Origin of the sequence: Kordiimonas sp., assembly GCF_048264555.1 — a bacterium.
Taxonomy (GTDB): Bacteria; Pseudomonadota; Alphaproteobacteria; order Sphingomonadales; family Kordiimonadaceae; genus Kordiimonas.
Genome location: NZ_JBLXCX010000003.1, coordinates 284,636 through 342,306, shown reverse-complemented (window position 1 = coordinate 342,306; position 57,671 = coordinate 284,636). Strand labels below are relative to the sequence as shown.

47 protein-coding genes (2 of these 47 running past the window's edge) are annotated in these 57,671 nt (G+C 55.8%); 28 read left to right on the top strand and 19 right to left on the bottom strand.

All coding sequences use genetic code 11. The annotated features are described in order from the left end of the window. From ACN0XZ_RS11340 to ACN0XZ_RS11325, 4 genes are all read right to left on the bottom strand, one after another. A protein-coding gene (locus ACN0XZ_RS11340) for a class I SAM-dependent methyltransferase (RefSeq protein WP_417457876.1) crosses the window boundary here: on the bottom strand, nucleotides 1-906 show its 5' portion. It extends 258 nt beyond the left edge of the window; the window shows 906 of its 1,164 coding nt (coding positions 1-906); the start codon lies at nucleotides 904-906; its stop codon lies off the left edge, out of view. A gap of 83 nt (nucleotides 907-989) precedes the next feature. Then, nucleotides 990-1,745: a TSUP family transporter gene (locus ACN0XZ_RS11335; RefSeq protein ID WP_417457875.1), complete on the bottom strand. Its 756-nt coding sequence runs from the start codon at nucleotides 1,743-1,745 to the stop codon at nucleotides 990-992. A gap of 6 nt (nucleotides 1,746-1,751) precedes the next feature. Further along, entirely contained in the window at nucleotides 1,752-3,521 is a 1,770-nt protein-coding gene (locus tag ACN0XZ_RS11330; protein ID WP_417457874.1) for an N-acyl-D-amino-acid deacylase family protein, read from the bottom strand. Beyond that, entirely contained in the window at nucleotides 3,511-4,425 is a 915-nt protein-coding gene (locus ACN0XZ_RS11325) for a bile acid:sodium symporter family protein (protein ID WP_417457873.1), read from the bottom strand. The genes ACN0XZ_RS11330 and ACN0XZ_RS11325 overlap by 11 nt, the downstream gene beginning before the upstream one ends. 150 nt (nucleotides 4,426-4,575) lie before the next feature. Between ACN0XZ_RS11325 and ACN0XZ_RS11320 the strand changes: the two genes are divergently transcribed. From ACN0XZ_RS11320 to fdhD, 6 genes are all read left to right on the top strand, one after another. After that, complete coding sequence (locus ACN0XZ_RS11320) at nucleotides 4,576-5,577, top strand: AraC family transcriptional regulator ligand-binding domain-containing protein (protein WP_417457872.1); 1,002 nt, start codon at nucleotides 4,576-4,578, stop codon at nucleotides 5,575-5,577. Nucleotides 5,578-5,661: 84 nt separating this feature from the next. Continuing rightward, nucleotides 5,662-7,086: an amidohydrolase family protein gene (locus tag ACN0XZ_RS11315; RefSeq protein ID WP_417457871.1), complete on the top strand. Its 1,425-nt coding sequence runs from the start codon at nucleotides 5,662-5,664 to the stop codon at nucleotides 7,084-7,086. Nucleotides 7,087-7,135: 49 nt separating this feature from the next. Further along, nucleotides 7,136-7,645: an NAD(P)H-dependent oxidoreductase subunit E gene (locus ACN0XZ_RS11310; protein WP_417457870.1), complete on the top strand. Its 510-nt coding sequence runs from the start codon at nucleotides 7,136-7,138 to the stop codon at nucleotides 7,643-7,645. Then, nucleotides 7,642-9,177, top strand: a complete 1,536-nt coding sequence (locus ACN0XZ_RS11305; RefSeq protein ID WP_417457869.1) for a formate dehydrogenase beta subunit — start codon at nucleotides 7,642-7,644, stop codon at nucleotides 9,175-9,177. The genes ACN0XZ_RS11310 and ACN0XZ_RS11305 overlap by 4 nt, the downstream gene beginning before the upstream one ends. 1 nt (nucleotide 9,178) lies before the next feature. After that, nucleotides 9,179-12,019: a formate dehydrogenase subunit alpha gene (gene fdhF / locus ACN0XZ_RS11300; RefSeq protein ID WP_417457868.1), complete on the top strand. Its 2,841-nt coding sequence runs from the start codon at nucleotides 9,179-9,181 to the stop codon at nucleotides 12,017-12,019. Nucleotides 12,020-12,121: 102 nt separating this feature from the next. Beyond that, nucleotides 12,122-12,934, top strand: coding sequence for a formate dehydrogenase accessory sulfurtransferase FdhD (fdhD, locus tag ACN0XZ_RS11295; RefSeq protein WP_417457867.1), 813 nt, complete (start codon nucleotides 12,122-12,124; stop codon nucleotides 12,932-12,934). Between the two features lie 26 nt (nucleotides 12,935-12,960). Here the strand turns inward: fdhD and ACN0XZ_RS11290 are convergent, their stop codons facing one another. From ACN0XZ_RS11290 to ACN0XZ_RS11280, 3 genes are all read right to left on the bottom strand, one after another. After that, nucleotides 12,961-13,674 carry a substrate-binding periplasmic protein gene (locus ACN0XZ_RS11290; RefSeq protein WP_417457866.1) on the bottom strand — a complete coding sequence of 238 codons (714 nt, stop codon included), beginning with the start codon at nucleotides 13,672-13,674 and terminating at the stop codon, nucleotides 12,961-12,963. A gap of 137 nt (nucleotides 13,675-13,811) precedes the next feature. Then, entirely contained in the window at nucleotides 13,812-14,567 is a 756-nt protein-coding gene (locus tag ACN0XZ_RS11285; protein WP_417457865.1) for a nitroreductase, read from the bottom strand. A 107-nt stretch (nucleotides 14,568-14,674) separates the two neighbouring features. Beyond that, nucleotides 14,675-17,395, bottom strand: coding sequence for a S8 family serine peptidase (locus ACN0XZ_RS11280; RefSeq protein WP_417457864.1), 2,721 nt, complete (start codon nucleotides 17,393-17,395; stop codon nucleotides 14,675-14,677). A 200-nt stretch (nucleotides 17,396-17,595) separates the two neighbouring features. Here ACN0XZ_RS11280 and ACN0XZ_RS11275 point away from each other — a divergent pair, with 200 nt between their 5' ends. From ACN0XZ_RS11275 to ACN0XZ_RS11265, 3 genes are all read left to right on the top strand, one after another. Continuing rightward, a complete protein-coding gene (locus ACN0XZ_RS11275; RefSeq protein ID WP_417457863.1) occupies nucleotides 17,596-18,882 on the top strand; it encodes a SulP family inorganic anion transporter in 1,287 nt (428 codons plus the stop codon). 130 nt (nucleotides 18,883-19,012) lie between these two features. After that, a complete protein-coding gene (locus tag ACN0XZ_RS11270; RefSeq protein ID WP_417457862.1) occupies nucleotides 19,013-19,432 on the top strand; it encodes a nuclear transport factor 2 family protein in 420 nt (139 codons plus the stop codon). Next, complete coding sequence (locus ACN0XZ_RS11265) at nucleotides 19,386-19,856, top strand: MerR family transcriptional regulator (protein WP_417457861.1); 471 nt, start codon at nucleotides 19,386-19,388, stop codon at nucleotides 19,854-19,856. Before ACN0XZ_RS11270 ends, ACN0XZ_RS11265 begins: the two co-directional genes overlap by 47 nt. A 15-nt stretch (nucleotides 19,857-19,871) precedes the next feature. Here the strand turns inward: ACN0XZ_RS11265 and ACN0XZ_RS11260 are convergent, their stop codons facing one another. Further along, complete coding sequence (locus ACN0XZ_RS11260; protein ID WP_417457860.1) at nucleotides 19,872-20,843, bottom strand: LysR family transcriptional regulator; 972 nt, start codon at nucleotides 20,841-20,843, stop codon at nucleotides 19,872-19,874. Nucleotides 20,844-21,040: 197 nt separating this feature from the next. Between ACN0XZ_RS11260 and ACN0XZ_RS11255 the strand changes: the two genes are divergently transcribed. The 7 genes from ACN0XZ_RS11255 (at nucleotide 21,041) to ACN0XZ_RS11225 (ending at nucleotide 30,903) form a co-directional block, all read left to right on the top strand. Further along, on the top strand, nucleotides 21,041-23,422 hold the full coding sequence (locus ACN0XZ_RS11255) for an efflux RND transporter permease subunit (protein ID WP_417457859.1): 2,382 nt from the start codon (nucleotides 21,041-21,043) through the stop codon (nucleotides 23,420-23,422). Beyond that, on the top strand, nucleotides 23,397-24,209 hold the full coding sequence (locus ACN0XZ_RS11250; RefSeq protein ID WP_417457858.1) for an outer membrane lipoprotein-sorting protein: 813 nt from the start codon (nucleotides 23,397-23,399) through the stop codon (nucleotides 24,207-24,209). Before ACN0XZ_RS11255 ends, ACN0XZ_RS11250 begins: the two co-directional genes overlap by 26 nt. Before the next feature lie 30 nt (nucleotides 24,210-24,239). Further along, nucleotides 24,240-25,466 carry a hypothetical protein gene (locus ACN0XZ_RS11245; RefSeq protein WP_417457857.1) on the top strand — a complete coding sequence of 409 codons (1,227 nt, stop codon included), beginning with the start codon at nucleotides 24,240-24,242 and terminating at the stop codon, nucleotides 25,464-25,466. 172 nt (nucleotides 25,467-25,638) lie between these two features. Next, nucleotides 25,639-26,292, top strand: coding sequence for an RNA polymerase sigma factor (locus ACN0XZ_RS11240; protein WP_417457856.1), 654 nt, complete (start codon nucleotides 25,639-25,641; stop codon nucleotides 26,290-26,292). A 12-nt stretch (nucleotides 26,293-26,304) separates the two neighbouring features. Beyond that, on the top strand, nucleotides 26,305-27,420 hold the full coding sequence (locus tag ACN0XZ_RS11235) for a FecR family protein (protein ID WP_417457855.1): 1,116 nt from the start codon (nucleotides 26,305-26,307) through the stop codon (nucleotides 27,418-27,420). Nucleotides 27,421-27,504: 84 nt separating this feature from the next. Next, the gene (locus tag ACN0XZ_RS11230; RefSeq protein WP_417457854.1) at nucleotides 27,505-30,375 is read left to right on the top strand and encodes a TonB-dependent receptor domain-containing protein; all 2,871 of its coding nucleotides are present in this window, start codon (nucleotides 27,505-27,507) and stop codon (nucleotides 30,373-30,375) included. Between the two features lie 132 nt (nucleotides 30,376-30,507). Next, entirely contained in the window at nucleotides 30,508-30,903 is a 396-nt protein-coding gene (locus tag ACN0XZ_RS11225) for a hypothetical protein (protein WP_417457853.1), read from the top strand. 485 nt (nucleotides 30,904-31,388) lie between these two features. Here the strand turns inward: ACN0XZ_RS11225 and ACN0XZ_RS11220 are convergent, their stop codons facing one another. Continuing rightward, nucleotides 31,389-31,808: a nuclear transport factor 2 family protein gene (locus ACN0XZ_RS11220; protein WP_417457852.1), complete on the bottom strand. Its 420-nt coding sequence runs from the start codon at nucleotides 31,806-31,808 to the stop codon at nucleotides 31,389-31,391. A 57-nt stretch (nucleotides 31,809-31,865) separates the two neighbouring features. Further along, nucleotides 31,866-32,321 carry a YiiD C-terminal domain-containing protein gene (locus ACN0XZ_RS11215; RefSeq protein ID WP_417457851.1) on the bottom strand — a complete coding sequence of 152 codons (456 nt, stop codon included), beginning with the start codon at nucleotides 32,319-32,321 and terminating at the stop codon, nucleotides 31,866-31,868. A gap of 85 nt (nucleotides 32,322-32,406) precedes the next feature. Between ACN0XZ_RS11215 and ACN0XZ_RS11210 the strand changes: the two genes are divergently transcribed. Both ACN0XZ_RS11210 and ACN0XZ_RS11205 read left to right on the top strand, forming a co-directional pair. Continuing rightward, entirely contained in the window at nucleotides 32,407-32,715 is a 309-nt protein-coding gene (locus ACN0XZ_RS11210) for a DUF4212 domain-containing protein (protein WP_417457850.1), read from the top strand. An 11-nt stretch (nucleotides 32,716-32,726) separates the two neighbouring features. Continuing rightward, the gene (locus tag ACN0XZ_RS11205; protein WP_417457849.1) at nucleotides 32,727-34,502 is read left to right on the top strand and encodes a sodium:solute symporter family protein; all 1,776 of its coding nucleotides are present in this window, start codon (nucleotides 32,727-32,729) and stop codon (nucleotides 34,500-34,502) included. Nucleotides 34,503-34,572: 70 nt separating this feature from the next. On the opposite strand, the gene ACN0XZ_RS11200 is transcribed toward ACN0XZ_RS11205, so the two are convergent. The 4 genes from ACN0XZ_RS11200 to ACN0XZ_RS11185 are packed head-to-tail and all read right to left on the bottom strand — an operon-like array spanning nucleotide 34,573 to nucleotide 38,717. After that, nucleotides 34,573-35,763 carry an ABC transporter permease gene (locus tag ACN0XZ_RS11200; RefSeq protein WP_417457848.1) on the bottom strand — a complete coding sequence of 397 codons (1,191 nt, stop codon included), beginning with the start codon at nucleotides 35,761-35,763 and terminating at the stop codon, nucleotides 34,573-34,575. A gap of 12 nt (nucleotides 35,764-35,775) precedes the next feature. Continuing rightward, nucleotides 35,776-36,936 (bottom strand): ABC transporter permease, encoded by a 1,161-nt coding sequence (locus ACN0XZ_RS11195; RefSeq protein ID WP_417457847.1) that lies wholly within the window; start codon nucleotides 36,934-36,936, stop codon nucleotides 35,776-35,778. Then, on the bottom strand, nucleotides 36,933-37,628 hold the full coding sequence (locus ACN0XZ_RS11190; RefSeq protein WP_417457846.1) for an ABC transporter ATP-binding protein: 696 nt from the start codon (nucleotides 37,626-37,628) through the stop codon (nucleotides 36,933-36,935). The genes ACN0XZ_RS11195 and ACN0XZ_RS11190 overlap by 4 nt, the downstream gene beginning before the upstream one ends. Before the next feature lie 36 nt (nucleotides 37,629-37,664). Next, nucleotides 37,665-38,717, bottom strand: coding sequence for an efflux RND transporter periplasmic adaptor subunit (locus ACN0XZ_RS11185; RefSeq protein WP_417457845.1), 1,053 nt, complete (start codon nucleotides 38,715-38,717; stop codon nucleotides 37,665-37,667). Nucleotides 38,718-39,052: 335 nt separating this feature from the next. On the opposite strand from ACN0XZ_RS11185, the gene ACN0XZ_RS11180 reads away from it, so the two are divergent. From ACN0XZ_RS11180 to ACN0XZ_RS11170, 3 genes are all read left to right on the top strand, one after another. Further along, complete coding sequence (locus ACN0XZ_RS11180) at nucleotides 39,053-39,478, top strand: GFA family protein (RefSeq protein ID WP_417457844.1); 426 nt, start codon at nucleotides 39,053-39,055, stop codon at nucleotides 39,476-39,478. A 23-nt stretch (nucleotides 39,479-39,501) separates the two neighbouring features. Further along, complete coding sequence (locus ACN0XZ_RS11175; protein WP_417457843.1) at nucleotides 39,502-39,951, top strand: VOC family protein; 450 nt, start codon at nucleotides 39,502-39,504, stop codon at nucleotides 39,949-39,951. 93 nt (nucleotides 39,952-40,044) lie between these two features. Then, nucleotides 40,045-40,641 carry a glutathione S-transferase family protein gene (locus tag ACN0XZ_RS11170; RefSeq protein ID WP_417457842.1) on the top strand — a complete coding sequence of 199 codons (597 nt, stop codon included), beginning with the start codon at nucleotides 40,045-40,047 and terminating at the stop codon, nucleotides 40,639-40,641. 93 nt (nucleotides 40,642-40,734) lie between these two features. Here the strand turns inward: ACN0XZ_RS11170 and ACN0XZ_RS11165 are convergent, their stop codons facing one another. After that, nucleotides 40,735-42,585 carry an alkaline phosphatase D family protein gene (locus ACN0XZ_RS11165; protein WP_417457841.1) on the bottom strand — a complete coding sequence of 617 codons (1,851 nt, stop codon included), beginning with the start codon at nucleotides 42,583-42,585 and terminating at the stop codon, nucleotides 40,735-40,737. A gap of 431 nt (nucleotides 42,586-43,016) precedes the next feature. Between ACN0XZ_RS11165 and ACN0XZ_RS11160 the strand changes: the two genes are divergently transcribed. Continuing rightward, the gene (locus ACN0XZ_RS11160) at nucleotides 43,017-44,594 is read left to right on the top strand and encodes an EAL domain-containing protein (protein WP_417457840.1); all 1,578 of its coding nucleotides are present in this window, start codon (nucleotides 43,017-43,019) and stop codon (nucleotides 44,592-44,594) included. Nucleotides 44,595-44,603: 9 nt separating this feature from the next. Here ACN0XZ_RS11160 and ACN0XZ_RS11155 read toward each other — a convergent pair whose 3' ends face one another. Together ACN0XZ_RS11155 and ACN0XZ_RS11150 are read right to left on the bottom strand one after the other, a co-directional pair. Next, the gene (locus ACN0XZ_RS11155; RefSeq protein ID WP_417457839.1) at nucleotides 44,604-45,269 is read right to left on the bottom strand and encodes a TetR/AcrR family transcriptional regulator; all 666 of its coding nucleotides are present in this window, start codon (nucleotides 45,267-45,269) and stop codon (nucleotides 44,604-44,606) included. A gap of 112 nt (nucleotides 45,270-45,381) precedes the next feature. Beyond that, nucleotides 45,382-47,160 (bottom strand): alkyl sulfatase dimerization domain-containing protein, encoded by a 1,779-nt coding sequence (locus ACN0XZ_RS11150; RefSeq protein ID WP_417457838.1) that lies wholly within the window; start codon nucleotides 47,158-47,160, stop codon nucleotides 45,382-45,384. Nucleotides 47,161-47,302: 142 nt separating this feature from the next. Here ACN0XZ_RS11150 and ACN0XZ_RS11145 point away from each other — a divergent pair, with 142 nt between their 5' ends. The 3 genes from ACN0XZ_RS11145 (at nucleotide 47,303) to ACN0XZ_RS11135 (ending at nucleotide 50,567) form a co-directional block, all read left to right on the top strand. Continuing rightward, nucleotides 47,303-48,220, top strand: coding sequence for an alpha/beta hydrolase (locus ACN0XZ_RS11145; protein WP_417457837.1), 918 nt, complete (start codon nucleotides 47,303-47,305; stop codon nucleotides 48,218-48,220). A gap of 12 nt (nucleotides 48,221-48,232) precedes the next feature. After that, nucleotides 48,233-49,063, top strand: a complete 831-nt coding sequence (locus ACN0XZ_RS11140) for an SDR family NAD(P)-dependent oxidoreductase (RefSeq protein ID WP_417457836.1) — start codon at nucleotides 48,233-48,235, stop codon at nucleotides 49,061-49,063. A 73-nt stretch (nucleotides 49,064-49,136) separates the two neighbouring features. Next, nucleotides 49,137-50,567, top strand: coding sequence for an aldehyde dehydrogenase family protein (locus ACN0XZ_RS11135; protein ID WP_417457835.1), 1,431 nt, complete (start codon nucleotides 49,137-49,139; stop codon nucleotides 50,565-50,567). Nucleotides 50,568-50,644: 77 nt separating this feature from the next. Here ACN0XZ_RS11135 and ACN0XZ_RS11130 read toward each other — a convergent pair whose 3' ends face one another. After that, nucleotides 50,645-53,527, bottom strand: coding sequence for a TonB-dependent receptor domain-containing protein (locus ACN0XZ_RS11130; RefSeq protein WP_417457834.1), 2,883 nt, complete (start codon nucleotides 53,525-53,527; stop codon nucleotides 50,645-50,647). 383 nt (nucleotides 53,528-53,910) lie between these two features. Between ACN0XZ_RS11130 and ACN0XZ_RS11125 the strand changes: the two genes are divergently transcribed. Continuing rightward, nucleotides 53,911-54,627 (top strand): PepSY domain-containing protein, encoded by a 717-nt coding sequence (locus ACN0XZ_RS11125; RefSeq protein WP_417457833.1) that lies wholly within the window; start codon nucleotides 53,911-53,913, stop codon nucleotides 54,625-54,627. A gap of 5 nt (nucleotides 54,628-54,632) precedes the next feature. Here ACN0XZ_RS11125 and ACN0XZ_RS11120 read toward each other — a convergent pair whose 3' ends face one another. Continuing rightward, nucleotides 54,633-55,259: a thymidine kinase gene (locus ACN0XZ_RS11120; protein ID WP_417457832.1), complete on the bottom strand. Its 627-nt coding sequence runs from the start codon at nucleotides 55,257-55,259 to the stop codon at nucleotides 54,633-54,635. 99 nt (nucleotides 55,260-55,358) lie between these two features. Here ACN0XZ_RS11120 and ACN0XZ_RS11115 point away from each other — a divergent pair, with 99 nt between their 5' ends. Next, nucleotides 55,359-56,909 carry an adenosine deaminase gene (locus ACN0XZ_RS11115; protein ID WP_417457831.1) on the top strand — a complete coding sequence of 517 codons (1,551 nt, stop codon included), beginning with the start codon at nucleotides 55,359-55,361 and terminating at the stop codon, nucleotides 56,907-56,909. A gap of 63 nt (nucleotides 56,910-56,972) precedes the next feature. Continuing rightward, nucleotides 56,973-57,671, top strand: partial view of a hypothetical protein gene (locus tag ACN0XZ_RS11110; protein WP_417457830.1) — the beginning only. It continues 921 nt past the right edge of the window; the window shows 699 of its 1,620 coding nt (coding positions 1-699); it begins with the start codon at nucleotides 56,973-56,975; the stop codon falls past the right edge of the window.

The window sequence follows — 57,671 nt, the reverse complement described above, 5'->3', positions numbered from 1 at the left end:
GGCCCATATGTAGGCTTCCTTCACGTGGGCAAATCGCTCGTTCACCTGGGTCCAATGCTGGCTATCGATCTGGATATGTTTTGCCAGCATGTCACGGTTCACAGGGAAGGCGTTAAAGTAAGGTGTGTTTCCTTCACCGGCGCGTTGAGAGGGGCGAGCGGCCACTGTGATGGTCGGGTATTTAGGGTTGAGGTCGTCGATAACGATCTGCAGCACCTCAAACCCGGTTTCTTCCAGTAGCCGCGTGAGCACAGCCTCCGAGAAATAGGAAAGATGTTCTAGCGCGAGCCATCCTATGCACAACCGAGAGGGTTGCCGGGCGCATGGCACCTCGAGAATGAATACGCCGCCATCCGCCACCTGATCGCGTGCCAACTCAAGCAGCGCACGGGGTTCTGGCACATGTTCAAGCACATGGCTAAGGGTAACCACGTCATATCTGACGGACCCGTTCAGGCACTCATGTGCGAAGCCGATATCGATTTTGCTTTTGAGAAGGTTCTGCGCCTGCGTGCCTGCATCGTGCGAAGGTTCGCACCCCTGCACAGTCCAGCCGTCTTTCTGGAAATAATAAAGATGCATGCCGGAGCCGCAGCCGATCTCATACACGGTGCCTTTTTCAGGCCTGAAATGATTGGCGAGATCGATAAGGCGCTGAGAAGTTGGTGTTTCCGGCGTTTCGGGCGGTACCCAGTTTGGATCAGGCTTCAGATAGTTGGAGAACTCCGTATAAAAAGCCTCAATCGTCTCAAGCGCCGGCAATGGGTTCTGGCATATGTGACCACAATCCCGGCAGGCCCCGAATTGTACCGGCACATCACCAATGCCGGTGATCACCCAGTTGGAGGACTTCATGGCCTCAAAATCTGTACTGCCACATATCATGCAGGTATCAAATTCTGCCATCTGTCGTCCCTTTCCCCACTGTTGCCTGCCTGAGAGCAAACAGCATTTCACCCCGGCATACAAGGTTGAACTTGGTAGGCGGGCTACTTGTAAATGGATGCGGCGGCGACGCTAAGGCCGATTGCAAACAATGCCAGTATGGCAATTTTCCGGTGTGTGGCAGTGCCGTGTTTCTCAAAGAGCGTTGCGCCCACTTTGTCGCCTATCAGCATGGCGGGGTAAGCGACCAGCGCGAGGGATAGTTCCCTGACCCCCATAATGCCTTCAAACGAATAGGTGCAGGTGGCAAGCGCGGCCGACAGCAGGAAAAAGCCCATCAGAAACGCGCGGCTTGTGCGCGCTTCACTATAAACCGCCATGGCATAGATGATGACGGGCGGACCGGGGATGGCAAGGGCGCCGTTCATAAGCCCGGACGATAGCCCTGCGGTGAGGCCATATATGCCTCCTTCCCGGTGTGGTGCGGGTTTGAAACGCATCAGGAGGATGCAGGCCAGCATAACCGTAAGCCCGATCAGCAGGCGGAAAACATCAGCACTGAAAAGCAGCAACAGGTAGGTGCCGCCAAGCGTGCCAATGGCAGAGAGAACAAGCATGCCGCCCATGGTGCGAAGCGGCACATCCGACCAGTAGGACGGCAACGTCTGGAGTGAGATGGCAAGCGTGAGCAGCACAATCACACTCGCGGCTGTCGTTGGGCTTAAAAACAGGCTGAGCACAGGCAAGGCCGCGAGCGCGAACCCAAAGCCGGTGAAAGCCCGCAGAATGGCGGCGAGCATAATGGCCCCAGCCATGCCAGCAAGTGCCCAGGTGCTGATATCAGCGAAGATGTCGGTCATATGTCCTTACGCAGCTTTTTGACCAAGACGAACGAGCCTGCCGGGGCGCGCGGCGGTAAGCTTGTCATTCTCAACAACCACTTCACCGCCCACAATGGTGGCGATATAGCCCGTGGCTTCCTGCAGCAGTCGTTGCCCGCCCGCAGGCAGGTCTTGTACCATATGCGGTGCATGCAGGCGCAAGCTCTTATGGTCTATCACATTGATGTTGGCCTTGAGCCCAACTTGCAGACGGCCACGGTCTTTAAAGCCGATATAGTCGGCAAGGTCTGCGGTCAGCATTTGAATGGCGCGTTTGAGCTCTATTTTTGCACCCTTCGCCCGGTCTCGTGTCCAGTGCGCGATCAGGTAGGTTGGGAAACTGGCGTCACATACCGTGCCCACGTGCGCCCCGCCATCTGAAAGCCCCATGATCGCCTGCGGGTGGCTCATCATGGTGTGCACGGCCTCATAATTGAGGTCCGTATAATTATAGATCGGGAAATAGAGGAACTCGCGCCCGTCTTTCTCCAAGAGGATATCATAGATCTTCTCAAGAGGCGGTACGCCTGCAGCCTCTGCCATCTTGTAAACCGAATGTTCGACACCCTGTTCATAATCAGGATTTTCGCCCAGCTTGAACATCTTGCAGGAGATGAAAACAATCTGCTGCAACAGAACGTCAGCGAGGGGCGGGATCGCCGTGCCGTCGCCTGCGACCTTCTCGGACGTTTCAGATAACAACTGCGCTTTGAACGCAGGGTCCCGCATGATGGTCACGCGCTCGTCAAGCGGCAGATGGCTGATCTTCTTGTAGCTCGGGAAGCCGATAAATGGATGGAAGGTGCATTGAAGGCCAAGCACCACACCGATGCCGCGCGGCGCTACTTGCAGCCGCATGGGGATGCCTTTGGCTTCGGCGGCCTCGGCGCGAGCCATGATGTCCTTCCACTGTTTTGGCGCAAAATCCCGCTGCATGAGGGAGAGGGAAAATGGCCGCCCGCCTGCAGCCCCCGCGAATGCTTCCAGAAGGCCAAACTCCCGGTCGAAGGCAGTTGGGTCGCCACGCTCAAGGTCAAAGTCATTCACGGCCTGCAAAACACCGTGCTCAAGGCCCTTAAAGGCTTCCGCGATGCCAACCAGTTCTTCTTTGGTTGCCTCCGACGCGGGTGTCCATTCCCCGTCTGCGGTGCGGTGAACGTCTGAGCGGCCCGTTGAAAAACCAACGGCGCCGGCCTCAAGGGCTGCACGGGTCAGCTCACGCATTTTAGCGATGTCATCTGCCGTTGCAGGCTCGCCTGAGACAGCACGCTCCCCCATCACGTAAACGCGCAAGGGGTCGTGCACTACTTGCGCTGCAAAGTCGATCGCATGCGGGAAGTCAATGGCGTCCATATAGTCGCTGAAACTTTCCCAGTTCCAGGTCAGGCCTTCGGCTAGGGCCGTGCCGGGGATGTCCTCAACGCCTTCCATCAGCCGCACAAGGCGGGTGTGATCTTTCTCATGCACCGGTGCAAAACCAACGCCGCAGCTACCCATCACCGCCGTGGTCACGCCGTGGTTGACACTTGGGCGCAGTTCCGCGTCCCACGAGACCTGCCCGTCATAGTGGGTATGAAGGTCAATAAAACCGGGTGTGACGATAGCGCCCGCTGCATCAATCGTGCGTTTGGCTTCGCCATCAATGGCGCCGATGGCTGCTATGATGCCGTCCTTGATGGCAACATCGGCGCTGAAGCCGTCGGTGCCGGTGCCGTCATATACGGTGCCACCTTTGATGATCAGGTCATAAGCCATGAGTAGTCTCCTGAGTAACGGGGGATGAAATGCGGCGTGCGAGCCGGTAAAATGCAAGCACGGTAAAGCCACCAATAAAGTGCCATATGCCCCATGTGGCGAGGATAAGCGCGCCGGAACCGAGGCCGCCAAACTGGCTCAACATAATGAGGAGCCCGAGGCCTGAGTTCTGGATGCCGATCTCGAAAACAAGGGCGCGGCGGGTTTTTGTACCAAGCTTGGCGGTAAAGCCCACGGCTGCGCCAAGCGCAAAAGCAAGCGCGTTGTGCGCCACCACATAGGGCATAATCACAGTGCCAAAATCGCGCAGCAGGGACATATTGCTCGCGAGGCCTACCACCACAATCACCGCAATGATCAACACAGCAATGGGCAGGAAAATGCGTTGCAGTTTTGCGGCCCATATGGGGCGTGCGTGCGCGAGATAGATGCCGAGCGCAAGCGGGATAAGAAGCGTGATGCTGGTGTTGATAATAAAGGCGGCGCGGTCCAGCTCAATGGTGTTTACCAGCTCCCGCGTGGGCGCATAAAGCCCGGTCCAGAACAGCACGGCAAACGGTAGAAACGCCGCTGAGAAGATGCTTGAGCATGTGGTGAGGGTAACCGAATAGGCTGTGTCGCCGCCGCTCAACCGTGTGAAGAGGTTCGATACATTGCCACCGGGGCAGCACGCCACAATCAGCATGCCAAGGGCGATACCTGCGATGGGTTTGAAAATCACCAACACGAGAAGGGTGACAAGGGGAAGCCCTAAGACTTGGGTTAGAAACCCAACAGCAACCCGGCGCGGGTGGTTGCGCAGGAAAGAGAAGTCATCTGCTTTCAGGCCCAGCGCTACCGAAAACATCGTAAACGCAAGCGCGATTGCAAGCCCAAGCTGCGTGCCCGGCTCCAGCGTGATCACCGCGTCGTTGATCTGGTTGAGAGTGCTAATCTCAAACTCCTTCCCGTCTCACCTCTCCCCTGAGGTTAGATAAATCTACTTGACGATGAGCGTGTTTGAAATGACAGTCGGCGTCTAAAAATTGATATTTTACGCCAAATGTGGACGTCGATGCCCGAAACCGTGCTTCTTCGATATGTTTCCATCCTCGCTCAAACCCTTGAGCGGGAATATGGCATCGTGGCGGAGAAATTATATCAAACTGCCGGGATTTCCCTGAACGAGGGGCCAGATCGCATCCCTGAAAAAGAGGCGGAGGCCTTGTGGGTGGCGGCTGACCGGTTCGCCACTGACGGGCTCATCGGGCTCCATGTGGGCAAAAGCGTTCGCTACGGTACCTACGCCAGCCTCGGGCATCTGTTGGTGACAAGTGACACGGTGGGGGACGCCTTAAGGGCCGCTTGCGATTATGCACTTTATGTGGGGGCGGCGGGCCGGTTTGAGCTTATTGAGGCTGGGAATGAAGCCAGGCTGGTTTATTCCCCGATCCGACCAAACTGGCGGGCGGGTGAGGTGCGGTCTGAGGCGGTGTTGCTGCCGTTTGCGCGGTTTGCCCGCTGGGCGTCGCCCGGCGTGGCGCCAGTGCGCGTCTATCTGATGCGCAGAAAGCCCATAAATGCAGCGGCATTTGAAGCGGCGTTTGGCGCTCCCGTTGTCTTTGGCGCAGATGCTCATGCCATGACATGGCCTCGGGATGCGCTCATGCGCCCGATGAACGACGCCAACCCCGCGCTCCATGCCATGCTCAAGGAACATGTGCAGGCTGAAATGCCAGCGCGCGCGGGCATCACCTCGCGGCTTGAGCATTATTTCAAAGAGAGGTTGGGAGAAGGTGGCCACCCCACCGGGCTGACGGTGGGGGATGCAGCGGATAGGCTGAATATGTCCGTGCGGTCGCTTCAGCGTGAGCTGGAACAGGCTGGTGAAAGTTTTCGCGGGCAACTCGCGAAAGCGCGGGAAGGGGAAGCGAAGCGGCTCCTCACGCAAAAGAATGTCAGCGTACAGGTGGTGTCTGCCCTGCTTGGCTACTCAGAACCAGCCGCTTTTATCCGGGCTTTTGGCCGCTGGACCGGCATTTCCCCCGCTGAATACAGGCGCAGGCATGGCCGGTAATGCTGATGAGGTGTAGCATTCTTGGCAGCAGGCGGCTTATGATCTATCCAACGCGTAAAGGTTTTGAAAAGAGAGGGTGACAAGGTGGCGCTGAAACAAATGCTGAAAGCCGCGATGGTGTGTGCGGCGATGGTGTCATTCGAAGGATACAAGATGATGAGCGAAGCCGAGGATGCAAAAGCGGTCGATAGCATTGTTCACGGCCGTTATGTAGTGACGATGGACGGTGTGCGCGACGTGATAGAGCATGGCGCGGTCGCGATTGACGATGGCGCAATTGTGGCTGTGGGCACAGCAGATGACATAACCGCAGCCTATAAGACAGACAAGGTTATCTCTGGCGACAATCGGGTGCTGATGCCTGGTTTCGTAAACGGCCACACCCACTCGGCTATGGTGCTTTTCCGCGGCATGGCAGATGACCTGGCGCTGATGACATGGCTGCAGGAATATATCTTCCCGATGGAAGGCCGCTATGTGGACCCGGCTTTCATTGAGGTGGGGTCAGAGCTCGCCTGCTGGGAAATGATACAGGGTGGCACCACGAGCTTTGTGGATATGTATTTTTACCCGGAGGTGATTGCAGGCGTGGTTGACCGCTGCGGCTTGCGCGCTGTGATTTCAGCCCCGATGATTGATTTCCCGAGCCCCGGCTTCAAAGGCTGGGATGACAGCTTCAAAGCCGGTGTTGAATTTGTGGAGGCATGGAAAGGCAAACACAGCCGGATCACCCCGGCCCTCGCACCGCATGCGCCTTATACGGTTTCAAAAGAACATCTGGCTCAGGTAACAGCCAAAGCCAAAGAGCTTGATGTGCCCATTTCTATTCACATCGCAGAAGACAAGGCTGAACTTAAAACGGTTGGCGATAAATACGGCATCACCTCCATAGAGCTGATGCAGGAAGTGGGGATGACAGATGTTACCACCGTTGCAGCCCATGTGGTTTGGCCGACGGAAAGTGACATGAAAACGCTGGCGGCTTCCAAAGTTGGCGCGATCCATAACCCAACCTCTAACCTCAAAACCGCGGCAGGCATTGCGCCTATCCCCGCCATGCTGGAGGCCGGTGTTAAGGTGGGCCTCGGGACAGATGGTGCCGCGTCGAACAACGACCTTGATATGTGGGAAGAACTACGCCTTGCAGCCCTTTTGCATAAGGGAAATGGTGGTGATCCAACCGTGGTGCCAGCCCGCGCTGCACTTAAAATGGCGACAGTTGGCGGCGCGGAAGCTGTGGGCTTGGGTAGCGTGACCGGCAGCCTTGAGGCAGGTAAACGCGCGGATATGATCCAGGTATCACTGGATAGCCTGCGCCTTAGCCCCTTGTATGATGTGATGTCGCAACTCGTGTATGCTGCAGGTGCACGGGATGTGGTGACCAGCATTGTTGACGGCAAGGTGCTTATGGCTGACGGCAAGGTGCTGACGGTGGATGAAGCAGCACTGCGTGAAAAAGTGCAGGCAGTTGCAGACAAGATCCGCGCTGACCTCGCGAACAAGAAATAAAAATACGGATGGGCGAAGATCGCTCGTTTATACCTACAGATGAGCATAATTGACACCCGGATCACGGGTGCGGGAGGGGCTTGAAGTGGCAGATGCAGAAGCGCAGACTATAGGCGCTATGGATACGCTTATCGCAAAATATGTGGACGCGCAGGGCGGCTTGATGAGGGCTCTTGCTGCCTTGCAGCAGGCGTATGGCTATATCGACGCCGCTGCACTGCCGAAGCTTGCGAGTGCCTTCAATCTCACCAAAGCCGAAGTGAAGGGTGTTATCAGTTTTTATGATGATTTCACCCGTGCCCCAAAGGGAGAGCATGTCATCCGCATCTGTCAGGCCGAAGCCTGTCAGGCCGTTGGCGCGCGCGGGCTGACGCGGCACGCATGCGAGAAGCTCGGTGTTTCGCTGGGTGGTACCAGCAGCGATGGCCTGTTTACCATCGAGGCAGTCTATTGCCTTGGGCTCTGCGCCTCCGGGCCTGCTGTGATGATTGATGGCAAGCTGAAAGGCAGGGTAGATGCTGACAGCTTTGACCGCATGGTGACGGAGGCAAGCGAATGAGCAAGGTATATATTCCGCTTGATAGTGCCGCTGTTGCCGTCGGGGCAGATGATGTTGCCGCGCGGGTGGCAAACCTAAAAGGTGTTGAGCTGGTGCGCACCGGCAGCCGGGGCATGCACTGGCTTGAACCCCTCGTTGAGGTTGAAACGCCGAAAGGGCGGGTGGGTTACGGCCCGGTCACACCCGATGACGTTGACAGCCTGATGGTCGCAAACTTCATGGATGGGGGCGAGCATCCGCTGTCGCTCGGCCTGGTGGACGATATCCCGTTCTACAAGGATCAAGAGCGGTTGATTTTCGCCCGCTGCGGTATCACAGACCCGCTCAGCCTCAAGGACTATAAAGCGCATGGCGGGCTCTCGGGCCTCAGGAAAGCGCTTGAGAAAAGCCCGCATGATATTGCGGAAGAGGTGATGAGTTCTGGCCTCAGGGGCCGTGGCGGCGCTGCATTCCCCGCAGGCATCAAATGGAAAACCGTGCTGGGCGCACCGGCCACAAAAAAATATATTGTCTGCAACGCGGATGAGGGGGACAGCGGCACCTTCGCGGACCGTATGATCATGGAAGGTGACCCCTTCCTCCTGATCGAGGGCATGATTATCGCGGGGCTTGGTACGGGCGCCGACAAGGGTTTTGTTTACCTGCGCTCGGAATACCCCATCGCCAAGCAAGTTTTCACTAAGGCGCTTGAGGTTGCTTACGCCGAAGGGATTTTGGGGGATGATATTCTCGGTAGCGGTAAGGCGTTTGACCTTGAGCTTTTTATGGGGGCGGGCGCCTATATCTGCGGTGAAGAGACCTCGCTCCTTGATAGCCTTGAAGGCAAACGCGGGCAGGTGCGAGCCAAGCCACCCTTGCCAGCGCTTGAAGGGCTGAACGGTAAACCAACCCTTGTGCACAATGTTATCTCGCTGTGTTCCGTACCCACGATCCTTTCGGAAGGCAGTGCGTTTTATAAAGATTTTGGCATGGGCCGTTCCACCGGCACCATGCCGTTCCAGCTTGCAGGTAACATCAAACACGGCGGCCTTGTTGAGAAAGCCTTTGGTGTTTCCCTTAAAGAACTGGTGGAAGGTTTTGGCGGCGGCACACGCTCGGGCAAGCCCCTCAAGGCCGCACAAGTGGGCGGGCCGCTTGGTGCTTATATCCCGCAGGCCATGATGGATATGCCGATGGACTATGAAAGCTTCGCGAAAATTGGCGCTGGGGTGGGCCATGGTGGTATAGTGGTGTTTGACGAAAGCGCCGATATGGCGGCGCAGGCACGTTATGCGTTTGAGTTTTGCGCGCATGAAAGCTGCGGCAAATGCACGCCGTGCCGCATTGGCGCTGTGCGCGGGGTTGAGGTGATGGACAAGATCATTGCTGACGACAGCGGGGCGAAAAACATCACCCTGATGGAAGACCTTCTTGAGGTGATGGAAGACGGCTCCCTGTGCGCCATGGGCGGCATGACACCCGTGCCGGTGAAAAGTATTTTGCGCTGGTTCCCTGATGAGCTTGGCGCGTCACATGAGAAAGGAGGCAACTAAGATGGCTCTCCTCAAAGAAACAGATTTTGGTACACCAAAGGTCAAGGCGGCTGAGCAGGTCACGCTGGAGATTGATGGCCACACGGTTACGGTGCCGAAAGGCACCAGCATTATGCGTGCGGCCAAGGAAGCCGGTATCGGCATCCCCAAACTTTGTGCGACAGACATGGTGGATGCTTTTGGCTCTTGCCGCATGTGCCTTGTGGAAATTGATGGCCGCAAGGGCACGCCGTCTTCCTGCACCGCACTTGCGGAAGAGGGGCTGGTGGTTAAAACGCAGACAGACCGGCTCGCCAAATTGCGCCGCGGGGTGATGGAGCTTTATATCTCAGACCACCCGCTTGATTGCCTCACATGCCCCACAAATGGGGACTGTGAGCTGCAAGACATGGCAGGCGCTGTGGGCCTTCGGGACGTGCGCTACGGTTATGCGGGTGAAAATCATCTGGACCTCAAGAAGGATGAAAGCACCCCCTATTTCACCTACGACCCCAGCAAATGCATTGTGTGTTCCCGCTGCGTGCGGGCGTGTGACGAGGTGCAGGGCACACTTGCGCTCACCATTGAAGGGCGGGGGTTTGGCTCCCGCGTCGCAACCGGCGCGGACGATTTTTTCTCAAGCGAATGCGTGTCTTGTGGTGCCTGTGTGCAGGCATGCCCCACGGCAACACTCGCGGAAACAGACCTCATTGAACACGGTGTGCCGGACCGCACGGTGCTGACCACTTGCGCGTACTGTGGTGTTGGTTGCAGCTTCAAGGCGGAGCTGAAGGGCGATCAGGTTGTGCGCATGATCCCTTATAAGGACGGCAAGGCCAACCACGGCCACTCCTGCGTTAAGGGGCGGTTCGCCTGGGGTTACGCAACCCACAAGGACCGCATGACCAAACCCATGATCCGCGAAGCCATCACTGACGAATGGCGCGAAGTTTCATGGGATGAAGCGCTCACTTTTGCCGCCAAACGCCTGAAGGATACGCAGGCGAAATATGGCCGGAAATCAGTGGGTGGTATTACGTCCAGCCGCTGCACCATTGAAGAAGTGTGGGTGATGCAAAAGCTCATCCGTACCGCTTTTGGCAACAATAATGTGGACACCTGCGCGCGGGTTTGCCATTCGCCCACGGGGTATGGCCTCAAGCAAACTTTTGGCACAAGCGCTGGCACGCAAGACTTTGATTCCGTTGAGGAAGCCGATGTGATCATGATCATTGGCGCGAACCCAACGGATGCGCACCCGGTGTTCGCAAGCCAGATGAAGCGGCGGTTGCGCGCGGGCGCCAAGCTCATCATCCTTGACCCGCGCCAGATCGATCTCGTGAAAACCCCGCACATCAAGGCGGCTCATCACTTGCCGCTGTTGCCGGGCACCAATGTTGCCATGATCAACGCGCTTGCGCATGTGATTGTCTCTGAAGGTCTGGTGGATGAAGAGTTCGTGCGCGAACGCTGCGAGTTGGACGCGTTTGAAGAGTGGAAAAGCTTCATCCTCGACCCGGTGAATGCGCCTGAGAATGTCGCCAAAATCGCTGGCGTTAAGGCGGAGGAGATCATCGCCGCCGCCCGGCTCTATGCCACCGCGCGCAATGGTGCCATCTATTATGGCCTTGGGGTGACAGAACACAGCCAAGGCTCAACCATGGTGATGGGTATGGCAAACCTCGTGATGGCCACAGGCAATATCGGCCGTCGCGGCGTCGGGCTTAATCCGTTACGGGGCCAGAACAATGTGCAGGGTTCCTGCGATATGGGCTCTTTCCCGCATGAATTCTCCGGCTATCGGCACGTGTCTGACGACGCGGTGCGCGAAAGTTTTGAAGCTGCCTGGGGCGTGGGCCTTGATAATGAACCAGGTTTCCGCATCCCCAATATGTTTGATGAAGCAGTGGCCGGGAACTTCAAGGCGATCTATGTGCAAGGCGAGGATATCGCGCAATCAGACCCCAACACCAAACATGTGGAAGCCGCGCTCACCAGCATGGACTGCGTGATCGTGCAGGACCTGTTCCTGAACGAGACCGCGCGTTTTGCCCATGTGTTCCTGCCCGGTACCAGCTTCCTTGAAAAAGACGGCACTTTCATCAATGCGGAGCGCAGGCTTGGCCGTGTGCGCCCGGCGATGAAGTCAAAAACCGGGCTTGATGAATGGCAGGTGACCACCCGACTGTCGGAAGCGCTCGGGTATAAAATGGACTACCGAGGTGCGAGCGAAATCATGGATGAAATCGCTGCGCTCACCCCCACATTCCAGGGTGTTTCATTCCGTAGGCTCGACACGGAAGGCAGTATCCAATGGCCATGTAATGACGCAGCGCCTGACGGCACCCCCATCATGCATGTGGATGGCTTTGTGCGCGGTAAGGGCTTGTTTATCCTCACGGAATATGTGCCGACGGAAGAAAAAACCAACCGCAAGTTCCCGCTTATCCTCACCACCGGGCGTATCCTCAGCCAGTATAATGTGGGGGCGCAAACAAGGCGTACGGACAATAACCGCTGGATGGAAGAAGACGTGCTTGAAATCCATGCCTCAGACGCTGAGGTGCGCGGTATTCGTGATGGTGACTGGGTTGCGATCCGCTCCCGCAAGGGGGAGACAACCCTGCGCGCCAAGGTCTCTGACCGCATGGCACCGGGTGTTGTGTATACCACCTTCCACCACCCGGAAACCGGCGCGAATATTGTAACCACAGAGCTGAGCGACTGGGCCACCAACTGCCCCGAGTATAAGGTGACGGCGGTGGAGATCACCCCCACCAACCACCGGTCTGAATGGCAACAGAAATATGAACTGGAAACACCCAAAATGCGCCGCGTAAAAGCGCATGCTGCAGCTGAATAATATATACGTAAAGTTGTAAAAACTGTGGCATGTGTGGCGTAAGTGTGCGTGAAACTGTGGCGCAAGTGTGCGCGAAAGTGAGGCGGGACTGTGGCGGAAGGTGTGGCGAAAAATAGCGAGCGGGAAGACACTGGTGAGCATGCTCCCGTCTGGCGGGCGGACAATGTGGTTTCCGCCCGGCAGGCGACAGGACCGGTGCGCTGGCATGTGCCCGAAGAAGCGCCGGTCGCGCTGGTCTATAACGGGCTGACCTTCGCTGTGATGCTGGCGAGCCCCGCTGACCTCACCGATTTTGTCATCGGCTTCTCCCTCACCGAAGGCATTGCCGACCGCCCGGATGACATCAGGGGCATCGAGGTGCATGAGCGCAAGCAGGGTATTGATATTCATATCACCCTAACGGAGCAGAAGTTTGAGCGGCTCACCCTTCGGCAAAACCGGCGCAGCCTTGAGGGCCGCACCAGCTGCGGGCTGTGCGGGATCGATAGCGCCGAACGGCTGTTCGAGCCGCTGCCCAAGGTTGCTGACGCCCCTATTGGCCTGAGCGGCCAAACCGTCGCCCGCGCGGTGGCTGAACTGAGTGACAAACAGCCGCTCAAAGCGCTCAACCGGTCCGTCCACGGTGCCGCGTGGGTGAACGATGAAGGAGCAGTGATGCTGGTACGGGAAGATGTGGGCCGCCACAATGCGCTGGACAAGCTTCTCGGCGCTATGGCGCTTGAGGGCGTGAGCCCAAAGGCCGGTTTTGTACTGATGACAAGCCGTGCCTCGTTCGAGATTGTGGAAAAAGCAGCCCGGCGCGGGGTCAGGGCGCTGGTGGCGCTTTCGGCACCCACGGCCTTTGCCATCCGGCGGGCGTCAGAGGCCAACCTCACTCTCGCAAACTATTCCCGCGATACACTCACGCTGTTCTAAACATTCACCGGGTGAGAACTGACCCACTAGCGAAAGCGCTCGATAATTTTCCGTATATTGCCTTGCCGGCGCATGGCCAGCAACTCAAGCCGCAATGCCTCGGCCATACCTGCGTGGGATTTATGCAGATAGTGGTAAAGCGTGCTGGTCTCGAGCACCTGAGGGGACTGGTAAAACCCGTATGGCTCTAAAGTATAATCTCTGACATCTTCAAGGATAATCGCGTCCACGGCGCCGCGCCGCAGCATCATGATAAGGTCGTCCTTACTGGCAGAAGCCACCCGGTTCATGCCTCTTGTGCGCACCTCAATAATCACCACGCCCAGTTCAACACCAATGCGCATGCCCTTCAGGTTTTGCCAGGTGTTCACATGAGGGATGGGTGCCCGTGCATAGGCATAGTGATGGATATCAAACAGGGGCTCATCCACCCGGATCAGGTTTTTGGTAACGCTCTCGATAATCTTCAGCCTGCCGACTTCACCGTCATAGGTGCCGCGCTCATTCTCCGCGAGCGACCGTTTCCACGGTGAATACACAACCTCAATACTGAGCCCCAGCCGGGCGTAGGCTTCCTGAAGAACGGAAAGTGCGATGGTGTGGATTTGCTCACCTTTCGCCATGGTCAGGCGGTACGTTTTCTGCTGATCGGCCGAGAGCGGCTGCGCTCCAAGCCCGATACACAAAAACAGTAAGCACCCCCATGCTAACGGCTTCACGTTCCCCCGTGAATTCACCATTGGCCTAATGCCTCTTCCTCTTAGGCCCGTGCCCCACACTGACGCCTGACTGCCCCATCACGGTCGGCACACCACTGAAGTGTAAACCGTCCTTGACGTGCATGATACACAGCCGCCTTATACCGGACAAGGCCGTCCTAGCGGCCGGGAATCAGCAGCTCATCCAGCGTGCGTCTTTGGGGTGCGTAGGCATTCACAGGCTCAGCGGAAGGGTAGCCGAGCGCAACACCGCATATAAGCTTGTAGCCTTCGGGGATGTCAAAGCGCGTTTTCACCGGCGCCGCCCAGGTGGCGAGGGCAGCTTGGGCACAGGTGCCAAGCCCGCGCGCGTGCGCGGCCAGCGCAAGGCTCTGGATAAAGGCGCCTGTATCAAGCGCTGCATAAGCCCCAAGGTCGGCACTGCAAAATACAAACAGCACCGTGGGCGCGCCAAAAAAGGCGAAGTTCCTGCCCATCTGCTGGTCCCGCGCTGCCCTGTCACCACGCTTGATGCCCAGAAGCTCATAAAGCCCCTTGCCGGTGGCCTTATAGCGGGCGTCCAGTTCCGGCGGATAGCGCATGATGGTGTTGAAATCCCCGTCCGGGCTTGGGATGCCGCCCCGCAGCATTTTGAGGCGCTTCAACAGCCCCGCGCCCCGGAACGCCATGGCACGCTCATAGGTCGCCATCAAATCCCGGCTGATATCTTGCGCGAGGGTGGCGGAGGCGACCGCCACCCTGTAGGGCTGCACATTACCCCATGAAGGCGCGTTGAGCGCCGCGGTGAGGATATCCTCAACCAATGCTTCCGGCACTGGTGCCGCGTCAAAATCACGAATGCTGCGCCGCGCCTTGAGTGCCGCGTCAACACTTATAAGCGTGTCTGCCGGTTTGCTTGCCGTCCCGTCTTGCATGCTCTGCCTCATCTTCTTGGGTCAGAACGCAGGATAGAGCGGCACCCACATTGGGTAAAGCGCCATCCCCATGCATATATGGATGGCGCGCGGGCAGGGGTGCATACTCAGATAAGTACGCTGCCTTCGAATAGCTCCGTGGTCGTAATGCCTTCCAGTGTCAGGGTTGTCTCCCCGAAGCTGATGATCACATCGCTGCCTGCCTGCTGCGTGGCGGCCTGAAGGTCGGCTTCGTTTGTGAAGCCTGCCGCGCTCAGGTCAAGGATATCCTCGTCTGCGTTGAAGTCTGTGATGGTGTCATGGCCGTTCTTGCGGCTGAAGATAAAACGGTCGGTGCCCTCACCGCCGGTTAGCATATCGTCGCCAGCACCACCCCACAGGGTGTCGGCCCCGTCACCCCCATCAGCCACATCATTGCCAGTGCCGTTATAAAGCACATCATCACCCGCGCCGCCTAGCAGCGTGTCGTCACCAGCACCTGCGGCAATAGCATCGTCACCAGAGCTGCCGTCAAAAAGGTCATCCCCTTCATCGTCACCGCCAGCCCATAGTTTATCGTCACCGCCGCCGCCGTATACCCGGTCGTTCCCCGCATTGCCGCGCAGGATATCTGGGCTGCCGCCGCCTGATACATAATCATCTCCCGCGCCGCCATAAAGCGTATCCCAGCCATTGTCACCGCTGATGCTGTCATTGCCCGCGCCTGCGTAGATGCTGTCCTGACCGTCCCCACCGGAGAGCGTGTCGTCACCCGCACCGCCCCCAAGGGCATCGTTGCCGCCCCCACCAAAATATGTGTCGTTGCCTTTGTCACCGCTCCCAGCCCAGAGCTTGTCATTGCCCGCGCCACCATCAAGGAAGTCATCACCCGCACGGCCCGCCAGCCTGTCATTGCCTTGCATGCCGTAGAGTGTGTCATCTGCACCGCTGCCGGTCAGCGTATCCGCCTGGTCTGTACCAATTGCCGTGGTGATGGAAGCATCGTCCGTGAGCCGGAAGGCATCCTGCCCGCCAATCTGGCTGGTGGTGCCCGGGGTAAGCCGCACCACCACACCTTCCATCAGCGCGGCCAGGTTGACCGCATTGTCGCCCACAGCATCATCAAGCACCGCCATGGAGCCACGATGGCTGGCCATCAGCTCCCAGTCGGGCGTGAAATAATAGGTGTTGTCACTGGTGATCTCATCACCCTTCCACACCATATCAAGGCTCAGGAGCGTGCCCGAGTTACCGTTATCAACCATGTCTTCAATGGTGATGGTCCACTGGCCTGAGCTGTCCTCCCCCCAGAAGGCACGAGAGAGAATGCCCCGGTTCTCGAACAAACCACCCGGCGCGTCCCGCCCGGTTGACGGCCAGTTGAAGTCAAGCCCCGGTGTATCAAAGAGGTTGCTCGTAACCCCGCTCGGGCTTGTGATGGTGATCTGGACTTCATAGAAGTTCTCAATCTCGAACACCGGTATCAGCTCAACCACATCCAGTTCAAGCACATCACCGGGGGCGGATAGCGTGAAGGTCAGCGCCTTGCCGTACGAGAAGCTCATGCCGCCCTCGCTCACCTCAAGGGTTTTGACATTGCTGACAAGGTTATGGCTGTGCCGGGTCATGTTCCATGTCTCGGCAAGCCTTACGGCTGCGTGCACATCAATATAGCCAAAGCCATAGTCAGGGGCAAAATGGAAGCCGCCGCCGTTCACGCTTTCGGCCCCGTTCACCTGCCAGGGGTGGTGTTCCTTGGCCTTCAGTTCATCATACCCGGCATCAAGGCTGCTGCCCATATGCCGGGCAGAGACCGCGAGGATCTCCTGCACATCGCGCCAGCCAAGCTCGTGCCCGAAGATATTGTTGCCGGATGCCTCCAGCATCAGGGCGACCGAGCCCGAGACCACGGGCGTTGCGCCTGAGGTGCCGTTGAACTTGTCATAAAGGCCGGTATCAAGCCCGAAGTCGCTGAGGTCTATCCCTCGTGACACAAGCGCGTTGAATATCTGCCCGGCATTCGTGGGGCTGACATCACCACCATCCTTGAAACTTTCACTGAAATCGGTGGTGTAGGCCCAGTCATTGCCATCAAGCGTGCCCAAAAGCCCGGTGATATGAATGCCGGAGCCGAAGTGCCCGCCTGAGGTCACATTATCAATGGCATCCCCCCAAGCCACAGGCATGATCTCAAACGTGCTGAGATACAGGCTGCCTTCTGACGAGGCATCATTCTTGCCACCATTTCCTGCCACCTGCACATTGATGGCCCCAAGCCCGCCTCGATACTCTCTAGCCCAGGTCAGTTCGTCTTCTTCCCAAAGCGGACTGGTATCCTTGGTAACATAGGGGTTTGCGGAGGGGCCTAATGAGCTCTGACGTACGTCAAACTCCTCAAAAGCAAACGAATATTGATGCCTGAACTGCGCACCATGGGCGATCCCTGCAGTACCGATCCCATTATCTGCTTCAGAGGCAACGATGCCTGCTACGCTGTTCCCATGAGTTATAAAATCCCACTTCTCCTCTTCGCTCCACAGTGGGTCCACCACATTGATCAGGTCCGGATGCTCATCCTCAAATCGTTCGGGGGAAGCGATCAACACACCCGCACCGGAATATTCATCCCACACCGGCAACAGGTTGATATGCAGGCTGGGGACCAGCTCCCCGTCGCTTTCGCTCGTGAAACCCGTAATGAAGCTTTGCAGGGGTAATAGCGGATCGTTGAACGGCAGTTGCCAGCCTTTAAAATCACCTACCGGGATTTTAAAGCCGTCATCCAGCAAGTTCACCTCACTGAGCGAAACCCGGCCTGCCTTCGGTGCAACAACGCCATCACTTTGCATACATTACCCCCATGTTACCTCTTCCGGTATTTATCCAGCACGGGAACAAAGGTCAAATGATCGTGTCAATTTTACATATTGAGTGCATGCGGGCAGGGGTGCATGGCGAAGCGCTGCAGGGCACAGAATTCCATTTGCAATGGTATGGGGCTTCTCGGTAAGCTTTTGGCAATATTCCGTTGCCCAAGATTGCTTCTCGCATGACGCCAAAAATCATCACGACCCTCAAGGACTATACCGCCCGGCAGCTTGCCGCTGACACGCTGGCCGGGCTTACCGTTGCCCTTGTTGCCCTGCCGCTCAGCATCGCCATTGCGATCGCGTCCGGTGCGCCACCGGCGGCGGGGCTCATCACCGCGGTTGTTGCGGGCTTCCTGATCTCCGCCCTTGGCGGCAGCCGTGTGCAGATCGGTGGGCCAACAGGCGCCTTCATTGTTGTGGTGTACGGCATTATTCACGACCATGGGTATGACGGCCTGATGGTCGCGACCCTGATGGCGGGCGCCATCCTGCTTGTTGCGGGGCTGTTGCGCGCGGGCCGGTTGATCCGCCACGTGCCGGAGGCTGTGGTTGAGGGCTTTACCATCGGCATCGCCGTTGTCATTGCCGTCAGCCAGATCAGGGACCTTGCGGGCATGAGTGATGCCGCTTTGCCCGCAGAGTTTATTCCCAAAATTCAGGCGCTGTGGGCGGTGCGCGGCACCATTAATGGCGGTGCGCTGGCGCTCGGTGCTGGCACTATAGCCGCTATTCTGGTGTTGCGGCGGCTTGCCCCGAAGGTGCCGTGGCTTGTGCTCGTGGTTGCTGCCGCAAGCCTGATTGCCGCTTATTTTATGCCGTCTGTTGATACGGTTATAGCGCGCTATGGCGCTTTGCCGCAAGCCCTGCCGTGGCCAAGTATGCCGGAGCTTGAGCTGGCCAAAATGCTGGACTTGCTGCCCGCAGCGTTAACTATCGCTTTCCTCGCAGGTATTGAATCGCTGCTGTCTGCCATTGTGGCTGACCGCATGATCGGCGGGGCGCACCGCTCAAACGCGGAACTGCTGGCCCAAGGGGCCGCAAATATCGCATCGCCCCTTTTTGGCGGGCTTCCGGCCACAGGGGCCATCGCACGCACCGCCACCAATGTAAGCGCAGGCGGGCGCACACCGGTTGCCGGAATTGTGCATGCGCTGGCGATCCTTGTTGCCATACTTGTCGCAGCGCCATTGGCGGGTGCGCTGGCATTGCCTGCGCTCGCCGGTCTCCTGATGGTGACAGCATGGACCATGAGTGAACCGCACCGCTGGCGGCACCGCTCGCAAATGCCGAAGGCTGAGCTTGCGATCCTGATCCTCACGGCAGTGCTCACTGCGCTCGCAGACCTCACCCTCGCCATTGCGGTGGGCACCATTCTTGGCCTTGGCCTCCGGCTGGTGCGGGGGGAGATGGAGCCGGTGCGGTGGCATACGCCCTTCCGTTGGGGCGGCGAAAAGCGTAAGAAATGATCTGAGATTCTGTCGATGATCATGAAATATCGTTTATTTTCAGTATATTAAACAAATGAAATTTTTCTCTTGATCTAGAGTTAACTCTAGATCGGATACTGGTCTCCTCAGTAATATGGAGAACCGGATCATGACAGCACAAACCAACAAAACCCTGATGGAAGGCATTATGGATGAGCTTTCGCGCGGCAACGGCAAACCTTTTGTCGATGCGATGGCCGATGACTTCAGCTGGACCCTGCCGGGCCGCAACGCGTGGTCAGGCACCTATAGCGGCAAGCGGGAGGTGCGGGAGCGCCTGCTTGCCCCGCTTTTCGCCCAGTTTGCCACCAAATATTGCAACACCGCGCGGCGTATTTTGGCGGACGGTGACTTTGTGGTGGTGGAATGCCAGGGCGCCGTGACCACAAAAACTGGCAAAGCCTATGACAACAGCTATTGTTATGTGATCCGCTTTGAAGGCGGTAAAATGAAACATCTGTTTGAGTATATGGACACGAGCCTTGTCGAAGAAGCCCTTGAAGCGCCAGACAGAGCGTCAGCCGCATAAAGCCGCCCCCAAGCCCCGATACCTGCATATCGGGGCATTGGCTGAAGCGTCAGGCCGCAGCGTGCACACCATTCGCTGGTATGAAACGCAGGGCCTGATGCCTGGCGTTACGCGCGACGCGGGTGGCAGGCGGGTGTATGACCCGGACCATATCGGCTGGCTTGAGTTTATCGAACAGCTCCGGCAAACCGGCATGTCTGTTATGGAGATGAAAGATTATGCGGCGCTGGTGACGAGGGGCCGCAAAAGCCTGCCCGACAGGCTCACCATGCTGCGCGCGCACCGTTTGCGGGTGAAGGCGGAGCTCTCGAAAACCCGGCAGGCGCTCAAGCTGGTAGAAAGCAAAATCGACTATTATGACACGTGGCTGGAGACGGGCGAACGCCCACCAGAGATCCCTCGCCTAGGCAAGAAGAAGTTTTGAGGGGATATGCTCCCCTCAATTATTCACAGCGAACGGTGCGGGGGTACGCATGTTGTCGGGGGCTTTGATGCCGTGCTCATCAAGGTCACGGCCCGCGCGCAGGATCATCTGCCGGAACCAGCTGTGCGCCGGGTGGTTGGTCAGCCGCTTGTGCCACACCAGCACACCGCCGATCATGTTGGCGGGTGGTGAGATGGGGCTTGGCACCACGTGAAGGTCAAAAAACTGGGTGCATTTTTCCGCCATGCGGCTGGGCACGGTGACGATCAGGTCGCTTGAGCTGATGATCATGGGCGCAGAGCCAAAGTGGTTGACCACAATAACGATGCGGCGGCTGAGGCCCATGTTCGCCAGTTCATCATCCACAAAACCGTGCGCGTCGCCCCGGTGGGAGACCAGAAGGTGCCGGGCCGCGGCATATTCCTCCAGCGGGATATCATGATAACGCGCGAGCGGGTGGTCTTTCCGCATCATGCAGACAAAATGGTCGGAACCCACATCAAGCCTGCCAAACCTGTCTGGCACGTCAGAGAGCGCCATGATGCCATAGTCCGCCTCTTGCGCGTCCAGCTTTTCAAAGAGGCGCCCTTCAATGGGGGAGGTGTGGATGTTCACGCCCGGCGCTTCCGCAACCAGATAGCCCGCAAGGTACGGCAGCAGCGTCATGGTCATGTAATCATTGGTGGCGATGGTGAAGGTGCGTTCCGCATGCGCGGGGTCGAACGAAACGGGGTCGAGCGCGTCTTCAAGTTCGCTGAGCGCGCGGCGCACCGGCACCTCAAGTTCAAGCGCACGGGCGGTGGGGCGCATGCCCTCAGGCCCCCGCACAAAAAGGTCGTCGCGCATCAGGTGCCTGAGCCTGTTTAGCGCGTTTGATACAGCTGGTTGTGACATTCCGATTTTACGACCGGCCCGAGTTGCGCTACGCTCATCCATAACGGCATTAAAAACAACTAATAGGTTAAGATCGATTCCAGCTAAATTCATGAGCTAAATATCCAATGTCAGAAATATCAATTTCAAAAATGTACGCCGGGTACCCATATAGGCGCAAGTGTTGGTTAGGTGGTGTTTGGGTTCAGGGAAACAATACTGACAATTTCTGTCAGCATGCATGTGTATGATCTCAAACGACCCACAGGAGGAACTGCCCAGAGGGGCAGCACGACAGCGAGGAGCAGGTCATGCCCAAGACGATGACTGCGATTGACGAATTTGCCGTAAAACTGGCGAACTTCGTGATCGCCAAAAGGTGGCTGGTGATTTTTGCCACCCTATTACTGACTGTTTTAATAGCGAGCGGGGCTCGTTTTCTTCAATTCTCAAACAATTACCGGGATTTTTTCTCTGAATCCAACCCTGAATTGCAGGCGTTTGAAGAATTTCAGGATACTTACACCAAAAACGACAATTTCTTCTTCACGATTATTCCCGAGAATGGCGATGTTTTCAGCAATGATACCCTCGCCCTTGTCGAGGATATGACGCTTGAAGCGTGGCAGATCCCGTATTCCATTCGGGTCGACTCGCTCTCAAACTTCCAGCATACCTATGCGGAAGATGACGACCTTATCGTGGAAGATCTGGTTAAGGGTGCGGACAGCCTGACGGCGGACGACCTGGCGGAGAAAAGCCAGATCGCGCTCACGGAGCCGCTACTCAGAAACCAGCTTGTGACCGCCGATGGCCGCGCGATTGCGGTGAACGTGGTGGTGCAATACCCTGAAGCGCACGCCTTTGAGGTGCCGGAAGCGGTAGCTTACGCCCGCGGTATCAAGGAGCGCATGCTTGAGAAGTATCCGGGCCATGAAATTCGCATGACCGGGGTTTCCATGCTCAACAACGCTTTCCAGGAAGCGGGCATGGCGGACTCGACCGAAATGATCCCGATGATGTATCTGCTGCTGCTTGTCTTGATGGCGGTAACCGTGCGCAGTGTGTCGGGCACGATCGTAACACTTCTGATGATCGCGTTTGCGTCTGCCATAGGCATGGGCGCGGCGGGCTTTGCCGAGATTGGGCTGACGCCAATTTCCCTCTCTGCGCCGACGATTATCCTCACGCTCGCGATTGCGGATGCGGTGCATATCCTGATTACCGCGCGGCATTCCATGAGCCACGGTATGAGCAAACGCGACGCGCTTGTTGAAGCGGTGCGGGTGAACTTCCTCGCTGTGATGGTGACATCGCTCACCACGGCGATTGGTTTCCTTGCGCTCAACTTCTCAGACGCGCCACCGTTCTGGCACCTTGGCAATATCTCTGCCGTGGGTATCGCGGCTGCGTGGATCATGTCGGTGACATTCCTGCCGGCGATGCTTTCCGTCTTGCCGATGCGGGCACCGAAAAAAGCCAAGGAAACCGCGAACAACTTCATGGGCAAGCTCGCTGATTTTGTTGTGCGCAATAACAAGAAGCTGTTTTACGGCATGGGGGCGCTTGCGCTGCTGCTCGTCTCTGCCATGCCGCTCATTCAGTTCAATGATCAGTGGACCGAATATTTCGATCCGTCCATCGAGTTCCGCCGGGATTCTGATGTATCGAACGAATATTTCGGTTTTTACCCGATCGAGTTTTCCGTGCATGCGCCGGGTGAAGGTGGTGTGAGCGACCCTGACTTCCTTGTGAAGCTGGATGAGTTTGCCCAGTTCCTGCGCGAGCAGCCCAATGTGTCGCACGTCTACTCGGTTACTGACATCATGAAACGGTTGAACCGTAACCTGCACGGAGATGAAGCAAGCTGGTACCGCCTGCCGGATGACCGGGAGCTTTCAGCCCAATATCTGCTGCTTTACGAGCTTTCCCTGCCATACGGGCTTGATCTCAACGACCGTATCAATATCGACAAATCAGCCACGCGGGTAACGGCAACGCTGAAGAATATCTCAACATCCGAGACCAAAGTATTCCTCAACAGCGCCCGTGACTGGATCGCCCAGAACGCGCCGGACTATATGAAAGCAACAGTGCCAACAAGCGCGCAGGTGATGTTCACTTACGTGGCTGAGCGTAACGTTGCCAGCATGATCACAGGCAATATCATCGCGATTATCGCCATTGGTATTGTGATGATGATTGCGCTCAAGTCGGTGAAAATCGGGGCAATCTCAATGGTGCCAAACGCGCTGCCTATCCTCACCGCCTTTGGTGCGTGGGCGCTTCTCGTGGGCACGGTGGGCTTTTCTGTCGCAGCTGTGGCGAGTGTCTCGCTTGGTATTGTGGTGGATGATACAGTGCACTTCCTCGCTAAATATGTGCGGGGGCTGCGCGAGAAGGGGTATGACCGTGCGGGCGCGATTAAATATGCGTTCGAGACGGTTGGGTATGCGCTTGTGGTGAACACGGTGGTGCTGGTGATCGGCTTTGCCTATCTCGCAACCTCCCACTTCAAGATGAACGCAGACCTCGGCCTTCTCACCGCACTGGCCATTAGTTTTGCGCTTGTTTTCGACTTCCTGTTCCTGCCGGCTGTGATGCTGCGGGGATCAGGGAAATGGATTTCAGATACAAAAAAAACTGACAGCAATGGAGACCTTAAAGATGCTCAAACGCACGCTGCAGAATAAGTTTAAAGTAACGCTTGCCGTTGTAACCCTTGGCTTCTCTCTCATCAGCCCGGTGTGGGCTGATGAGGCCGCAGACAAAGGCCTTGAAATTGCCGCCCGCTCTGACCGCTCAGACACCGGCTTTGGCGACAGCGAGGTTACGGCCGTGATGACGCTCACAAACGCTGCGGGCTCTGAATCAACACGCGAGATGTATTTCAAAACGCTTGAGCGGGAAAACGAGCAAGTGGGCGACAAGTCGCTTACGGTGTTTGTAACCCCGCGTGATGTGCAGGGCACAGCGCTTCTGAGCCACGCCAAAATTCTGGAGCCAGATGACCAGTGGCTTTTCCTGCCCGCGCTCAAGCGCGTGAAGCGTATCTCAAGTGCCAACAAATCTGGCCCATTTGTGGGTTCCGAGTTTGCGTTTGAGGATTTCACCTCCACTGAGCTGAATAAGTACAAGTACAGCTACAAGGGCGAAGAAGATCTGGACGGGTTGAAGGTTGATGTTGTGGAGCGTTTCCCGCTCTATGAAAACTCAGGCTATACCCGTCAGGTCGCTTATATCGACCAGGATGTCTATCAGGTTCGCAAGATCGACTTTTACGACCGGAAGGACATGCTGCTGAAGACGCTGATGCTGAATGACTACCGTGATTATAACGGTGTCTGGCGTGCCCATGAGCTGGTGATGACCAACCATCAGACCAATAAGTCAACCACGCTGAGCTATGGCACCTACACCTTTGGTGCGGGCCTTGGCGACAATGACTTTGAAAAAGGCGTGCTGAAACGCATCCGCTAATTGGCTGAAGGTATACGGGGTTATCGCTTTATGACATCGAACGTTTTGAGTTCACTCTCCCTTATGGTGGCCGCCCTTGCACCGATCACCATGCTGCCCAGTGCAGCAAACGCGGGTGAGTGGGAAGTGTCGGGCTCGCTGGGCGCCGAGATGCGCACCTTTGCTCGAGAAGGAGCATTGCCCGGCCAGCTCGACACTTTTCAGCCGTCCCTTCAGTTTGAAGGGGATTTGAGGTGGCAGAGCGATGACCGCCGCTTCGACTTTGTGTTTGTGCCCTTTGGGCGCCTTGACGCGAAGGACGAGGAACGCACCCACGCGGATGTGCGTGAAGCCTATGTGCGCTGGAACGGTGATAGCTGGACCGTGCGCGCGGGCCTTGCCAAAGTTTACTGGGGGGTGGCGGAAAGCCGCCACCTCGTGGATATCATCAACCAGAGTGATGCGATTGAAGATATCGACAATGAAGACAAGCTTGGCCAGCCCATGCTGGAGATATCCACCATTCAGGATTGGGGGCAACTTACGGGCTATGTGATGCCGGCGTTCCGCAAGCGCACCTTTCCGGGCGATGAAGGCCGGTTCCGGGCGCCATTCCTGGTGGACAATGACCTCGCGCGGTTCGACGAGGGCCGGGACGATGACGGTGACGTGGATTTCGCCTTGCGGTACAGCCACTATTTTGGTGACTGGGACGTGGGCGTTTCGCTCTTTCACGGGGCGGACCGCGAGCCAAGGCTGATTCTGGATGAAGAGCGCGGCTTTTTTGCACCCTACTATGACGATATCACCCAAGTTGGCCTTGACCTTCAGTACACCCGTGATGCGTGGCTTTGGAAGTTTGAGGGTATTGTGAAGGATACACCGTTTGAAACCTTCGCGGCTGCCGTGGCGGGGGTGGAATATACCTTCTACGGCGTGACAGAAGCGGGTGCTGATCTCGGTGTGCTGGTTGAGTTTCAATATGATGGCCGGTCAGAAAACCCCTACATCGCCCCGATCACAACAGCGGACAATGACATTTTCACCGGGCTTCGCCTCGCCATGAACGACGCGGAGGATACCTCTGTGCTTGGCGGTGTGATTGTCGATCTGGATGACGCGTCCATGTCGGGGGTGGTTGAGGCTTCCCGCCGCTTTGGCGACTATTGGGTGGGGGAGCTGGAAGCGCGCTTTTTCACCAATGTGGATAGCAGCAATGTGCTGTACGGATTTCGGCGTGATAGCCAGCTAACGCTTCGGCTCACGCGATATTTTTAGGGTATATCCTCGCATTACCCACACCTGGGGCAGTCAGGCTTATCCTGCTGCCCCATTTTTTTTTTGCGCGCTATAGGTGAATCTCATCAACCATATAGTTTCTCGTGTAATTTTTTAAGGAAATCATTCCCAGCGCGGCTATGCTGTTCGTCCTTGTGGCAAGGAGACTTGTATGGCTTCGGTGCAGCCAGAAAAAGATATCGGTGGGGAAGGGCAGGATCATGTGCGCGAGGAAGGCGCCCATGATGTTACTGGCTCAGTGCAGGGTGGTTTGACCGCTGATGCGCCTGAGGCGGCACCCCTTTCCAAGGAAGATATCAATCAGCTGTTCCAGAACCATAACGACGAGTTGGTGCGCTATCTCACCGGTCGTCTCAAGTCACATGATGAGGCCGTTGAGGTTGCGCAGGAGGCTTATGTCCGTTTGCTCAGGCTTGATGACAAAAGTACCATCGGGTTTTTGCGGGCTTTCCTGTTTCGGACCGCAACCAATATAGCCATCGACCGTGTCAGGCGGCGGGGGCTCGCGCAGGCTTATGTGGATGAAGCAGCGCCCGCGCAACAGATAAACGAGATGTTTGGTTTTACGCCGGAGAGGTCACTGGCCGCCAAACAATCGCTTGAGAAGGTGCTCGACTGCGTTGGCGCGTTACCGCCGAAATGTCGTCATGCCTTCATAGAATATAAATTTAAGCACCGTAGTTATGACGCCATCGCGGAAGAAATGGGTCTGACGTCATCGATGGTGCGAAAATATGTTCTGCGTGCGCTGGTGCATTGCTCTGACAAATTGAGCAGTGAGCTGGACGCGTGGAGCATTCAATAGGGACTATGGCACATGCCAGTGAGTGATGTGAAAATTAGGGAAGACGTGCTCGAGCAGGCAGCCGATTATTATCTCGGCCTGCAGGACGGCACCATATCTGGCGCAGAGCTGCATGCATGGCAGGACTGGCTCGCTGAGGATGAAGATCATCGGCGTGCCTTCAGCCGCATGGAAACGCTTTGGGGCGTGCTTGACCTAGCAACAGAGAAAGACATTGCCCGCCTACCGGCTACGGAAGTGGCACCGTCGGTGCCTGCAGCACAAGCTGGTGCGGGCGATAATGTGCTTTCGATCCTGTCGCCGGTTCGTGAGCCGCGCCGCAAGATCTCCCTTGGATGGATAAGCGGCATTGCCGCCACCCTGCTCGCGGCCCTTGTTGTAACCAATATGATGTTCAGCGGCGACGATGTGGCACCGCGTGAGCGCGCAACGCTTTACCAAACCACTGCCGGGCAACAGCGGGTGGTGAACCTTGCTGATGGTTCCATTGTTGAGCTGAACGCGGGCAGCGCGATTTCCGTTGACTATACTGAGAGCGAACGCAGCCTGACGCTTGAGCGTGGGCAGGCTATCTTCACGGTCGCGAAAAACCCCAAGCGGCCTTTTGTCGTGAAGGCCGGCAGCGGCAGCGTTACGGCAATCGGTACGGTCTTTAACGTGCGCAAAACAAGCGCAGACGTTGAAGTGCATGTGCTTGAAGGCACCGTTGCTGTGCGCCCAAGTATTGCCGCAAGTGGCCGTGATGACGAGACTGCGCCAAGCGCTGTGGCGCTTGTCACCGCCGGTAGCCAGACCAGCTATTCCATGCGCGGTGTGATGAGCCCGGTTGTGATGGCGGAAGCGCAGAAAGACCTGGCGTGGCGCGTGGGTGTGCTGACGATGGTTGACCTGCCCATATCGGACGTGATTGCTGACCTGAACCGATATCTGGCAAATGAAATCACCATTGGTGATGAGGCTGTTGGCGCCATGCGGTTCACCGGTACGGTATACCCTGATCAGGTTCAGGCATGGCTTGAAGGCCTGCAGGAAGGCTACCCCATTGAAGTTGTTCGGCTTGGGAGCAGCACAATTTTGATGATGGCGGACGAGAGTTCCGATACTGTGGTCAGGGAAGCAAGCGAATAAGCTGCTCCTGATTGCACTGAAGTGCCCGGGAACAGGGTACGAAAGGCGATGCTCAAGGGCGTCGCTTCGGGAGGAAAACACACGATGGACCTGTCCGCACGGGCCTGGAAACGGAGGCTTGCCTGCGCGGTTGCTGCTAACATTGTAGCGGCGCCGTGGGCTTATGCATCCATGATACAGGCGGCGGAAAGCGAGCAGGCTTCCTCTTCTTCATCCCCTGACAGCATAGAACGTGATGACCGCAGGCGAGTGCGGTTCAATATCCGGCCACAGTCGCTTCGGCAGGCATTGCTGGCGTTTTCCGAGCAGGCAGGGGTTCAGCTTATCCTTACCGACAGCGCGAGCGATCTTTCGTTCCGGCGCACGCTCTCTGGCCGCCATTCCATCACAAATGCGCTTGATACACTAGTTGCGGGCACGCGGCTTGAATATCATTTCACCGGGCCAAATACGGTTATCGTGCGCACGCGCGCAACCTATGCGGAGGAGATTCGCCAGGCTGCTGAAGCGGAAGCTGAGCGAAAACAGACGAGTACGCGGCGGCACCATACGCCGCGCAGTAATGAAATTTTCCTCGAAGAGCTGATCACAGTAGGCACAAGGAACCGCTCCCGCACGGTGGGGGAAACCTCTGTGCCTATCGACCTGATCAATGCGGGTGCGCTCAGGCGGACAGGGCATGTGGAAACGGGGCGGCTCTTGCAGGTGCTCGCCCCCAGTTTCAACTATACGGAAACCACCATTTCGGACGGCACAGACATCGTGCGCCCGGCAACGCTCCGGGGGCTCGGGCCTGATCAGGTGCTTATTCTGGTGAACGGCAAACGCAGGCACAGTCAGGCCTGGGTGAATGTGCAAAATACTGTCGGCAAAGGCTCGGTCGGGACCGACATGAATACTATCCCGATTGGCTCCATCAAGCGGGTGGAAATATTGCGCGATGGTGCCTCCGCGCAATATGGCTCAGACGCGATTGCCGGTGTGATCAATGTGGTGCTGAACGACCAGAATGAAGGCGGGATTGTTACTGCGAGCTGGGGCCAGACCTACGAGGGTGATGGGGATACCTTCTACCTTTCCGCCAATGCAGGGTTTCCGCTTCTGGAAGACGGCTTTTTCAACCTGACAGCAGAGTATAGGGACAAGGCAGCAACCAACCGCGCGGGGCCAAGCTCGATCACCGGTGACGTGATCATGCGCATTGGCGACACCGACGTGGAAGCCACTTCGATGATGTGGAACGCCGAAATTTCAGGCGACACCGCCGCCAAGGTTTATGCTTTTGGTGGTTTCAGCGACCGGAGCGGGCTTTCGGGCGGCTTTTTCCGTCATCCATTCACAGCGGGGCGTACGGTACCGCAGCTTTATCCGGACGGTTTTCTGCCACTACAGAACACCGACGTCAGCGATTTCAGCCAGGCTTTTGGTGTGCGCTATGAAACTGAGACCGGCTGGAACTATGACGTCAGCGCCACCTATGGCACCACGCGGTTCTCCTTCGGGGCGGCAAACACGGTGAATGTTTCGCTGGCGTCCGCCGCTTATTATAACGGCGAGGATGTTGCGACAGCGAGCCCGACGAGTGGCTTCTCGGGCGCGCTTCGGTTTGACCAGTTGACCCTGAACTTTGACGCGTCAGGCGGGGGCCACGCGGACGGCCTTCTCGCGCATTTGGCCTATGGCTTTGAGTTTCGGGATGAACGCTACAGCATTGAGGCGGGGGACCCGGCTTCCTATGCTTGCGGTTATGTGGACGGGGAGTTCGCGCCTTCCATCCTTGACCCCGACAGCGTTGCTTTTTGTGGTTTTCAGGGTTTTCCGGGCTACAGCAAGGATGTGGCGGGGAAAAAGGGTCGCAACAGTTTTGCGCTATATGCAGATGCGGAGTTTGAACCGAGCGATAATATCTGGCTCACCGCTGCCACCCGCTATGAGCATTTTGATGAAACCGGCGACCAGCTCACCGGCAAATTGTCCGCACGGGCACAGCTTACGGATACTGTCGCAATCCGTGCGGCGGCAGCAACAGGCTTCCGGGCACCAGCACTTGCACAGCGTGCGTTTTCAAGCGTGATTACCAACACCAATGCGGAAGGTTTGTTACAAACGCTTATAGCCCCTGAAGGGCATAGTTTTGCACGTGCGTACGGCGTTGATAAATTACGCCATGAAACCAGCACCAACTTCTCGTTCGGTGCCGTGTGGGAGGCAGATGAAAGCGTGCTGGTGACGCTTGACGCCTACCGTATCAGCATATCAGACCGTATCGTGCTTGGCCCCACGCTTGGGTTGCCGGACGGTGTGCGCCTTGGTGCGATTGAGGCGGGCTCCTTCTTCTCAAACGCGGTTGATACGGAAACTTATGGTGTTGATCTTGTCGCCTGTGTGAAAACCAATTTTGCAGGCGGTGATGTTGACCTGGTTTCGAGCCTCAGTTGGAACCAGACCAAAATCAAAGGGGTGAACGCCCCGGCAAATATTCCCGCGAACGTGTTTTTCCCGCTAGCGGAACGGGTGAATGTGGAACGGTCCCAACCGCGTCTCCGCGCGAGCGCAAGCGCAGACTATCGCCGTGACCGCTTTGGCGCCGTGATCCGCGCGAATTTTTATGGTGATACGGAATCCGCTTTCTATACGGCCGCTGGGAATGAGATTCCGCCAGATCTCGCATACAACACATATGGTCTGGACCGCTCCCCCACCACGCGTGCAGGGCAGGCCGTGATCGTGGATATGGAGATATCATATGATATCGCTGAGCAGGTGAACTTTGCCATCGGTGCCAACAATATCTTTAACAAGTACCCCAAAAAACTGCCGAACAACGCGCTAGCACGCTGGATATCCGAGGGGCGCCAGCCGGGTAAGTTCGGGAATTTCGTCTACCCTTGGGTGGCCATGCCGTGGGGGATTAACGGCGGCTATTATTACGCGCGCATGACCGTGGCGTTCTAGGGGGCGAATAATGGTAACAATCACCGATTATGACACCAGCTTGCCTGGCATGGATTCCCATTCAGGATGGTTTCTTCGTCTTACAGGTGAAGCGGGAAGCGTCCTCCCCGCCTGCTTCGAAAGGTCTGAGTGATGAAAGCGCGGTCGTCTGCTTACCGTCTTCTTCTGGTGTTTATGTTTGTTGTTGTCTCCCTCATCTGGGTGGGGCGGGCAACCCATGCGCATGGCGACCGCATGACCGATTTTAACATCGAAGCACAACCGCTTCAAAAGGCGCTTCTGGCGTTTTCAGAACAAGCGGGGGTGCAGCTCATTATTGCGACTGATACGGGCAATTTGCCGCCCTGTGATGCGCTCAAGGGCCGCATGAGTGCCCGCCGCGCTATTGAAGCAATTCTCGTGGGAAGCGGGCTTGAGTTTCATTTTTCCAGCAGAAATACGGTTACGGTCAGGCGCCCGGTAGTCGTGCTGCCACAGATGAATACCGCTGGGACGGAAGCGCAGAAATCTGCACCACCCCCACAATAGTTTCCTTTAAAACAAGATAGTTACAGCATCCAGATCGGCGTAGGGCAGCCCAATAGTGTGAGTCCTAAAGCGATACTGATACAACCGTTTTGTTGTGTTTACGGACTTACGTCTACCTCGCCACTCACAAGGCTGTTGCGACTTTTTTTGGGCCCGAAAGCCAGATTTATTTTTTTTGAATTTATAATATTGACCAAAAAGTCAGGAATGGGTAACGTCCGCGTGTTGCGTTGATATCTGCCCATTTGGTGGTGGTGCAGATATTATGAGCATGGAAGCGAAAGCTCTTGTTCTGCCTCTCAGTGGTGGGCGCCTCCTTGAGGCGGAATAAGAGGGTGCTTTCAAAGCGATTGCGTCGCCGGAACCGTGGGGCTCACGTGACCCGGCCTTCCAACCCAACTTTCGTGCTCTCTTGGGCGGTAACGGCTTGCTGTTACCGCCCCAGCTTTTTCTTGGGCAGTTTTGTGTGGGGCTGTGTCTAAGGGTCAGGCTGTGTCAGAGAAGCGGTGCTTCTTGTCCGCGATGCCTTTGAGGCGTTCATCAAGGGCAGCAGCCAGTGCCATTAGGCCGTTCATGGGGCGGATCAGAACCTCAATTTCCTTAAGCTTGCCGTTTTCATCAAGCGTTATACGGTCGATGCCTTTCATCTGCTTGCCGCCAACGCTGGTGCTGAACTCAAGGATCAGTTCATTGCCGTCCACCCATTCTTTCGTATAGGTCAGGCCCTCGAAGGTATCGGTCACAGCGGCCAGCACCATCAGGACCTTGTCTTTGCCTTCCCGTGGTTTCCAGAAAGCCGGGGAGAGCAGGCTGGCGTCCTCGGCCACAATGGTGCTGAGAAGGTCCATATCTGAATGTTTCACGGCCGCGTGCCATTTTTCCAGGAAGCTTGCTGCGTTGCTCATCTTATCCTCGCTGTTACCTGTGTATGGAGAATGAGGTAGGTCGATAACCCTGCCTGTCTATACTTCTACGTTCTTGAGCGCCGCAAAGGTGCCTGCATAATCAATCGCCAGCTCGTCTTCCTCAAAAATATGGGCGCTTAACTGGATGCGCGCGCGACCGCGCCGGTCAAAAGTTTTCAGAAATGTTTGCCAGCGCGCTGCATCGGGCAGGGTAGCTACTGCGTCAAAATCACGAGTGACAGGGCGGATGTAGCTAATGTTGCTGCCGGTAATCACGATCTCACCCGGTTTGGCGCTGGTGCGCAAATTCAGGTGAAGGAGGGTCCAGCAGCTGAGTGTTGCGAGCGCTTGCAAACTGCCGCCAAAGGCCGTGCTTTTATGATTGATGTTGGCCTCAAGCGGCGCACGGAGCACGACCCGCTCCACGTCTGCACTCACGACCCTGACACCCATGGGGCCTGAGATCGGGATATGGGTATGAAGATAGTTTTCAAGCGCCTTGAGGTCGGTCATATGGAAATAGCCCTAACAATGATTTGACGCATGGCGCGCTTTCTCCCAATCTGTTGCCGGGAAGATTAGGGGAGGATCAAGCCATATGCAAACGGATCAAAACGGCGCCGCTGGTAGCGCCGCAGCCACAGGCAAAGAGCTAAGCGCAGATGAACGCAAGGGCTATTGGCGGGCGAACCTGTTGCTTCTCGGGAAGCTTCTGGCGGTGTGGTTTATCGTGTCTTTTGGGGCGGGCATTCTTCTCGAGGATTGGCTCAACCAGTTCACGGTTATGGGCTTCAAGCTTGGTTTCTGGTTCGCGCAGCAGGGCTCTATCTTCACTTTTGTGGTGCTGATTTTCATTTATGCGTCGCGCATGAAAAAGCTCGACCGCGCCTTCGGCGTTGAAGACTAGGGGGCGGCATCATGGACGCACAAACACTTACCTATCTTTTTGTTGGTCTTTCCTTCGCGCTTTATATCGGCATTGCCATTTGGTCACGTGTTGGCAGCACCAAGGAGTTTTATGTGGCGGGCACGGGTGTACACCCGGTGCTGAACGGTATGGCCACAGCGGCAGACTGGATGAGCGCCGCTTCTTTCATCTCCATGGCTGGGCTGATTGCCTTTCTTGGTTATGACGGCTCTGTCTACCTGATGGGCTGGACCGGGGGCTATGTTCTCCTCGCCCTCCTGCTGGCGCCCTATTTGAGGAAATACGGCAAGTTCACGGTGCCTGAATTTATTGGCGACCGATATTATTCAGACGCTGCGCGGCTTGTTGCGGTGCTGTGCCTCATATTCATCAGCTTCACCTATGTGGCGGGGCAGATGCGCGGTGTGGGCATTGTTTTCTCCCGCTTCCTGGAGGTTGAGGTTAACCTCGGTGTAATGATCGGCATGGTCATCGTATTTATGTATGCGGTGCTCGGCGGTATGAAGGGCATCACCTATACGCAAGTTGCGCAATACTGTGTGATGATCTTCGCCTACACAGTGCCTGCCATTTTTATCTCGCTTCTTATCACCGGCAATCCTGTGCCACAGCTTGGCCTTGGTTCTGAGGTGGCAGACGGCTCTGGCCTAACAGTCCTTGAGAAGCTTGATAGCGCGCTTTTGGAGCTTGGGTTCACGGCCTATACGGACGGCAGCAAATCCACCATTGATGTGTTTGCTATCACCGCCGCGTTGATGGTGGGTACCGCTGGCTTGCCGCATGTGATCGTACGTTTCTTTACCGTGCCAAAGGCGTCAGACGCGCGTGTGTCGGCAGGCTGGGCGCTTGTGTTTATTGCTATTCTTTATACCACAGCCCCTGCGGTGGGTGCCTTTGCGCGGCTCAACTTCATCAATGAGGTTAATGAGACAACCTATACCGAGACGCCCCAGTGGTTCAAAAACTGGGAAGACCTCGGGCTGATCGCGTGGCGCGACAAAAACGAGGATGGTGTGATCCAATACCGTGCGGGTGCACCGTTTGAGGGTAAGCCAGAGTTTGAGGGCGAAGCCCGTGGCGCACACGGTGAACGCACCATTACAAACGGCGTTACAGTCGGTGGTAATGAAGTTTATGTGGACCGGGATATCATGGTGCTGGCGAACCCTGAGATCGCCAAGCTGCCGGGCTGGGTGATCGCGCTTGTGGCTGCAGGTGGGTTGGCTGCGGCGCTGAGTACCGCGGCGGGGCTTCTCCTCGTGATCTCAACTGCGGTGAGCCATGACCTGCTGAAGAAAACCTGGATGAAAGATATCTCTGACGCGCAGGAACTTCGTGCGGCGCGGCTTGCGGCGGCGGTTGCGATTGTGGTGGCCGGATACCTGGGCATCAACCCTCCGGCCTTTGTGGCGCAAGTTGTGGCATTTGCCTTTGGCCTCGCTGCCGCAAGCCTGTTCCCTGCCATCATCATGGGCATCTTCTCCAAACGCATGAACAAAGAAGGGGCAATTGCAGGCATGTTGTCTGGCCTGTTGTTCACGGCCATTTATATCGTCTATTTCAAGTTCATCGCGCCTGAGATGAATGTGGCAGATAACTGGCTGTTTGGTATCTCGCCCGAAGGTATCGGTATGGTGGGTATGTTCGTGAACTTCGCTGTGGCGTCGCTTGTGTCTCGCTTCACGTCTGTGCCGCCTGAAGAGGTGCAGGAGTTGGTGGAAGATATACGGGTGCCCTCAGGCGCGACGGGCGCTCACGACCACTAAGGCGCGTGATCAGATCAAAAGAAAAGGGCGGGAGAGATCCCGCCCTTTTTGCTTGTCTGGTTTAAGGTGATCAGGCGGCGTTTCTGAACGCCACAATCACCGGCAAGCGCGCGGCACGGAAGGCGGGGAAGAACCCGCCAATAAGGCCGATCCAGAGCGCCATGATCATGCCGTCCTTGAAGAGTTCAGCCGTTAGCTCAAAGCGGAACACCACCTGGGTGAAGTTGCCGCCCATGGTGCTGGTTGAGATACCGTCCATGAAGCTATAGGCCGCAATGGCCCCGATCACGCCGCCAATAAGGCTGAGCACAACCGATTCCACGAGCGTGCCAAAGAAGGCAGATATGTTGCTGAACCCGATGGCGCGCAGCGTGGCGATCTCGGATGCACGGCTCGCGACCGATGTATACATGGTGTTGAGCGCACCGGCGAGGGCACCAAGCCCCATCAGGATCGAGAGGCCCCAACCGAACTTTACCATGCCGCTGAGCGCATCGCCTTGTTCAGCGAAGAAGTCCGCTTCTGTTTGCACATCCAGAATAAGGCGGGGATCATCCTCGACCGTTTTGAGAAGCCCATCGATATTGCCGGGTTCCGCAAGTTTGATCCTCACGGTCTGGAAGCTGTTCCCACGGCGGAATTGGCTTTGAAGTGTGCGGGCATCTGTCCACAGTTCACCTTCAAAAGCATTGCCGCCGGTGGAGAAGATGCCAACCACCTTCCACTCCGTTTTGCCGAAGCGCACGGTGGTGCCGAGCTCAAAGCCTGTGAATTCACGCTGGATGCTGGCGCCAGCGATGATCTCATTGGTGCCCGGTTCAAACATGCGGCCTTCCACGATCTCGACATTCTTCCGGAGGGAAAAGCCCGTTTCGGAAATGCCGCGCATTGGCAGGTTTGCTTCCGTTTGGCTGGCCCGTTTGATGCCGTCTACTACCACGTAAAGCTCTGGTGAGTAGACCGGGTTGCCTTCCGCATCTTTGGCAATGCCGTCGGCTGCCACAATCAGGTTCACAATGTCCCGCCCGAGCACGCTGTTGAGCTCAGATTTGGAGCCGCTCCGTGTAACGATGGCGGTTTCATCCGAGCCTGCGCCGGTGAGCGTGGCCTTGAAGCCGTTTGACATGGCGAGGAATGACAGAAGCACTGTCACCACGACCGCGATGGCAAGCGTTGCCGCAAAGGACATCCAGAAACGTTGTGGCAGGCTGCGAAGGTTCATCGCTACAACAGCTACGATTTGGGAAATAAGTTTTGTCATGACATGCCCCTCCTAGTGCCTGCTAAGCGCTGTGATGATGTTGAGCCTGAGGGCATTGACCGCCGGGATAATTCCGGTGACAAAACCAAGGAACACCATGATGCCAACCGCCTGCATGAGGAGGTTTGGTTTCAGGATGATGTCCGGCACAGGGAACTGCGGCAGGTTGTTGAGGAAGCCGAGAATGCCTGTTGCTACCCAAAGCCCGAGAAGGCCGCCGATGAACACCAGCAGCATGGATTCCATCAAGACCATCTTGAAGATGCGACTTGATTGGAAACCAAGGGTTTTCATCACACCGATCTCGCCCGTGCGTTCCCGAATGGAAAGCACCATCGAGAAGCCCACAATCACCAGAATGATAAAGAAGGCCATGAACACAACAGAGCCAATGATCAGGCTGATGTTTCCAAGCTGCTCAAGGAAGCCCTTGTTGAAAACCTTTTCTGGCACGGTTTCGGTCTCAAAGGGTGAATTGGCGAACATATCGTCAATTTCCTTGATGACCTGCTCATTCAACTTGGGGTCTTCGGTTTTGATCCCCATCCAACCGATCATGTCACCACCGAACGACTGGGTTTCATTGAAATATTCATAGTGAATATAAACGCTGTTGGTATCCACCTGTGGGTCGTGGCCCGTGTAGATGCCTTCAATGTCGAACTGCCATACGGTTGAACCGTCATGCTGGGAGAAGATGTTGGAATTGAGCGGAATACGGTCCCCGAGCTTCCAGCCGTGCAGGTCAGCGACAGCCCGGCCCACAAGGACGCCCTGGCGGTTGCGTGTCCAGCTTTCAAGCTGTTCTTGCTCAATGACAAGGTCGTCGCCATATACATTCATCAGGTTTTCCTGATCAACGGCGAAGGTAAGCACCTGCTTTTGCGGGTCTTGGTAGTAGCCGCCAAACCAGTTCATGTGAACAACGGCTTCAATGCCTTCAACCGCCTGCACCCGCCGCACATAGGAGATAGGCAGGGGCTGCGTGAAGTTGATTTTGTTCACCGAGACCAAACGGTCATCGGCAGACAGTTCAACGCCCGCATTGAAGGCGGTTTCAAAGGCTGTGAGCGTTCCATAAATCATAAACGCAATGAATATGGAAAACACGGTGAGGAAAAACCTGAGCGGCTTCCGCGTCAGGTTTTTAAAGACAAGGTATAGGTCGCTCATGCCGCCAGGTCCTTCTCAACGAATTCCCCTTTATCAAGATGCAGCGTGCGTTTGGCGTATTTGGCGGCGGCCGGGTCGTGCGTCACCATCACGATGGTTTTACCGAATTTTTCGTTGAGAAGCTGCAGCATCTCCAGGATTTCGTCAGCGGTGTGGCGGTCAAGGTCACCTGTGGGTTCGTCACACAGCATCAGTTTGGGGTCGGCGACAATCGCGCGCGCGATGGCGACGCGCTGTTGCTGACCACCGGACATCTGGTTCGGCATATGGCCTGCGCGGTCAGCAAGGCCCACAAGTTCAAGCGCGGTGGCAACACTTTGTTTGCGCTCTTTTTTGCTTAGGTTGGTGAGCAGAAGCGGCAGCTCAACATTGCGTGCGGCTGTCAGCATGGGCATCAGGTTATAAAACTGGAAAATGAAGCCGATGTTGTTGGCGCGCCAGTTGGCTAGCTGCCCCTCTGAAAGTGTATCAACACGGCTGCCGTCAAACCAGACCTCACCCGATGTCGGCTGGTCAACCCCGCCCAGCATATTGAGAAGGGTGGTTTTGCCTGAACCAGACGGCCCCATGATAGCAAGGAAATCACCCTGCTTGATTTGCATGTTAAGGCCGTCAAAAATCTGGATGGATTCTTTACCTCGCGTAAAGCCCTTACCAACCGATTTCAGGTCAAAAAGAATGTCGTCACTCATAGTCATGTCCCCCTGTCTATGGGTTTTGATGTGTTGTTAGGCTTTCATGAACGCAACTTTGACGCCCATGTCCGGCAGGATACGGGTGTCCTCCGTATCGATGCTGATGCGCACCCGCACGGTGGCTTTGGCGCGGTCCGCGGTCGGGATGATAGCAATCACCGACGCGGGGATTTTCCAGTCTGGGTAAGCGTCCAGCTGGGCTTCCACCTTCTGGCCCTGAAACACGCGGCCAATATAGGCTTCGTTTACGTCTACCTCGATCTCAAGTGAAGTCATGTCAACGATGGTGCAGATACCTGTGCGCGTGAAACCACCTCCCGCGGAGCTTGGTGAAACGATCTCACCCGGCTGTGCGTTTTTCACGGTTACGACGCCATCAAATGGTGCACGGATGGTGTGGTCTGCCAGCCGTTCACGTTGACGCTGCGCACCAAGTTTTGCCACTTCGATGTCTGCCTCGATCCCGGTGATTGAGGCCGTGAGGCTATCCACCTCGGCCTGTGCGCGGGAAACGCTCGCTTCAGACGAGAAATCATTTGTTTTCAACTCGGACGCGCGTTTGAGCACCCGCTTGGCCTCCGCCAGATTGGCTTCTGCGCTTTTTTGCCGTGCCTCCAGTACATGCACCTGCGCTTCCGCGAGGCGCAGGTCAACTGACGGCAAGGTATCGTCGAGCTTGGCGAGAATCTGACCTTCGCTTACCGTCATGCCTTCTTCAACGGCAACGTCGGTGATCAGACCCATCACTTCCGCAGACACAGTGGCCATGCGGCGGGCTGTGATATAGCCGGAAGCGTTCAGGATACTGTCAGACGCTGGTATGGCGCGCGGCGCAGGTTGTGTTGTTGTTGAAGCTTCCGAACTTGCTGTTGTTTCGCTCGAACGAGCGCTGGTCGCAACCTCTGTGCTTGTCCCCGTGTCTTCGCTCATGTCGCCAGCGCTGGTCATATAGTAACCGCCGCCAAGGCCCAGGAGAGCCACCACCACACCTGCTGCAAGATAGATTGCTGGCGAGGTGCCCGATTTTGCGGGTGCCGCAGAGCGGTCGATCTTCAACTGGCTGAGTAATTCGCTTTTATCGTTCATATGTCCCCCTGTCGCTGGTCACCTTGCTGGCCTTATTGGCGCTTATGTGACCCATATACCGCCGTTTGGTGGCGGAAATACTAACCTAGATGCCCTTATTCCCATATGGGAAGTTGGTTTGTTCATACAATATTAACCATGAGCGCACTTGATAATTTTTGTTAAAGTACTTTGAAAAACAAAGTAAGAGATTTTATCCGTATTTCAAGAGGGGATTGCAAGATTGCCCAAGAATTTACCGGGCATGTATGGCCGTTAACGTCTGAGGTAGTTGCCGAAGGCTGCCTCATGAGGCAGCATCCTCCCTGAATGAAAGCAAGAACAGTGAGGGGGGTATGACGAAAAATGATGCGGGTGCCGGTGCGGCTAATAGGCGACTGGCCGGGCAATGCTTGTGTGAGGCGGTGGCCTATGAGGTTGAGGATGCTTTTGAGTATGCCTTTAACTGCCATTGCAGCCAGTGCCGCCGGGCCACTGGCTCTGCCTACAAGGCTATGGCAGGTATCAGGCGCGACGCCCTTTCCGTCACCAAAGGGACGGACCGTTTGCTTACATATGGAGACGAGATGAACCACGATGTCCGCTGCGGGACATGTGGCTCGTTTCTCTTTTCCGTGGTGCGAGAGGGTGAGTATATACATGTCAGTCTTGGCTCTTTGATGGATGAACCCTCATTGAAACCAACACAGCATATCTATGTGGGCTCAAAAGCACCGTGGCACACGATCACGGACGACTTACCGCAGTTTGACGAGTTGTAGATGGACGGGCAGATGAGGACGGCATGACAGTAAAACGAATGGATAATATTGGCATCGTGGTTGAAGACATGGATGCCGTGATTGCCTTCTTTGCGGAGCTTGGCCTTTCTTTGGAAGGACGCACGACTGTTGAAGGCGACTGGGCCGAAGGTGTTACGGGCCTCAAGGCCATGCGCTGTGAAATAGCCATGATGGTGACCCCCGATGGCCATAGCAGGCTGGAGCTTTCACGGTTTGCGGCACCACCTATTGTGGCTGACCATCGCCGCGCGCCCGTGAACGCTCTTGGTTATCTCAGGGTTATGTTCACGGTTGAAGACCTTGATGAAACGCTTGCCCGGTTATATCCGCTGGGCGCTGAACTTGTGGAAAAGGTGGTCGACTACGCGGATATCTATCGCCTGTGTTACATTCGTGGGCCTGAAGGAATCCTTATCGGCCTCGCGCAGGAAATTGGCACGGCGGCCCCTTAGGGAGCGGGCATTGTTTGAAGGCGTAAAACACTCCTGACAGTTTTTGTCGGTGGGCACCTGTAGGAATGAACCTCACTTATAGAGAGGTTTGTCATGAAACATTATTATAATCCCATGAGCCGGGCGGTGACCACGCATTGGATGCTTCTTGAGCTTGGCGTCGATCATGAACAGATTACGCTAGATTATCTGAAAGGCGAAACGGCCACACCTGAGTATCGTGCCATCAATCCTATGGGAAAGGTCCCTGTGCTGGTGGATGGTGAGGTGGTGGTTACTGAGGCCGCAGCAATATGCTCCTATCTTGCTGACAAGTTTCCTGAGAAGGGCCTTGCGCCCGAGCCGGGCTCTGCGGCACGAGGCGAATATTACAGGTATCTCTTTGTCCCCGGTACCACCCTTGAGCCAATGTTCACCATCAGATCGCTGGGAGTAGATGACTACCCCGCGCAATCAGTAGGCTTTGGTGACATGGAACGCTGCCTTGCAACCATTGACGCGATGACACCTGAAGCAGACTGGGCCCTGGGGGACAGCTTCACCGCCGCCGATGTTGTGTTTGGTGGGTTTTTGGACTTTGCCGTGCAATTTGGGTGGCTGGAGGCACCGAGCGCAAAAGTCTCAGCCTATGTGCGGCGCATCAAAGATCGCCCCGCATATCGAGAGAGCCATGACCCTTCCTGGCATTAAGCCATATTTGAAACCAGCCCACCGGCGGTCGTCGTGCTATAGCCCTGTGGAGGTGTCCGGCCCAAAAATCACCGGGCACCTCCGCTGGGCATGTCAGGCAACTGTATGGCTGCCAACCTTGGTCCTCATTGTGGGGCCACTGGTAACCTCAAATTCTTTTTCCAACACCGTCGACACGTAAAACCAGTTGGCGACAGCTTCTTCCCGGTTCAACGTTAGCTCAAGCCATCCCCTATGGGTGCTGTCGAGATAGGCGAGCTCAGGGCTTGATTTCCTGAGCGCCGCTTCAACCACCTGAGGTTCAGCCGGGATATAAGTCTCAAGCCCTGGGGAGCTGACGCTCGGTGTGCCAAGCTCAATAGCGACCGCGTCACCATCTTTGTCCTGAAGGTTAAACGCCCACGCATTATGGGTGTCACCCGCGAGGAAAATGACATTTTTTGCGTTGTCCTTGATATCGTCAAACACGCGGTCGCGGCAGGCGGGGTAGCCGTCCCAGAAATCAAGGTTAAAGGGCAGGCCCATCTGCGCCAGCATTTGTGCGGCCTTGAAACGCTCTTTGCTGATGTATGTGGGTTTGCTGAAGTCAAGATCCTCGTCCTGTAGCATCGGCATGGTGACCTTGCCGACCAGAAGTTGCTGGCCTAGAACCTGCCACGGAATGTTTTGGGACTTTGAACGCTTTAGTACTGCCGCCAGCCAGTCTTCCTGCATTTTGCCCAAAATGGTGCGGGATCTGGCGCCGAGGATGTCCTTTTTGAATTTATCACCATCAGGCAGATAACTGAAACCTTGCGGCAGCGCCTTGGGGTCCAGCTTGTTGATCTCAGCCAGGTCTGTCATCGGGACAGGTTTTTCACCGCGCAGGTCAAAGGGCACCGGGAAATGCTGGATGGCCTCTTTTGGCACATCTGCCACGGCTTCAGCACTCAGGAGTGCTATGGGGTTTGCTTCATCGCGCATATCAAAGGGCAGGGTGCGGTAAGGCAGGTCAGTCTCATATGACAATTGTTTGTCGCGCCCTTCAATGCGGGTATCGAGCATGATGAGCGAGGCTATGCTGCCATAGTTGAAGCTACGGTAGATGGGGCCCGCGCCACCCTTCACCCGGTCGCGGATAGGAAGCCATTCATGATAGGCGCGAATAGCGGCTGCCTTGCGCACGGCATACTCGCCTTCGCCCTCATTGTGGTTTTCTGCACCATCCTTCCAGCTATTGTTCGCAATCTCATGGTCGTCCCAAACACAGATGAAAGGGTGCGCCGCGTGCACGGCTTGCAGGTCAGGGTCTGAGCGGTAGAGGCCATACCGTTCACGGTAATCTTCAAGAGCGATCAGTTCATGTTTTGGCTTGACCACGCGGCCTTTCTCGACCGCCTCAGTGTTGGAGTATACCCCTTCCGGATACTCATAAATATAGTCCCCAAGATGGAGGACAGCGTCCACATCCCGCTCAGCAAGCGCCTTATAGACGTTGAAGTAGCCTTGCGGATAGTTGGAGCATGAAACCACGCCAAACCGCACGCTTGCCACACCTTCGCGCGGCAGGGTGCAGGTGCGACCTATGGGGCTTAAGGTGCCGTCGTCGCTGATGAAACGATAGAAATAGCGCTCACCTGGCTCCAGCCCGCCAGCATCGACCTTGGCGATATGATCCCGTGCGACAAGGGCGGAGGTTTCTCCTTCAGAGATGATGTTGCCAAAGGCTTCGTCCTTGGCAACCTGCCATTTGAGCGACAGGTTTTTAGCGACACCGTCGCCCGGCAAGGCGCGGGTCCATAAAATCACACTGTTTGCCAGCGGGTCACCGCTCGCCACACCATGGGTGAAATGCACACTGGCATCACCTTCTGCGGCATGCCCGCGCAGTGATAGTGCGCCTAAACTGGCGCCAACAGTGCCCATAAAAGTGCGGCGGGTGGTGGAAAATTTGCGGTCAAACATAGAGTTCCCCCTGAAGGTGCAGCAGACGCCAAGGTGAGGCCGTGTGAGCACTGTCTTTATACTGATAATTCCATCAATAAGAGGCGAAAGCGTGCCACTTGTGGGCGATTTTGGCAAGGCCTCCGCTTGGTACCGCTTTTTCCTTTAGCTTGCCTATTTGACATTGTGGTGAAAGCGATCGGCATGCAGGGGATGGTGGTTTTTTCTGTACCATAGGTTTCTATCACAGGCGGTATCTTACTCCAGTTGATAAAAAGACTATATATAATAGGGCTTTGCAATGCTTCATGCTTGTGATTAAAATCACACGAAGGGGCGGATTATTAGATATCATTTTACGATTTGATAACCTAATCCATGCCAAATAGCAGAAGGGGCGTAGCATCCGATGGACAAGCTTGGGTGCTACGGGGAAGCTATTGTGAGCGGATATGAGCAAGGTACCAGACAGATTCCTGGGGTATGCATTTTGTGTTGGAGACGTGCTTCTCGAGCTTGATATGGATTTTCATATCATTAGCGCAGACGGAGCCATCAAAAACACGTTGGGTGCAGTTAATCGTGAACAGAGCTTTCTGGACCTGTTAACTGAAAGCGGGCGGGGCTTGATAGAGAGCTCGGTCAAGATGCTGACAGGCGCGAACCGGCTTGGCCCCTTTGTAATTTCTGTCGGGCAGGAGGGGCTGGCAAAATCTGAGTTCGCTGTTTTTCTCGCCAAGCTTCCCACAGCTAGCGATCGGATCTATATGGTCCTCTCCAAGCCTTACCGGCTTGGTAAAAGCGATAGTAAAAACGCACCTGCGCAAAAAACAGAAGACAAAAAGCGTGAGTTCTTCAACCGCCTTGAAGGCTTGTTTGAAGGCAACCCGGATGCCGCTGAAAACATGCTGGTGACGGTGCTGGAAGCGTCTGCTGGCCAGCAGATGGACGATGAAAAGCGCCTTGATATCGAACGTTACCTGCAGTCTTTTTCCGTAGGTGGTGCGCATGCCACACAAATCGCGGATGACAAGTTCGCGGTGGTGCACGATAAAACCACTCCGAAAAAAGAAGCCGCTGATATCGCCGCCGAGCTTGCCCGTGCAACCGGGGTCACGTTGAAGGGTGCCACCATCGATGCCGCCGAAGCGACGCTAAGCGAAACCGACAGCATGAAGGCTTTGATTTTCAGTCTTCAGAGCTTTGCGGCAGGCAATGAAGGTTTTGCTGTCGACCAGATTCAGAAGAATTGCAGCACCCTGATTGGTGAAACAGCCGAGCGAGTGCGTGCCTTCCGGGAGGTGTTGGATGAAGGGCGCTTCTCCCTTGTGTTCCAGCCCATCGTTGACCTCAAAAAAGCGACAACCCACCACTTTGAAGCACTCACTCGGTTTGAGCTACCTCCCATCATTAAAACCCAGTGGGAGATGATCCGTTTCGCGGAGGACATTGGCCTCATTGACGAGTTTGACTATGCGGTGGTTAATCTGGCGATCGCGAAAATCAGAAGCATGCTAAAGAAGGGTGGTTCCCCTGGCATCGCTGTGAACCTTTCCGGCCGCTCCCTGTCCAATCAGGGCTTTATCTTTGAGTTGATGTCGCTGTTGCGGGGGAATAAAGATCTGAAACAATATCTCTCCCTCGAGATTACCGAGTCCGCCAAGATTCATGATCTTGATCTTCTGGGCGAGGTTCTCGAAGAAATCCGTGGGATTGGCTTCAAGGTCTATCTGGATGATTTTGGGGCCGGTGCGGCGGGCTTCCAGTATCTCAAAAAGCTCAAAGTCGATGCGCTGAAAATTGACGGCGCCTATATTAAGGACGCATTGACGAGCAAGGAAGACAGAGCTTTCCTGCGGTCCATGGTCACCTTGTGTAAAGACCTTGAGATCGTCACCGTTGGTGAGTGGGTTGAAACTCAGGAGCACGCCAACCTGCTGCGTGAAATGGGCGTGGATTATGGCCAAGGCTATTTCTTTGGGAAGCCCAGCCCTAATTTCCTTGTGGCGCCAACTGCTACTGCGGGTTAGGCCTTACTGCTATCTGCCGCGCTTGCCACTCCAGAACTCCGACTTTGCATCGAGTATGGCAACAGCTGAATCAGCAATGGTGTTGGTGACATCACGCGCATTTTTTGGGCAATCCCGCAAGCACCAGCGCTTGAGCGTCAGCACGCTGACGTCATAAGCAATTTCCTGCCGCATGATACGTTCATCATCATCCAGGTGGGACATCAGGCGGTCATAATGCAGGTAGGCCCGCTCAAGTCCTGTAATCTCAAAATCTTTAATGGCGCGCCTTAGGTCCCAGTCGGGCTGGGTGATGGCCTGGCCAAGGAAGATGAGATAATTTCTGCCGCGCACATCGCTTTCAGCGCGCTCCGCAAGTGGCAGAATCAATGCTTCAACCACCTCGCGGAGTGTGGGTTCCTGAACCCAGCTATCCATCAGCTCGAGGCGACGATCATCAATCTCATGCGTGCGCTCACTGATCGTGGCGCGCACCAGCCCGTTTTTTGAACCAAAGTGGTACTGTAGCGCGGATTGGTTGCGCTGGCCTGCTTCTTGTAGTATTTCCCGCGTTGATACGTGCGCGAGGCCTTTTTGTGCAATGAGCCGCTCGGCCGCATCAATAAGCGCAGCACGTGTGGCATCAGCCCGTTTGGCTTTACCATCGCCCGGGCCACCGGTTGTTTTCTTGGCCACCCGTCTCTCCCAGATTTTGTCCCAGATTTTTTATCCCTGCCAAAATCATTAATGATTTCCATTAATGATTGCAAGCTCTATGTTTCACGCGACTTTTCACATGTTTCACGCTTTAGCGAACCACAAGGGGGATCGCTTTTGTTTCCAGATCAAACGACCCAAAGAAACTGAGCACATCCAGCTTGCTGCCGTCGAGCGATGCATCCCCTGAAAGCAGCGCCTTGGCGAAACTGGTTTCGCCTCGGATCATGGCATCATAGGTGGTGCGGTCCAGCGTGAGTGTGGCGTTTGCATTTTCCAGTGGGCCATCGTGAATGGCCAAAATCTGGTTGCGGAGTTCAAGTGAGAATGTTTCATCCCGATCAGGGAAGTTGAAGGTCACGATCAGGTGCTTGTCGCCCGCGTCTTCCGGCACCAGTTTATAGCGCAACAACTCAAGCAGACGCTTGCTGGGGATCGCACTCGCATTGAAGCGCGTGCGCAACCGGTTCTGGATCGCAATGCTATCGACATCACCTTCGAGCTCCATAGCGCCTGTCAGGTAAAAGCCGCGCCAGTTGGTGTTGAGCGTGCCGTAGCCGATTTGCTTGAGTGCACGGGCTTTCAGTTCCCTTGCGGCCTTGTCGTCATGATCAACACGGATCAGCGGCGTCAGAAGTTCGGATGCCCACTGCGGGTCGCCCCCGGCCACGGCTTTTTCAGCCTCCGCAAACACCCTGTCGCGGCCCCCCATAAGGGCGATCATGCGTTTCGCGCGCTCCACCCGTGGTGTGGGGTTCAGTGTGGCGGGGTCCCCATCCCACCAACTGATGTAACCGGTGAAATAGTTGCGCACACTATGCTTGACGGTGCCATAAACCTCGCGCGTCCATGGGGTGATGCTCAGGTGTTCGGGCAATTCAGGCAGCGCCTCGGCCAGTTCCTCTTGGGTGTAACCCTGGTTGATCAGCCGAACGGCTTGGTCATGTGTCCACTGGATCGCATCTCGATATATACGGAAAATGCGCTCGACTTCTTGCTGGCCTTCCACAATGGGCCCGTGGCTCGGCACCATCGCGCGGGGGGAGTAGGTGCGCATGGTGTCAATCGCGTCGATCCACTTATTGGCATCACGGGGTTTGGTGCCCCTCAGGCTATGGAGGTTGGGGAAGGTGGGGCCTTGTATCTCATCACCTGAGAGCATGACATCATAGTCAGGCAAATATACAGCGATATGAGACGCAGCTTCGCCACTTGTCTGGAACAGTTCCATGCGGATACCGTCAATGATCATCTCGCGTTTGCCGTCCACAAATGTATTGGGTTCTACATATCCCATGGTCCCGGGTTTGATGCGACCACCTAGACCAACGAGATAGTCCTTGCCGTCACCATCATTGCCCAACAGCGTGCCATACATATAAAGCGCGCGCATGCCCATGATCTGGATGGTGACAGCATTTTCATCCTGCATCTCGCGCACAAAGTTTTCCGCTGCGATGACCGGTACCGCGCCAGATGCTGCATCGTCAGGGGAAACAAACGCGCTCGCGCCGCCAACATGGTCGTTATGGTGGTGGGTATAGATAACAGCTTTGACGGGTTTGTCCGTACGTTCCCGGATCATGGCCAGCGTTTTCTGGCCATCTTCAAACTTGAGGGTGGTGTCAACGATGATGAGGCCGCTGTCGCTCTCAATAACCACGGTGTTGGGGATGCCGCCACCAATATTGGTGTAGAGCCATACGGGTGCGTCAGAGACTTTCTGCACACCCTCCTTAAACATCTTGCCAAATTCGATCAGATAGTCTGGCGCGCTGAACTCATCTGTGTAGGTGGTCTTCTCGGCATTGTCATCGCATGCCGATAGCATCAGGCCCGCGCTCAGGAGCACATATAAGTAATTCTTCATTTCCCCATCCTTCCCCAAGGAGCATAGTGCAATTGCGTCCATGACTGACCGCGATTGACTATCTAATGAACATCATTAATATGGCGACGCGATGGCTTGTCAAGCGGAGCTGGTTTGACAAGCTTTGAAAAGGGGGAAGGGAATGTCTATTCAAGCGTGGCTTGTACGCCGCAAAATCAAGGCCGCATTTCGGCCCAAGATGCCGCCGGGTACGCCAGATGCTGTGCGGCTTGAGAATTTCGACAAATCGTTGAAGGCAATGGAAAAACGCTTGCCAGGGCCGCCAAAAGGCAAATGCAAGATCGAGAAGGTCAACACGTCCGATGGTGTGCAGGGTGAGTGGATTACGGCAAAAGGCGCGCGTGAGGACCGTGTTTTATTCTATTCGCATGGTGGCGGCTATGTGTGGGGCGGACCGAAGCCGTATCGGGAGTTTGGCTGGCGGCTTTCAAAAGCCTTGAATGCCAAGGTTTTCCTGCTTGATTACCACCTCGCGCCAAAACACAAATGCCCTGCGCCGATAGAGGACGCACTAAGGGCGTATGACTGGATCATGGCAAACCACCCGGGCGTCCCGGTTGTCATGTCCGGTGACAGCGCGGGTGGAGGGCTGACCCTTGCTGCGGCCCACGCCATCCGTGATAGCGGGCGGGTACAACCAAAAGCCATATCGCTTATTTCCCCCTGGCTTGACCTGACCGGCTCCGGCGACAGTATTCGCGGGAACGCTGACAAGGAGGTGATGCTGGACCCGGACGGCATTCATTATGCCGCTGATGCCTACCGGGGCGATATCCCGGCAGATGACCCACGCTGTTCACCGCTTTATGGAATGCAGGCGGGATTGCCGCCTGTGTTTGTGCAAGTCGGGTCCGACGAAATACTTCTTGATGATAGCGTGCGTTTTGAAGCGCGTGCGCGCGAAGAAGGTGTGACGGTGCAGCTCGATGTGTGGCGGAAGATGCACCATGTGTGGCATTTCTCAGCCATCATTATTCCCGAAGGGCGTAAGGCCATTGCGGACATGGGTACATTTTTCAACCGGCATTTTGGTAACTGATTGGGGGCATGTATGGCCGATATTAAGACCGCCTTCATCACAGGTGCAGCGTCAGGCATTGGTCGCGCGCTGGCGCTGGCGCTGGCGCGGGACGGTGTGGCGCTTTACCTGACAGATGTGAACGAGAACGGCCTTGCGGAAAGCAAAAAAATGGCTGAGGCGCATCAGGTGAATGTGCATACGTTGAAGCTAGACGTCTCCAACCGTGAGGCTGTTGAAGATGCCGCGAAAGATGCAACATCAAAGCTTGGGCCGATTGACGCTGTGTTCAATAATGCAGGCGTGTCCCTGTCGGACACCGTTGATAAAATGAGTTATGCAGACCTTGAGTGGGTGATGAACGTGGATTTCTACGGCCCGGTATACGGCACCAAGGCTTTCCTGCCGGATATGCTCGCGCGCGGAGCAGGGCATATCATCAATGTGTCCAGCCTGTTTGGGCTTATCGGTGTTGGCAGCCAGTCGGCCTATTGCGCCGCGAAGCACGCGCTCAAGGGGTTTAACGAATCTCTCTATTATGAGCTTGAGGATACCGGCGTGCAGATACACAGCGTGCACCCGGGCGGTGTTGACACCAATATCGTACGGAACGGTAAGCACCTCCATAATATTGATGGTGATACCAGTGCTGAGCAGGCGCAGGCAGGCTTCAACGACATGGTGGAAACCACACCGGAAGGGGCGGCAAAAATCATCCTTGATGGCGTGGCCCGTGGCCAGTACCGCATCCTGGTGGGCGGCGACGCCAAACGGGTAGACAGGTTTCAGCGCTGGATGCCAAACCGCTGGCGAAAGATGTTTTCAAAGGCGATGAAAAAGCGGCGAGGCAAAAGCCCGTTTTGACCACAGCGCCCTTGTTTTGAAGTGGGGATAGCCCTATCTAGCGAGAAAGTTCTTATCACGTACGGAGGCCAGCATGCGCACACTTCACAAACATTATATCGGCGGCGAATGGGTGGATGCGAGCAGCTTCAGCGTGCGCGATATCACCAACCCTGCCACAGCTAGAAAATCGGGCGAGATGGTACTGGGAAATGCTGCGGACGTAGACCGTGCTGTAGCTGCGGCTAGAGCCGCGTTTGAGACTTTCCAGTTTGTCAGCCGTGAAGACAGGCTTGAGATTTTACAAAATCTTGTGGCTGAATATCAAAAGCGCATGGCTGAGATGGCGGAAGTGATCACGCTTGAGATGGGCGCCCCAAAGTTTTTAGCCACACGCGCGCATGCGCCGGCAGGTGTTGGCCATCTGATGGCGGCGATTGAAGCACTTAAGAATTATAGCTTCTTTGAAGATCGTGGCCCCACTCGTATTGCCAAGGAACCCATTGGCGTCGTGGGGATGATCACACCGTGGAACTGGCCGATCAACCAGATCGCCTGCAAGGTCGCGCCCGCAATTGCGACCGGCTGCACCATGGTGCTGAAGCCAAGCGAAGTGGCACCCTATAGTGCGCAGCTTTTCACGGAAATTGTGCATGCGGCTGGTGTGCCTGCAGGTGTTTACAACCTTGTTTACGGCGAAGGCCAGTCAGTGGGTGAAGCGCTTTCTGGTCATCCCGGTGTGGATATGATGTCTGTGACCGGTTCAACCCGCATGGGTGCCGCGGTGCAGGCCAATGCCGCCAAAACCATCAAACGTGTGGCGCAGGAGCTTGGCGGCAAGTCAGCCAATATCGTGCTTGATGATGCAGATCTTGAGGCCGTTGTGGCGCGGGAAGCGGCAAGCGTGATGCGCAACACAGGCCAAACATGCACGGCGCTTACCCGCATGCTGGTGCCCCATAGCCGTATGGATGAAGCGGCAGCCATCGCAGCTCAAGCCGTTTCAACCGTTGTGACCGGCGACCCAAACAAGGATGAAACCACCATGGGACCAATCGCGCACGAGGCGCAGTTCCATAAGGTGGGCGAGATGATCCAGACCGGCATTGACGAAGGGGCGCGCCTTGTGGCGGGTGGCCCGGGCAGGCCTGACGGCTGCCCCGAGGGTTTCTTCGTGAAACCCACAGTGTTCGCGGATGTTAAGCCTGAGATGACCATCGCGCGCGAGGAAGTATTTGGACCTGTGCTCTCGATCATCGGATACGAGGATGAAGACGAGGCGGTGCGTATAGCCAATGATAGCCTTTACGGCCTTTCGGGGGCTGTGCAGTCCAAGGATCATGTGCGGGCGCAGCGGGTGGCCGCTCGTATGCGCACTGGCATGGTGTATATCAATGGCGCAGCCGGTGATATCTCAGCGCCATTTGGTGGCTACAAGCAGTCTGGTAACGGACGGGAATGGGGCGATCATGCCTTTGCTGACTTTCTGGAAGTGAAGTCTATCCTTGGGCACAATGCCAGCTAAACGACTAAACCCCATCTTATCTCAATGAAAAAGGCGCCCCGCGAGGCGCCTTTCCTGTTTTTGGGGTTAGCCCAAGATTACATCTTGAACTGTACTTGGCCATAGAAGAAGCGGCCCGGTGTTGCGTGGATTGTGCCATCAAAGTTGTTGAGGTCACAGGTGGTGCAAAGTGGTGGATCTTGATCCAGGAGGTTCTGCACACCAAGCGTAAAGGACACGCCTTCCCATGCTTCCGGACGATAAGTGAACTGCATGTCAGTGTAGAAGGTGCTGCCAAGCGTGTTGCCGTCAGCGCCGTTCGTGCAGTACTGGGTGAAGCCAAAGTCGCCAATCACGCCGCCGCAGCCTTCGTCAACACTGCCGAGATAACGGAACGTGGCGCCCACGGTCCATTCTTCACGGGTCCAGTCGATGAAGAGTGAGGATTTATACTTCACATAAGCGCGCTCAGGTGAGCCAAGCTCTGTGCCTGCACGTTCAACCACGTCAATGCCGCCAGTTGCGTTTGGAACAGATTCTTCAAACTTGAAGAGGTGGCTGTTCACCCACTTGAAGCGCAGTTGGCCCCAATCGGCTGGCATGGTCTCAAGAGAGATCGACCAGTCCATCCCTGTGGTGTCAATCGCCGCGATGTTGGTGAGGATGCCGTCAATGCGGGTTACCTGACCGTTTGCGGTGCGGGTTACTGCATCACAGAAGACATCAGACAGTGTTTCAACACAGCCGGAAAGCACTTCAGAGGCGTTTGGTGCCTGGATCACGTTTTCCATGGCGATGTCATAATAGTTCGCCTCAAAGGTGATGCCCTGCAGGCCCATTGCGTCCGCCATGCCGGTTGGGCTGAAGGTCATGCCCGCAGTCCAGGTTTTTGCTGTCTCAGGCGTCAGGTTCGGGTTGCCCCCGGTGGTAACGCTAATCTGCGGGTTGATCTGCACCAGATCAGCCGGCACGCCAAGGGCTGCACAGTTTGCGTGTGGAGTGTTGCCGCCACCTGAGTTACAGGGGTCACTGATCGTGCTGTCAAAGCGTGAACCAGTGTTATAAAGCTCCCCAATGTTTGGTGCGCGGAAACCTTCAGACCAGTTACCACGGAAGGTAAGGTCATCGTTCACCTGCCATGCCATACCCAGCTTGAAGACCGTATTGCTGCCGGACGTATTATAGTCTGACGTACGGAACGCCGCGCTCAGGTTGACATATTTCGCGAAGGACATATCGCTCAGGAGCGGTGCGTTGATCTCACCGTAGAACTCCTTCACGTGGATCTGACCTTCGGTTGGGCTTGCCGGTACACCAGCTGTTTCACCTGAAGACACCACGTTATCTGGGATAAAGCGGCCTTTCTCTTCACGATATTCCCAACCCAGCGCGATACCGAGAGGGCCCGCAGGCATATCAAACAGCTCACCTGCCACGTTTGCGGAGAAGTCAGCCAGTTTCTGGCGGCTTTCATCCTTCTGCGTGAAGGTGATGTAGTCGAGCATGGCTTTGGTAATGGTGCCGGTGCCGTCCGGGCCCTGGCCACCAAAGATGTTGAGCGGCACGCAGCTTGGGTTCGCGGCACAGATGGCAGGATCACCAAGAGCTTCACTGATCTTGCGGGCGTTAAACGCACCGTCTTTCACCTGATTAGCCTGGCTTTGTGAATAGGTGCCGTTCACATCCCAGTACCAATTGCGACCTGCGAACTCAATTTCACCCTCAATGGTGTTGGACACATACCATGTATCAACATTTTGGGTGAAGACACGTGGGCCTGCTTCGATCGGACGACGACCACCAAATGCGAAGGTCGTTGGGTTCAGCTCAATACCAAACGGGTTATAGGGGTGGTCTTCCGGGATCACGATGTTATCCATCCAGTACCCGGCACCTGCGTCTGTTCCGAAGAAGAGTGGCTCAGGTGCTGCCTGGCTAACAGAACGGCGATTGTTGTATGCCGCTGTTGTCTTCATCTTGATGGTTTCGGTGATGTCATACTCAGCTTTGGCAAAGATGTTGATGCGCTCGCTTGGGGTCATCACTTTGTTATATGGCGAGTAGTTGAACCGGTCTGCCAAGGTGAAGGCATGATAGTCCGAGTTCGGACCGGTCGGGTCGGTTGGATCAAAGTTTGGCACAGCACCAGCACCGTCGTTTGGTGTGATGGAGCCAAAGTCGTTGTTGAACACAAAGCGGCCCTGCGGCGTGCCTGACGATGCACCAAGGTTTTCAAACGGGATCGCGTAAGCGGTTAGCTCACGATCTGCAGCTTCCACGGCGCCTTGTTTGGTGTAGCTCATATCAAGAAGGATACGGGCACGCTCACCAGAAGCACCCCAGGAAACATCATATTCCTGAGTTTTGCCGTCGCCTTCATCGAACATGCCGTAGTAAGCGCTCGCGCTGAAGCCGTCGAAGTCGTCACGGGTTTTGATGTTGACCACGCCTGCGATAGCGTCAGAACCATAAATGGTGGAGGCGCCGTCTTGCAGGACCTCAATCGACTTGATGATACCGGTCGGGATCGTGTTGAGGTCAACCGCACCGGATACACCCGACGCGCTTGAGCCACGAACCCAACGCTTGCCGTCTACAAGCACAAGAACACGCTTGGCCGTGAGGTAACGAAGGTCGATCTGGCTCGCCCCTGCGCCAATACCGGAGCCGTCAGGCGGGAAGCCGAGGTTACCGGACGAGTTGTTGGTGCGGTTGATTGCTGAGCCAGCGATTGGCAGGCGCTGTAGGAAGTCCGCAATAGAAACCTGACCAGACTGATCAATGTCAGCGGCGGATAGGATTTGCACCGGGTTTTGGGCTTCCAGTGGGTTTTGGCGGATACGGGAACCCGTGACCACCACCTCTTCAAACTCTTCTACAGCAGCGTCCTGCGCTAAAGTAGGAGTTGTATAAGCGAAAGCAACTGCTGCACAGCTGGCAAGCAGGTGAACTTTCTTTGTTCGGCTGAAATTGGATTTCATTGCCTTATTCTCCCTGTTGGTTTTTCACATGCGGGACGGTGGTTTTCACGCGAATGAAGAACCTAGTCCCTCCCCGAAACCTTAAAAATACACAAAGGTTCCAAGACCGAGACGGACGGGTTAACCATAATGGGAGTGTTAAGAGGCTTGCCTTATGTAACAAATGTAACAAATAGATAAGACTGTGACTATAATGTCGCAGTTTTATAACCTAAGCCTAGGATATAATTAAATTTTTAAACGATTGATGAAATTTATTTCGGGAGAATTTTAGAGTGAGAAATTGACGCCAGAATGGCTGAAAACCGTCTTAAAGCTTGCGTTTCTGACTTGCTATGCTAGCCAAGAAGTGGGGATGTTTTGAGCAACGAGGGGCGAAAATCGTGCGGGCACATAAATTTGTCAGTAAAATTCACAAATGGGTCGGCTTAATCGTCGGTATTCAGTTTTTGTGCTGGACGCTGGGTGGTGTGGTGATGACCTGGATACCCATTGAAGAGGTTCGGGGCGAGCACAACCTTTCAGTGCAGGAACCTGGCCCAATTCAGGCAGAAAAACTCGGGTCGCTGCTGTCTTCGCTTGGTAATCCTGACATTATGTCGGTCCGAACCCGTCTGATCGCGGGCGAGGCAGCGGCGGATGTGTCTTTTGCGGACGGCAGCACTGCCCTATATTCGATTGCGAGCGGTGCGAAGCTTACACCACTTGATGAAACACTTGCTCTTGCTGTGGCCGAGGCGGATTTTGCAGGTGAGGCTGGCGTCCCCACAGCGGCACTTTTGGACATTGCGCCTTATGACTACCGCGGCAAAACACCTGTTTGGCAGGTTGATATGCATGACGAGGAGGGCACGCTGATCTATGTGTCACCGTCAAGCGGGCGAGTGGTGGCGCGTCGGAACGACGTATGGCGCTTCTATGATTTCTTCTGGATGCTGCATATTATGGACTATGACACGCGGGATAACTTCAACAACCCGCTGGTGATGGTGGCGGCTGGTACGGCCTTCATCTTTGCGCTTTCAGGGCTGGCACTTCTGATCTACCGTTTTGGCCGCCGGGATTTTGGCCTCAAACCAAAGAAAAGCGTGAGGCCATAATAAGCTTACCCATCTGCGTCGAGCGTCGTGGGCGTGAGCTCCGGCAATTTGCCGGGGCCGTTCAGCTTCTCCATGAAATGTTTGCGGCACAGGGCGATGTATCTGTCGTTTCCGCCAATCTCGATAGAAGCCCCTTCGCTCACTGCGCGTCCCTCTGCGTCTATCCTCAGGTTCATGGTGGCTTTTGAGCCGCATTTGCAGATGGTCTTCAACTCATGCAGTTCATCCGCGATAGCCAGAAGCCATTTGCTGCCCTCAAAAAGCTTGGCCTGAAAATCAGTCCGCAAGCCGTAGCAAAGCACCGGTATCTTGAGCACATCGGCGACAGACGCCAGTTGGAATACATGGTCTTTGGTAAGAAACTGCGCTTCGTCCACAAGGATACAATGAATAGGCCGTGTTTTCAGGGCATCTGCAATCTTGACAAAAAGGTCAATATTCGCGTCGAATAGATGCGCGCCAGCTTTGAGGCCGATACGGGAAGCAATGACAGCCTCGCCAAACCGGTCATCAATGGACGCCGTGAACAACATTGTGTTCATGCCGCGCTCTTGATAGTTGAAGCTGGATTGCAGGAGAGTGGTGGTTTTACCCGCGTTCATTGCGGAATAATAAAAATACAGTTTGGCCATGCGCGATCTGTCTTATGTTATTTGCCCGAATGTTGGGATATGGTGTGGCGCGAGCCTAGGCAGTTCGTCTGGCTTCGGCAAGCCTTGAGGGAGGAAAATATGCGGACCATCGGTTTTACGGTGCTTTTGGTTGTGGCTCTCCTGTGCCGCCCGTCAGCGGAAGCCGATGATTTGCGCGCCCTTAAGGCCCGCACGGCAGGTGATGTACTGGCCTGGTCAGCTGAGAATGGCCGCCTGCGGCCCGTTATGGAAAGTTTCCCGAAAGGCGGCGATCTGCACAATCATCTGCGTGGTGCCGTCTATGCCGAATCGTGGCTCGACTGGGCGGCGGAAGACGGCCTCTGTGCCGACATGAGTGTGCCCGCACTACGTTTCAAAGAGAAAGAGAGCTGTGCCGCCAGTGGATGGATTGCGGCGGAGGAGGCTCGGGTGAATGAAGATCACCGCAGGGAGATCATCAACTCGCTTTCCAATCGCTCTTATGTGCCGACGCTGAACTGGTCTGGCCACAACGACTTTTTTGCGACCTTCCCCCGCATCGCGGCCTCACCCAAGCGGCTTGGCGACCAGTTGGCTGAAGTGGCGAAGCGGGCAGGGCGGCAGAACATTCTGTACCTTGAGCTGATGGAAACCATCATCTTCCCGGAGCTGTTTCCGCTGCTCGGTGACATCAAGCTCTCGGGTGACCTGAATGCGGACTATAATACCCTGATGAAGGGTAAGTTCGGCGCCGCAATGCCGGAACTTGTGGCATCAGCCCGCAAACAGATCGCGGCGGCTTATGCCAAGAAAGACAAGCTTCTCGGCTGTGGTAGCAATGCACCTGATGCGGGCTGTGATGTGGAAATTCGTTTGCTGCACCAAGTGGTTCGGGAGTTTGAGCCCGCGATGGTATTTGGCCAGTTTATCCTTGGTTGGCAACTGATGGCCGATGAGCCCTCAGTGGTTGGCATAAACCTGGTGGCACCTGAAGATGGCTATCGCGCACTGCGTGACTACACGCTTCATATGCGCATGATTGATCATCTCTATACCAACCTTGGTCCACGGAACGTAGCGCTGCATGCAGGCGAGCTGACGCTTGGCCTCGTGCGCCCTTATCAGTTGACCTTCCACATGCGTGAGGCGATCGAGATCGGGCATGCCAAACGTATCGGCCACGGCATCGCCATTGTTTATGAGCGCGATATGGAAGGCCTGATCAAGCACATGGTCGACAACAAGATCATGGTTGAGATCAACCTCACCAGCAACGATACGATCCTTGGCGTTTCCGGTACCGAGCATCCGCTTGCGCTATACCGTGACATGCTTGTGCCTTATGCGTTGTCAACCGACGACGAGGGCGTATCACGCATTGATCTGACCCACGAATACATGCGCTTTTATACAGAGTATGACGTGCCGTATTTTGAGCTCAGACACACGTCACGCAACGCGCTGACATATAGTTTCCTGCCCGGTGGCAACCTTTGGGATAGTGAAGCCTGCTCGCGGGATGTGAATGCGGGGCAAGACCCCGGTGCAGCTTGTCAGGCGCTGCTGGATGAAAGTGAGAAAGCGCGCATGCAATGGAAGCTTGAGGAGCGGTTCCGCTCCTTTGAGGACAATATGCGTATACCGGTGCGCAAACGCACCTCCTTCAATTAATCAATCGAACGACATTTCATGCCGCGGGGGCGGTGTGGGAGATAAGGGAAGTTAGGGGACAATATGGCCGATAGTAACAAAACAGGATCGCTGGGCGGGGTTGCGCCGCCACCCTCTCAGTTTTCAGCGGACCTGAACGCAGGCGTTGCCTTTTTTCTGGATGTGACTGTGAATATGTTTGTGCTCGCGAGCGTGCTGATGGGCGCGTTCAGTTTCCCGGCGGAACATATCTTCTCCCGTATTATTCCGGGCGCTATCGTTGGTATCATTTTCGGCAACCTCGTGTTTGCTTGGCTTACCAAAAAAACGGTTGCGGAAACAGGCAACCCCAAGCTGACCAGCATTCCGCTGGGGATGGACCTGCCTACCCTTTTTGGCATGTGTTTCTTCATCATCGGCCCGACCTACGCCATGAATGTGGAGGCCATGGGCATTGAGGCGGCTGCGGACAAGGCCTGGATTTTGGGTATGGCCGCGACGGTCTGGATGGCGGCGATCAAGTTTGGTCTTTCCTATTTTGGCCGTGCAATGCAGCAACAACTGCCGCAAATGGCGCTTGTGGGGGCAATGGCCGGTATCGCCACTGTATGGCTAGGGGCCGAGGCGATATATGGCATTTTCACCTTGCCGGAAGTTGGCATTGTGTCGCTGGTGATTATGGCCTTTGCGCTGATCGCTGGCCACAGGCTGCCCTTTAACATGCCGGGTTCGATCCTCGCGATAGTTGCTGGCACAATCCTTTATTATGTGTTGGCGTTTGCA

Coding starts and splice junctions, on each gene's coding strand:
- ACN0XZ_RS11335 (WP_417457875.1), bottom strand. CDS start 1,745: ATGACCGACATCTTCGCTGATATCAGCACCTGGGCACTTGCTGGCATG.
- ACN0XZ_RS11330 (WP_417457874.1), bottom strand. CDS start 3,521: ATGGCTTATGACCTGATCATCAAAGGTGGCACCGTATATGACGGCACC.
- ACN0XZ_RS11320 (WP_417457872.1), top strand. CDS start 4,576: ATGCCCGAAACCGTGCTTCTTCGATATGTTTCCATCCTCGCTCAAACC.
- ACN0XZ_RS11305 (WP_417457869.1), top strand. CDS start 7,642: ATGAGCAAGGTATATATTCCGCTTGATAGTGCCGCTGTTGCCGTCGGG.
- fdhF (WP_417457868.1), top strand. CDS start 9,179: ATGGCTCTCCTCAAAGAAACAGATTTTGGTACACCAAAGGTCAAGGCG.
- ACN0XZ_RS11290 (WP_417457866.1), bottom strand. CDS start 13,674: ATGGTGAATTCACGGGGGAACGTGAAGCCGTTAGCATGGGGGTGCTTA.
- ACN0XZ_RS11285 (WP_417457865.1), bottom strand. CDS start 14,567: ATGCAAGACGGGACGGCAAGCAAACCGGCAGACACGCTTATAAGTGTT.
- ACN0XZ_RS11280 (WP_417457864.1), bottom strand. CDS start 17,395: ATGCAAAGTGATGGCGTTGTTGCACCGAAGGCAGGCCGGGTTTCGCTC.
- ACN0XZ_RS11275 (WP_417457863.1), top strand. CDS start 17,596: ATGACGCCAAAAATCATCACGACCCTCAAGGACTATACCGCCCGGCAG.
- ACN0XZ_RS11270 (WP_417457862.1), top strand. CDS start 19,013: ATGACAGCACAAACCAACAAAACCCTGATGGAAGGCATTATGGATGAG.
- ACN0XZ_RS11260 (WP_417457860.1), bottom strand. CDS start 20,843: ATGAATTTAGCTGGAATCGATCTTAACCTATTAGTTGTTTTTAATGCC.
- ACN0XZ_RS11255 (WP_417457859.1), top strand. CDS start 21,041: ATGCCCAAGACGATGACTGCGATTGACGAATTTGCCGTAAAACTGGCG.
- ACN0XZ_RS11250 (WP_417457858.1), top strand. CDS start 23,397: ATGCTCAAACGCACGCTGCAGAATAAGTTTAAAGTAACGCTTGCCGTT.
- ACN0XZ_RS11245 (WP_417457857.1), top strand. CDS start 24,240: ATGACATCGAACGTTTTGAGTTCACTCTCCCTTATGGTGGCCGCCCTT.
- ACN0XZ_RS11240 (WP_417457856.1), top strand. CDS start 25,639: ATGGCTTCGGTGCAGCCAGAAAAAGATATCGGTGGGGAAGGGCAGGAT.
- ACN0XZ_RS11235 (WP_417457855.1), top strand. CDS start 26,305: ATGCCAGTGAGTGATGTGAAAATTAGGGAAGACGTGCTCGAGCAGGCA.
- ACN0XZ_RS11230 (WP_417457854.1), top strand. CDS start 27,505: ATGGACCTGTCCGCACGGGCCTGGAAACGGAGGCTTGCCTGCGCGGTT.
- ACN0XZ_RS11225 (WP_417457853.1), top strand. CDS start 30,508: ATGAAAGCGCGGTCGTCTGCTTACCGTCTTCTTCTGGTGTTTATGTTT.
- ACN0XZ_RS11220 (WP_417457852.1), bottom strand. CDS start 31,808: ATGAGCAACGCAGCAAGCTTCCTGGAAAAATGGCACGCGGCCGTGAAA.
- ACN0XZ_RS11215 (WP_417457851.1), bottom strand. CDS start 32,321: ATGACCGACCTCAAGGCGCTTGAAAACTATCTTCATACCCATATCCCG.
- ACN0XZ_RS11210 (WP_417457850.1), top strand. CDS start 32,407: ATGCAAACGGATCAAAACGGCGCCGCTGGTAGCGCCGCAGCCACAGGC.
- ACN0XZ_RS11205 (WP_417457849.1), top strand. CDS start 32,727: ATGGACGCACAAACACTTACCTATCTTTTTGTTGGTCTTTCCTTCGCG.
- ACN0XZ_RS11200 (WP_417457848.1), bottom strand. CDS start 35,763: ATGACAAAACTTATTTCCCAAATCGTAGCTGTTGTAGCGATGAACCTT.
- ACN0XZ_RS11195 (WP_417457847.1), bottom strand. CDS start 36,936: ATGAGCGACCTATACCTTGTCTTTAAAAACCTGACGCGGAAGCCGCTC.
- ACN0XZ_RS11190 (WP_417457846.1), bottom strand. CDS start 37,628: ATGAGTGACGACATTCTTTTTGACCTGAAATCGGTTGGTAAGGGCTTT.
- ACN0XZ_RS11185 (WP_417457845.1), bottom strand. CDS start 38,717: ATGAACGATAAAAGCGAATTACTCAGCCAGTTGAAGATCGACCGCTCT.
- ACN0XZ_RS11180 (WP_417457844.1), top strand. CDS start 39,053: ATGACGAAAAATGATGCGGGTGCCGGTGCGGCTAATAGGCGACTGGCC.
- ACN0XZ_RS11175 (WP_417457843.1), top strand. CDS start 39,502: ATGACAGTAAAACGAATGGATAATATTGGCATCGTGGTTGAAGACATG.
- ACN0XZ_RS11170 (WP_417457842.1), top strand. CDS start 40,045: ATGAAACATTATTATAATCCCATGAGCCGGGCGGTGACCACGCATTGG.
- ACN0XZ_RS11165 (WP_417457841.1), bottom strand. CDS start 42,585: ATGTTTGACCGCAAATTTTCCACCACCCGCCGCACTTTTATGGGCACT.
- ACN0XZ_RS11160 (WP_417457840.1), top strand. CDS start 43,017: ATGAGCAAGGTACCAGACAGATTCCTGGGGTATGCATTTTGTGTTGGA.
- ACN0XZ_RS11150 (WP_417457838.1), bottom strand. CDS start 47,160: ATGAAGAATTACTTATATGTGCTCCTGAGCGCGGGCCTGATGCTATCG.
- ACN0XZ_RS11145 (WP_417457837.1), top strand. CDS start 47,303: ATGTCTATTCAAGCGTGGCTTGTACGCCGCAAAATCAAGGCCGCATTT.
- ACN0XZ_RS11140 (WP_417457836.1), top strand. CDS start 48,233: ATGGCCGATATTAAGACCGCCTTCATCACAGGTGCAGCGTCAGGCATT.
- ACN0XZ_RS11135 (WP_417457835.1), top strand. CDS start 49,137: ATGCGCACACTTCACAAACATTATATCGGCGGCGAATGGGTGGATGCG.
- ACN0XZ_RS11130 (WP_417457834.1), bottom strand. CDS start 53,527: ATGAAATCCAATTTCAGCCGAACAAAGAAAGTTCACCTGCTTGCCAGC.
- ACN0XZ_RS11120 (WP_417457832.1), bottom strand. CDS start 55,259: ATGGCCAAACTGTATTTTTATTATTCCGCAATGAACGCGGGTAAAACC.
- ACN0XZ_RS11115 (WP_417457831.1), top strand. CDS start 55,359: ATGCGGACCATCGGTTTTACGGTGCTTTTGGTTGTGGCTCTCCTGTGC.